General features: G+C 41.2%; 63 protein-coding genes, 2 tRNA genes and 3 pseudogenes (1 of these 68 cut by a window edge). 15 read left to right on the top strand and 53 right to left on the bottom strand.

The features are described 5' to 3' along the window. The 4 genes from xylB to ABIN22_RS04390 form a co-directional block, all read right to left on the bottom strand. Positions 1–136: the 5' end (the start) of a xylulokinase gene (gene xylB, locus ABIN22_RS04405; protein ID WP_346906882.1), read on the bottom strand. Its footprint begins 1,337 nt before the window's first position; the window shows 136 of its 1,473 coding nt (coding positions 1–136); its start codon is at positions 134–136; its stop codon lies off the left edge, out of view. A gap of 68 nt (positions 137–204) precedes the next feature. Beyond that, positions 205–1,689: an L-fucose/L-arabinose isomerase family protein gene (locus ABIN22_RS04400; RefSeq protein ID WP_118619957.1), complete on the bottom strand. Its 1,485-nt coding sequence runs from the start codon at positions 1,687–1,689 to the stop codon at positions 205–207. Positions 1,690–1,759: 70 nt separating this feature from the next. Continuing rightward, a complete protein-coding gene (locus tag ABIN22_RS04395) occupies positions 1,760–2,377 on the bottom strand; it encodes a DUF4867 family protein (protein WP_118619956.1) in 618 nt (205 codons plus the stop codon). A gap of 109 nt (positions 2,378–2,486) precedes the next feature. Further along, positions 2,487–3,317 (bottom strand): AraC family transcriptional regulator, encoded by an 831-nt coding sequence (locus ABIN22_RS04390; protein WP_109733975.1) that lies wholly within the window; start codon positions 3,315–3,317, stop codon positions 2,487–2,489. 225 nt (positions 3,318–3,542) lie between these two features. Here ABIN22_RS04390 and ABIN22_RS04385 point away from each other — a divergent pair, with 225 nt between their 5' ends. From ABIN22_RS04385 to ABIN22_RS04360, 6 genes are all read left to right on the top strand, one after another. Continuing rightward, positions 3,543–4,577: a LacI family DNA-binding transcriptional regulator gene (locus tag ABIN22_RS04385; protein ID WP_109733976.1), complete on the top strand. Its 1,035-nt coding sequence runs from the start codon at positions 3,543–3,545 to the stop codon at positions 4,575–4,577. 230 nt (positions 4,578–4,807) lie between these two features. Beyond that, positions 4,808–5,674: a carbohydrate ABC transporter permease gene (locus tag ABIN22_RS04380; RefSeq protein WP_109733977.1), complete on the top strand. Its 867-nt coding sequence runs from the start codon at positions 4,808–4,810 to the stop codon at positions 5,672–5,674. After that, positions 5,674–6,495 carry a carbohydrate ABC transporter permease gene (locus ABIN22_RS04375; protein ID WP_118619955.1) on the top strand — a complete coding sequence of 274 codons (822 nt, stop codon included), beginning with the start codon at positions 5,674–5,676 and terminating at the stop codon, positions 6,493–6,495. The genes ABIN22_RS04380 and ABIN22_RS04375 overlap by 1 nt, the downstream gene beginning before the upstream one ends. Positions 6,496–6,562: 67 nt before the next feature. Next, on the top strand, positions 6,563–8,287 hold the full coding sequence (locus tag ABIN22_RS04370) for a glycoside hydrolase family 13 protein (RefSeq protein WP_346906879.1): 1,725 nt from the start codon (positions 6,563–6,565) through the stop codon (positions 8,285–8,287). Between the two features lie 18 nt (positions 8,288–8,305). Then, positions 8,306–9,622, top strand: a complete 1,317-nt coding sequence (locus ABIN22_RS04365) for an ABC transporter substrate-binding protein (RefSeq protein WP_346906877.1) — start codon at positions 8,306–8,308, stop codon at positions 9,620–9,622. Between the two features lie 19 nt (positions 9,623–9,641). After that, positions 9,642–11,060 carry a glycoside hydrolase family 32 protein gene (locus ABIN22_RS04360; protein ID WP_346906875.1) on the top strand — a complete coding sequence of 473 codons (1,419 nt, stop codon included), beginning with the start codon at positions 9,642–9,644 and terminating at the stop codon, positions 11,058–11,060. A 28-nt stretch (positions 11,061–11,088) separates the two neighbouring features. Here the strand turns inward: ABIN22_RS04360 and ABIN22_RS04355 are convergent, their stop codons facing one another. From ABIN22_RS04355 to ABIN22_RS04320, 8 genes are all read right to left on the bottom strand, one after another. Further along, positions 11,089–11,967, bottom strand: coding sequence for an ATP-binding cassette domain-containing protein (locus tag ABIN22_RS04355; RefSeq protein ID WP_346906873.1), 879 nt, complete (start codon positions 11,965–11,967; stop codon positions 11,089–11,091). Continuing rightward, a complete protein-coding gene (locus tag ABIN22_RS04350) occupies positions 11,964–12,626 on the bottom strand; it encodes an ABC transporter permease (RefSeq protein WP_346906871.1) in 663 nt (220 codons plus the stop codon). The genes ABIN22_RS04355 and ABIN22_RS04350 overlap by 4 nt, the downstream gene beginning before the upstream one ends. Next, complete coding sequence (locus ABIN22_RS04345; RefSeq protein WP_346906869.1) at positions 12,623–13,687, bottom strand: ABC transporter permease subunit; 1,065 nt, start codon at positions 13,685–13,687, stop codon at positions 12,623–12,625. Before ABIN22_RS04345 ends, ABIN22_RS04350 begins: the two co-directional genes overlap by 4 nt. 279 nt (positions 13,688–13,966) lie before the next feature. Next, positions 13,967–15,145, bottom strand: coding sequence for a HAMP domain-containing sensor histidine kinase (locus tag ABIN22_RS04340; RefSeq protein ID WP_346906867.1), 1,179 nt, complete (start codon positions 15,143–15,145; stop codon positions 13,967–13,969). Next, entirely contained in the window at positions 15,133–15,807 is a 675-nt protein-coding gene (locus ABIN22_RS04335; protein WP_346906865.1) for a response regulator transcription factor, read from the bottom strand. Before ABIN22_RS04335 ends, ABIN22_RS04340 begins: the two co-directional genes overlap by 13 nt. Positions 15,808–15,875: 68 nt before the next feature. Continuing rightward, positions 15,876–17,054 carry an amidohydrolase gene (locus tag ABIN22_RS04330; RefSeq protein ID WP_346906863.1) on the bottom strand — a complete coding sequence of 393 codons (1,179 nt, stop codon included), beginning with the start codon at positions 17,052–17,054 and terminating at the stop codon, positions 15,876–15,878. 116 nt (positions 17,055–17,170) lie between these two features. Beyond that, on the bottom strand, positions 17,171–17,338 hold the full coding sequence (locus ABIN22_RS04325) for a hypothetical protein (protein ID WP_181368878.1): 168 nt from the start codon (positions 17,336–17,338) through the stop codon (positions 17,171–17,173). A gap of 240 nt (positions 17,339–17,578) precedes the next feature. Beyond that, complete coding sequence (locus tag ABIN22_RS04320; protein ID WP_181368624.1) at positions 17,579–17,740, bottom strand: hypothetical protein; 162 nt, start codon at positions 17,738–17,740, stop codon at positions 17,579–17,581. Between the two features lie 187 nt (positions 17,741–17,927). Between ABIN22_RS04320 and ABIN22_RS04315 the strand changes: the two genes are divergently transcribed. Then, positions 17,928–19,121, top strand: coding sequence for a helix-turn-helix domain-containing protein (locus ABIN22_RS04315; RefSeq protein WP_346906861.1), 1,194 nt, complete (start codon positions 17,928–17,930; stop codon positions 19,119–19,121). A gap of 131 nt (positions 19,122–19,252) precedes the next feature. Next, the gene (locus tag ABIN22_RS04310) at positions 19,253–21,265 is read left to right on the top strand and encodes a beta-galactosidase (protein ID WP_346906859.1); all 2,013 of its coding nucleotides are present in this window, start codon (positions 19,253–19,255) and stop codon (positions 21,263–21,265) included. 44 nt (positions 21,266–21,309) lie between these two features. Here the strand turns inward: ABIN22_RS04310 and ABIN22_RS04305 are convergent, their stop codons facing one another. Next, positions 21,310–22,659 (bottom strand): APC family permease, encoded by a 1,350-nt coding sequence (locus ABIN22_RS04305; protein WP_346906857.1) that lies wholly within the window; start codon positions 22,657–22,659, stop codon positions 21,310–21,312. Positions 22,660–22,661: 2 nt separating this feature from the next. After that, positions 22,662–24,410, bottom strand: a complete 1,749-nt coding sequence (locus tag ABIN22_RS04300) for a PatB family C-S lyase (RefSeq protein WP_346906855.1) — start codon at positions 24,408–24,410, stop codon at positions 22,662–22,664. 272 nt (positions 24,411–24,682) lie between these two features. Here ABIN22_RS04300 and ABIN22_RS04295 point away from each other — a divergent pair, with 272 nt between their 5' ends. After that, positions 24,683–25,198 carry a MarR family winged helix-turn-helix transcriptional regulator gene (locus tag ABIN22_RS04295; RefSeq protein WP_346906853.1) on the top strand — a complete coding sequence of 172 codons (516 nt, stop codon included), beginning with the start codon at positions 24,683–24,685 and terminating at the stop codon, positions 25,196–25,198. Positions 25,199–25,303: 105 nt separating this feature from the next. On the opposite strand, the gene ABIN22_RS04290 is transcribed toward ABIN22_RS04295, so the two are convergent. From ABIN22_RS04290 to ABIN22_RS04200, 20 genes are all read right to left on the bottom strand, one after another. Then, positions 25,304–25,843: a GNAT family N-acetyltransferase gene (locus ABIN22_RS04290; RefSeq protein WP_346906851.1), complete on the bottom strand. Its 540-nt coding sequence runs from the start codon at positions 25,841–25,843 to the stop codon at positions 25,304–25,306. A gap of 73 nt (positions 25,844–25,916) precedes the next feature. Then, entirely contained in the window at positions 25,917–26,378 is a 462-nt protein-coding gene (locus ABIN22_RS04285) for a hypothetical protein (RefSeq protein WP_346906849.1), read from the bottom strand. Positions 26,379–26,453: 75 nt separating this feature from the next. Beyond that, positions 26,454–27,029, bottom strand: coding sequence for a GNAT family N-acetyltransferase (locus ABIN22_RS04280; protein WP_346906847.1), 576 nt, complete (start codon positions 27,027–27,029; stop codon positions 26,454–26,456). A gap of 20 nt (positions 27,030–27,049) precedes the next feature. After that, a complete protein-coding gene (locus ABIN22_RS04275) occupies positions 27,050–27,613 on the bottom strand; it encodes a GNAT family N-acetyltransferase (RefSeq protein WP_346906845.1) in 564 nt (187 codons plus the stop codon). 56 nt (positions 27,614–27,669) lie between these two features. Continuing rightward, positions 27,670–28,173, bottom strand: a complete 504-nt coding sequence (locus ABIN22_RS04270; protein ID WP_346906843.1) for a GNAT family N-acetyltransferase — start codon at positions 28,171–28,173, stop codon at positions 27,670–27,672. 46 nt (positions 28,174–28,219) lie between these two features. Next, positions 28,220–28,573 carry a DUF4299 family protein gene (locus ABIN22_RS04265; protein ID WP_346906841.1) on the bottom strand — a complete coding sequence of 118 codons (354 nt, stop codon included), beginning with the start codon at positions 28,571–28,573 and terminating at the stop codon, positions 28,220–28,222. 66 nt (positions 28,574–28,639) lie between these two features. Then, entirely contained in the window at positions 28,640–29,533 is an 894-nt protein-coding gene (locus ABIN22_RS04260; RefSeq protein ID WP_346906839.1) for a carbon-nitrogen hydrolase family protein, read from the bottom strand. Between the two features lie 58 nt (positions 29,534–29,591). Then, on the bottom strand, positions 29,592–30,308 hold the full coding sequence (locus ABIN22_RS04255; protein ID WP_346906837.1) for a hypothetical protein: 717 nt from the start codon (positions 30,306–30,308) through the stop codon (positions 29,592–29,594). 86 nt (positions 30,309–30,394) lie between these two features. Continuing rightward, positions 30,395–30,670: a DUF6064 family protein gene (locus tag ABIN22_RS23355; RefSeq protein ID WP_430517193.1), complete on the bottom strand. Its 276-nt coding sequence runs from the start codon at positions 30,668–30,670 to the stop codon at positions 30,395–30,397. A gap of 41 nt (positions 30,671–30,711) precedes the next feature. Continuing rightward, entirely contained in the window at positions 30,712–31,206 is a 495-nt protein-coding gene (locus tag ABIN22_RS04250) for a GNAT family N-acetyltransferase (RefSeq protein WP_346906835.1), read from the bottom strand. 4 nt (positions 31,207–31,210) lie between these two features. Next, the gene (locus ABIN22_RS04245) at positions 31,211–31,543 is read right to left on the bottom strand and encodes a DUF3795 domain-containing protein (protein WP_346906833.1); all 333 of its coding nucleotides are present in this window, start codon (positions 31,541–31,543) and stop codon (positions 31,211–31,213) included. A 33-nt stretch (positions 31,544–31,576) separates the two neighbouring features. After that, positions 31,577–31,999, bottom strand: coding sequence for a GNAT family N-acetyltransferase (locus ABIN22_RS04240; RefSeq protein ID WP_346906831.1), 423 nt, complete (start codon positions 31,997–31,999; stop codon positions 31,577–31,579). Between the two features lie 181 nt (positions 32,000–32,180). Beyond that, positions 32,181–32,369, bottom strand: a complete 189-nt coding sequence (locus ABIN22_RS04235) for a hypothetical protein (RefSeq protein ID WP_118619935.1) — start codon at positions 32,367–32,369, stop codon at positions 32,181–32,183. An 83-nt stretch (positions 32,370–32,452) separates the two neighbouring features. After that, positions 32,453–32,812 (bottom strand): hypothetical protein, encoded by a 360-nt coding sequence (locus tag ABIN22_RS04230; RefSeq protein WP_346906829.1) that lies wholly within the window; start codon positions 32,810–32,812, stop codon positions 32,453–32,455. Positions 32,813–32,961: 149 nt separating this feature from the next. Further along, complete coding sequence (locus tag ABIN22_RS04225; protein WP_346906827.1) at positions 32,962–33,645, bottom strand: phosphatase PAP2 family protein; 684 nt, start codon at positions 33,643–33,645, stop codon at positions 32,962–32,964. 112 nt (positions 33,646–33,757) lie between these two features. After that, the gene (locus tag ABIN22_RS04220; protein ID WP_118619931.1) at positions 33,758–34,363 is read right to left on the bottom strand and encodes a helix-turn-helix domain-containing protein; all 606 of its coding nucleotides are present in this window, start codon (positions 34,361–34,363) and stop codon (positions 33,758–33,760) included. A 70-nt stretch (positions 34,364–34,433) separates the two neighbouring features. Continuing rightward, positions 34,434–35,102, bottom strand: a complete 669-nt coding sequence (locus ABIN22_RS04215; RefSeq protein ID WP_346906825.1) for a class I SAM-dependent methyltransferase — start codon at positions 35,100–35,102, stop codon at positions 34,434–34,436. 12 nt (positions 35,103–35,114) lie between these two features. Further along, a complete protein-coding gene (locus ABIN22_RS04210; RefSeq protein WP_346906823.1) occupies positions 35,115–35,531 on the bottom strand; it encodes a DUF3795 domain-containing protein in 417 nt (138 codons plus the stop codon). An 83-nt stretch (positions 35,532–35,614) separates the two neighbouring features. After that, positions 35,615–36,481 carry a CPBP family intramembrane glutamic endopeptidase gene (locus ABIN22_RS04205; RefSeq protein WP_346906821.1) on the bottom strand — a complete coding sequence of 289 codons (867 nt, stop codon included), beginning with the start codon at positions 36,479–36,481 and terminating at the stop codon, positions 35,615–35,617. Beyond that, positions 36,474–36,869: a hypothetical protein gene (locus ABIN22_RS04200; protein WP_346906819.1), complete on the bottom strand. Its 396-nt coding sequence runs from the start codon at positions 36,867–36,869 to the stop codon at positions 36,474–36,476. Before ABIN22_RS04200 ends, ABIN22_RS04205 begins: the two co-directional genes overlap by 8 nt. Before the next feature lie 205 nt (positions 36,870–37,074). Between ABIN22_RS04200 and ABIN22_RS04195 the strand changes: the two genes are divergently transcribed. Then, a complete protein-coding gene (locus tag ABIN22_RS04195) occupies positions 37,075–37,722 on the top strand; it encodes a hypothetical protein (RefSeq protein WP_346906817.1) in 648 nt (215 codons plus the stop codon). A gap of 92 nt (positions 37,723–37,814) precedes the next feature. On the opposite strand, the gene ABIN22_RS04190 is transcribed toward ABIN22_RS04195, so the two are convergent. After that, the gene (locus ABIN22_RS04190; RefSeq protein ID WP_346906815.1) at positions 37,815–38,192 is read right to left on the bottom strand and encodes a carboxymuconolactone decarboxylase family protein; all 378 of its coding nucleotides are present in this window, start codon (positions 38,190–38,192) and stop codon (positions 37,815–37,817) included. A gap of 90 nt (positions 38,193–38,282) precedes the next feature. On the opposite strand from ABIN22_RS04190, the gene ABIN22_RS04185 reads away from it, so the two are divergent. Next, positions 38,283–38,636: a MerR family transcriptional regulator gene (locus tag ABIN22_RS04185; protein WP_346906813.1), complete on the top strand. Its 354-nt coding sequence runs from the start codon at positions 38,283–38,285 to the stop codon at positions 38,634–38,636. 90 nt (positions 38,637–38,726) lie between these two features. Here ABIN22_RS04185 and ABIN22_RS04180 read toward each other — a convergent pair. The 12 genes and pseudogenes from ABIN22_RS04180 to ABIN22_RS04125 all read right to left on the bottom strand — a co-directional run. Continuing rightward, positions 38,727–38,950, bottom strand: a pseudogene (locus ABIN22_RS04180) (Fic family protein); the annotation flags it as partial. Between the two features lie 76 nt (positions 38,951–39,026). Next, entirely contained in the window at positions 39,027–39,197 is a 171-nt protein-coding gene (locus ABIN22_RS04175; protein ID WP_346906811.1) for a hypothetical protein, read from the bottom strand. Positions 39,198–39,728: 531 nt separating this feature from the next. Beyond that, entirely contained in the window at positions 39,729–40,916 is a 1,188-nt protein-coding gene (locus ABIN22_RS04170; RefSeq protein WP_346906809.1) for a hypothetical protein, read from the bottom strand. A 284-nt stretch (positions 40,917–41,200) separates the two neighbouring features. Further along, the gene (locus tag ABIN22_RS04165; protein ID WP_346906807.1) at positions 41,201–41,878 is read right to left on the bottom strand and encodes a GntR family transcriptional regulator; all 678 of its coding nucleotides are present in this window, start codon (positions 41,876–41,878) and stop codon (positions 41,201–41,203) included. 28 nt (positions 41,879–41,906) lie between these two features. Continuing rightward, positions 41,907–42,236 (bottom strand): cupin domain-containing protein, encoded by a 330-nt coding sequence (locus ABIN22_RS04160; RefSeq protein WP_346906805.1) that lies wholly within the window; start codon positions 42,234–42,236, stop codon positions 41,907–41,909. Positions 42,237–42,339: 103 nt separating this feature from the next. After that, positions 42,340–42,792, bottom strand: coding sequence for a flavin reductase family protein (locus tag ABIN22_RS04155; RefSeq protein WP_346906803.1), 453 nt, complete (start codon positions 42,790–42,792; stop codon positions 42,340–42,342). Positions 42,793–42,891: 99 nt separating this feature from the next. After that, positions 42,892–44,409 (bottom strand): xylulokinase, encoded by a 1,518-nt coding sequence (locus tag ABIN22_RS04150; protein ID WP_346906801.1) that lies wholly within the window; start codon positions 44,407–44,409, stop codon positions 42,892–42,894. Between the two features lie 27 nt (positions 44,410–44,436). Beyond that, entirely contained in the window at positions 44,437–45,057 is a 621-nt protein-coding gene (locus ABIN22_RS04145; RefSeq protein ID WP_346906799.1) for a flavodoxin family protein, read from the bottom strand. A 46-nt stretch (positions 45,058–45,103) separates the two neighbouring features. Then, entirely contained in the window at positions 45,104–46,192 is a 1,089-nt protein-coding gene (gene eutH / locus ABIN22_RS04140) for an ethanolamine utilization protein EutH (protein WP_346906797.1), read from the bottom strand. A 303-nt stretch (positions 46,193–46,495) separates the two neighbouring features. Next, positions 46,496–47,833, bottom strand: coding sequence for a hypothetical protein (locus ABIN22_RS04135; protein ID WP_346906795.1), 1,338 nt, complete (start codon positions 47,831–47,833; stop codon positions 46,496–46,498). A gap of 25 nt (positions 47,834–47,858) precedes the next feature. Next, a complete protein-coding gene (locus tag ABIN22_RS04130; RefSeq protein WP_346906793.1) occupies positions 47,859–48,749 on the bottom strand; it encodes a dihydrodipicolinate synthase family protein in 891 nt (296 codons plus the stop codon). A 104-nt stretch (positions 48,750–48,853) separates the two neighbouring features. Beyond that, the gene (locus tag ABIN22_RS04125; RefSeq protein ID WP_346906791.1) at positions 48,854–49,519 is read right to left on the bottom strand and encodes a hypothetical protein; all 666 of its coding nucleotides are present in this window, start codon (positions 49,517–49,519) and stop codon (positions 48,854–48,856) included. Positions 49,520–49,818: 299 nt separating this feature from the next. On the opposite strand from ABIN22_RS04125, the gene ABIN22_RS04120 reads away from it, so the two are divergent. Both ABIN22_RS04120 and ilvD read left to right on the top strand, forming a co-directional pair. Then, on the top strand, positions 49,819–50,694 hold the full coding sequence (locus ABIN22_RS04120) for an AraC family transcriptional regulator (protein WP_346906789.1): 876 nt from the start codon (positions 49,819–49,821) through the stop codon (positions 50,692–50,694). Beyond that, positions 50,691–52,361: a dihydroxy-acid dehydratase gene (gene ilvD, locus ABIN22_RS04115; protein ID WP_346906787.1), complete on the top strand. Its 1,671-nt coding sequence runs from the start codon at positions 50,691–50,693 to the stop codon at positions 52,359–52,361. Before ABIN22_RS04120 ends, ilvD begins: the two co-directional genes overlap by 4 nt. A 123-nt stretch (positions 52,362–52,484) precedes the next feature. Here ilvD and ABIN22_RS04110 read toward each other — a convergent pair whose 3' ends face one another. From ABIN22_RS04110 to ABIN22_RS04080, 6 genes and pseudogenes are all read right to left on the bottom strand, one after another. Continuing rightward, a complete protein-coding gene (locus ABIN22_RS04110; RefSeq protein ID WP_346906785.1) occupies positions 52,485–53,318 on the bottom strand; it encodes an HAD-IIB family hydrolase in 834 nt (277 codons plus the stop codon). A gap of 84 nt (positions 53,319–53,402) precedes the next feature. After that, on the bottom strand, positions 53,403–54,011 hold the full coding sequence (locus ABIN22_RS04105) for a sugar O-acetyltransferase (protein WP_346906783.1): 609 nt from the start codon (positions 54,009–54,011) through the stop codon (positions 53,403–53,405). Between the two features lie 258 nt (positions 54,012–54,269). Then, a pseudogene (locus ABIN22_RS04100) lies at positions 54,270–54,520 on the bottom strand (V-type ATP synthase subunit D); the annotation flags it as partial. A gap of 834 nt (positions 54,521–55,354) precedes the next feature. Continuing rightward, positions 55,355–55,425, bottom strand: a tRNA-Cys gene (locus ABIN22_RS04090). 4 nt (positions 55,426–55,429) lie between these two features. Beyond that, positions 55,430–55,501, bottom strand: a tRNA-Glu gene (locus tag ABIN22_RS04085). Positions 55,502–55,775: 274 nt separating this feature from the next. After that, positions 55,776–56,147, bottom strand: a pseudogene (locus ABIN22_RS04080) (DUF3810 family protein); the annotation flags it as partial. Between the two features lie 157 nt (positions 56,148–56,304). Here ABIN22_RS04080 and ABIN22_RS04075 point away from each other — a divergent pair. Continuing rightward, positions 56,305–56,577: a helix-turn-helix domain-containing protein gene (locus tag ABIN22_RS04075; protein WP_002584334.1), complete on the top strand. Its 273-nt coding sequence runs from the start codon at positions 56,305–56,307 to the stop codon at positions 56,575–56,577. After that, positions 56,537–56,914: a TnpV protein gene (locus ABIN22_RS04070; protein WP_002584333.1), complete on the top strand. Its 378-nt coding sequence runs from the start codon at positions 56,537–56,539 to the stop codon at positions 56,912–56,914. The genes ABIN22_RS04075 and ABIN22_RS04070 overlap by 41 nt, the downstream gene beginning before the upstream one ends. The last annotated feature ends 49 nt before the right edge of the window (positions 56,915–56,963 follow it).

Genomic DNA, 56,963 nt, shown 5'->3' with positions numbered 1-56,963 from the left:
GATCCTGCTGGGACCAGCCCGGATGCGGGAAGTAAAGCGGATACTCTTTTGAAACAATATTCTGAATCTTGCCATTCTCATCCATCAGCAGCAGTTTTACCGCTGAGGTACCTAAGTCTACGCCTATATATAACATCTGTAACCTCCTGCAAAGAGATGCAAAGGGGTCTGACCCCTTTGCTCTCCGTTTTCTGAAATTTCTGACTATTTCCAAGGATTTTCTGTCGGGTATCTTACGCCTGCGGGCTGGTTGTATCCGATTTCTTCTACCGGCACGCCAATATACTTGAATACTTCAAACAGTGCCTTGCCGTGGTTTCCGAATGCAACTGCTCCGTGGTGCGGGTATCCTCCCTCAATCAGTACATGGCGGTAGAATCTGCCCATCTCCGGTATTGCAAATACTCCAATGGATCCGAAGGATCTGGTTGCTACCGGAAGGACTTCTCCCTGTGCGATGTATGCGCGGAGCTTGCAGTCTGCGGTACTCTGGAGTCTGAAGAATGTGATGTCTCCAGGTACGATATCGCCTTCGAGTGTTCCCTGTGTTACTTCTTCCGGAAGAGCCCTTGCCATGATCATCTGGTACTTCATCTCGCAGGAAGTAAGCTTGCTGGATGCTGTGTTACCACAGTGGAATCCCATAAATGTATCTTTCTGTGTATAGTTGTATTTGCCTTCAATGTCTTCTTTATACATATCTGCCGGTACGGTGTTGTTGATATCCAGCAGTGTTACGGCGTCTTCACTGACTACGGTTCCGATGAATTCACTCAGTGCACCGTAAATATCTACTTCGCAGGAAACTGGGATTCCCTGTGCAGTCAGGCGGCTGTTGACATAGCATGGAACAAAGCCAAACTGTGTCTGGAATGCAGGCCAGCATTTTCCTGCAATTGCCACGTATTTTCTGTAACCTTTGTGCTCCTCGATCCAGTCCTTCAGTGTAATCTCATACTGGGCCAGTTTCTCAAGAATCTCAGGTTTCTTGTTGCCTGCACCGAGTTCTTCTTCCATCTCTTTTACAACTGCCGCAATTCTTTCATCACCGGCATGTTTGTTAAATGCCTCAAATAAATCCAGTTCGGAGTTTTCTTCAATCTCCACGCCCAGATTGTATAACTGCTTGATTGGTGCATTACATGCAAGGAAGTTCAGCGGACGAGGTCCGAAGCTGATAATTTTCAGGTCATTCAGTGCAACAACTGCTCTGGCGACCGGTCTGAATTCATGGATCATATCTGCACATTCTGCTGCTGTTCCAACCGGGTATTCCGGGATATATGCTTTGATATTGCGCAGCTGCAGGTTATAGCTTGCATTGAGCATACCGCAGTAAGCGTCGCCGCGTCCCTGAAGCAGGTTGCTGCCTGTCTCTTCTGCTGCCGCGATGAACATCTTCGGTCCGTCAAAATGTTTTGCAAGCAGTGTCTCTGAAATCTCCGGTCCGAAGTTTCCAAGATATACAACCAGCGCGTTGCATCCTGCATTCTTAACATCCTCTAAAGCCTGCACCATGTGGATTTCACTTTCTACAATACAGATCGGACATTCATAAATCTCGCCTTCCCCGTATTTCTCCTTATAAGCATTGATCAGTGCTTCTCTTCTTGTCACGGAAAGACTCTCCGGGAAACAATCTCTGCTGACAGCTACAACTCCGATTTTTAATTCTGGCATGTTACTCATAACTTGTACCTTCCTTTCATAAAACTATTTTTTATAGTGTCCTGTTCTCTCTAAACTTAAAATGAAATAATTACTCAAGCGTAATGTTCTCGCCTTTCAGCCCACAGAAAGCGCCTTCGATCCCTGCATCCTCATGCGCAATCAGCCACTTGTTCTTTGCCGTGATCAGACGGTCCTCTCCTTCTGTTCCGGGTTCAAATGTCAGATCTGTGTTCGTATCCTTCGGCAGAATGACTACGCATCTGAATCCGCCCTTTGCAGCGGTGCACGGTGCATAGTGAAGCGTCGTCGCATATACCTCGATCACGGTTCCAGCTGGCACGAAAAATGCCTCCACCAGTGAAGTGTCATATGTATAATCCGCCTGAATGTCCTGCTGTGAACCAATAAGCAGGATCAGGTCTGTCACTGCAATGTTAATCTCTGATGAGCGGTGGTATTCCAGACCATTCAGCTTATGATTGTCCCCGTTGCAGTATCCAATCTGGATCGGCAGCCCGCCATATGCCCTGTTTTTAAAGGCTTCTGCTTCCGGCAGCGCTTCCATCTCTTCTACAGATGGTACATAGATCACTTCTTCCGGCAGAGGCGTATGCTCCATCTCTTCCAGAATCCTTGAGATGGAATATCCCTCCAGGACCTTTCCATACTTGCCAAATGAAGAATCAGTTACTTTCTGAATATTCATTATGCTAACCTCCTAATTTTGTTTACATGATGACGGGGAAAATAAATATTCCCCTGATGAGGTTATTTTATCAATGAAACAGTTCTTTTTCGACCACTTACTTATCTAATCAAGGGCACTTTTTTGTCCTCTTTCTGTAATCACTCGGCAGCATCCCATACTTCTTCGAAAATGCCTTCGTAAATGCCTTACTATTGGGAAATCCATTCTCCAAAGCGATCTCACTGATCGTCCGCTGTGTATTAGCCAGTTCCTGATAGGCATGATCTACACGTATCCCCTGCAGGTAAGATTTATAATTAATCCCTGCATATTTCTGGAACATCCGGGACAGATAGGCGGGCGAATAGCCAAAAATCTCCGCCAGACGCTCCAGTGAGAGCTCATCCGTATAATGTTCCTTCACATAAGAAGTAATCATAGACAGCCGTGACAGTTTCCGGTTCTGCTTCACCATCTCCTGACTCACTTCCGTCTCCCGGTACTTCGTCACCATCAGGTATAAAAGCTCATAAAACAGACTCTGCACCTTGAGGTCATACCCGCACCCTTTTTCAGTATACGCCTCATAAATATCCGAAATGACATTCATCACCCGCTCATCCTGCCTCTTCGAATCATGAGTAAACCGGATGAACTGTTCCCCAGTGAAATAGTCTTCAAACGTCTTCAAAGGAATCTGTACTACCACCGTCATATTCCTGTCCGGGGAATCAACGGAATGGATTTCGTTGGAGTTCACCAGCATAAATTCCCCGGCCTTAAGAGGATACATCTCCTGATTAATATAAAAAGTAAGGGACCCTTCAAACACCGCAAATATTTCAATAGACCTGTGCCAGTGCTTGTCCCGGAAATAATTGCCGTCCTTCCCTTCAAAAATAAACATCTTAAAAGGCAGATCTTCATTTGGCATGATCAATTCATGACTAAATTCCATAAATACCACTCCTATTCAAAACCGCTCCAGCATGCAGGCGGTAACGTTATAATTTATCACTATGATGACTGCTTTATTATTTATTCTATCACACCGACATATTAATGTCATGATACCGGAAGCAAAGATTTCGCTTGTTTTACAGAAAGTAGTCTATTACAATAAACTTGCAGATGTCAAAAATGCCGTCTGGCTTTACGCAAGATACAGGAGGAATACATCGAAATGATTACAGTGAAAGAAATTGCCGAAATAGCAGGAGTCAGTATGACGACGGTCTATAATGTACTCCACGGAAATACAAAAAAAGTCTCACAGGCGAACATACAGAAGATTAAAAAGATTCTGGAAGAGAATCATTATGTCCCGAGGATGGGTTTAAGTGGTCTGAAGAACGGCAGTTCCAAGATTATCGGGGTCGTAATCCACGTCTCCAGACATTACGAGAATACTGTTATTGCAGATTCCTTCTACAGCCATGTGATTGGTGTTCTGGAAAAAAATATCCGTGAGGCGGGTTACTATATGATGCTTTATGCGGCGGAGGATCTGGACGATATTTTTAAGATGGCGCTCGCATGGAATGTGGACGGGCTGATTGCAATTACATTTACACATAACGATTACGTGAAGATACGCACGTTAACAGGTAAACCGATCGTTGCCATAGATTTAATTGATAAGTTTAACGATGACTTTGTAAATGTAGGGCTTGAGGACGAACAGGGCGGGTATATTATGACCAAATATCTGATTGAATGCGGATATACCAATATACTGATGTTTGCCAATAAGGACGCCGGTGTCGACCACCAGAGGTGGCTCGGATACCGCAGGGCGCTAGAAGAAGGGGGGATTCCCTACAAACCATATAATTTTACAATACTGGAGGATTCTTTTGAGATGCGTCTGCACAATTATGAGGGTCTGATGAAGTTTGTGAACAAAAATGCCGCATTGTTTTTTGCGTCAGATACGTTTGCACTGGAGGCAATGAGGTATTTCCAGACAAAAGGAATCCAGATACCGGATGAAATTGCCATCGCCGGGTTTGATGACAGTCTCCTCGCACAATATGCGATACCCAGACTGACTACCATCCATCAGGATATTACCGATAAGGCGGAAGTTGCAGTTTCTCTCATGCTCGATATGATTGCGGGAAAGCTGGTCGGAAATATAGATGTAAAGAGGCCTGTCTGGCTGATAAAAGGACGGTCTGTGAAGATAATCAATAACAAAAATAACAAAGACAGATAACTCTGATATCTGGTAAAGCTACAAAAAATGCGTATTCGTAGAACTCTGAAAAAGTTTTATGAATACGCATTTTTGTTAATTATATATAAATTGCATATATAAAATGTATATAAATCAGCTTTTATTTATATCTAAAATATAGGTTTTATATAAAACCTTTGCCTGTGTGAATACGGTGTGATACAGTAGAGACAAGAAAGATAACAAGCATTCGAAAAGGAGATGTAAATATGCGAAAGCCAAAATGGGGGTTCTGGGTGTTTCTTGCACCCGCAATGATTTCTTTTATTTTAATTCAGGCCATTCCGACATTGATGGGAATCTTTTATTCATTTACGGATTGGAACGGAATCGGCAGCCAGAAAAACTTTGTAGGTCTGCAGAATTATATCACGACAATTACGAATGATCCGAAGTTCGCACATGCATTTTTGTTTACTTTTGCGTTCTCTGTCTGTGCAGTCATTTCCGTAAATGTCGTAGGATTTGCCCTTGCCATGCTGGTCACCCGCAAGATGAAAGGGGCTAACCTGATGCGGGGAGTATTCTTCCTGCCAAACCTGATCGGCGGAATTCTGCTCGGTTTTACATGGCAGTTCATTTTCGTCCAGGTGTTTGACGCACTGGGTAAGGCACTGCATCTGGACTTCCTTCAGGGATGGCTGTCCAACACGGAAACCGGATTTATCGGGCTTTTAATCGTTGTGACATGGCAGCTTTCCGGTTATATGATGATTATTTATATAGCCCAGATACAGAACATACCGGATTCCGTGATTGAAGCTTCAGAAATCGACGGTGCAGCCGGGTTCCAGAAATTAAAAAGCATTATCCTGCCGCTTATGATGCCTGCATTTACGATTGGGTTGTTCCTGTCAATTTCAAATTCATTTAAACTGTTTGACCAGAACATTTCCCTGACAGGCGGAGGCCCTGCAAACAGCACACAGATGATGTCCCTGAATATTTATAATACCGCATTTTCAGAAGGACGGTTTGGTATGGCACAATCTAAGGCAGTTATCTTTATGCTGATTGTAATGACGATATCTGTCATTCAGCTTTCAATCACAAAGAAGAGGGAGGTCGAAGCGTAATGGCAAAAAGCAGGACAAAAAATATAGGTTTTGGCATTCTGGGAACCATTCTTGCCGTGATATTTATATCACCGGTACTGATTCTCCTGAATAGTTCTTTTAAATCACTGAAGGAAATCTATCTGGACATCCTTGCACTGCCGCAGCAGTTTTCCTTCGATAATTATAAGCAGGCATTTGAGAAACTGGATTTTCTGAGTGCTTTCACGAATTCACTTGTCATTACCGTGATCGCTACCGTCCTGATTCTCCTTGTATCAGCAATGGCGGCGTGGGTCCTTGTCAGGTATAAAACGAGATGCAGCAAGGTCTTATTCCTTGTCTTCTCCTCAGCACTGCTGATCCCGTTCCAGTGTGTAATGCTGCCGCTTGTCGATTTTATGAGTAAGCTGAATCTAATGAACCGTCCGGGACTGGTCTTTATGTATATCGGCTTCGGGTGCAGCATGTCAATCGTACTGCTGCATGGATTCATAAAAAATGTACCTGTAGAATTGGAAGAAGCGGCTACCATTGACGGCTGCAATATGTTCCAGACATTCTTTTATATTGTAGTGCCGCTTTTAAAAACCATACTGGTTACAGTTGCCGTAATAAATGTCATGTGGATATGGAATGATTTCCTACTTCCATCCCTGGTCATCAATAAAGACGGCATGCAGACACTGCCGCTGCGTACATATCTGTTCTTCGGGCAGTTTACGAAAAAGTGGGATCTGGCAACGGCCGCTCTGATTCTGTGTATGATTCCGATTATCATCTTTTATCTGTGCTGCCAGAAACATATTGTAAAGGGAATCACAGACGGTGCTGTAAAGTAAGAAATGAGCTGACAGTTACGGCAGGCCAAAGCTGTCAGGAAATGAGACTGAGAAATGGAGACAGAACATGAAGGAACAAAATTGGTGGAAAGAATGTGTCGTATATCAGATTTATCCCAGAAGCTTTTGCGACAGCAACGGTGACGGAATAGGTGATATTAACGGAATTACAACAAAATTAGATTATCTAAAGGATTTGGGGGTGGACGTGCTCTGGCTGTCACCTGTCTGTAAATCGCCGAATGACGATAATGGTTATGATATCAGCAATTACAGGGATATCATGGAGGAATTCGGTACAATGGAGGATTTTCACAGGATGCTTGAAGAAGCACATAAAAGAGGGCTTAAAATCATGCTGGACCTTGTCGTCAACCACACTTCCGATGAACACGAATGGTTTAACCAGAGCAAACGTGCCCTGGATGGCGGCAAGTACCGGGATTATTATATCTGGAAAAAGGGAAAGGGGGAGAACCCGCCCAACAACTGGGGCTCTTTCTTCGGAGGCTCTGCATGGGAATACTGTGAGGAACGCAAAGAATATTATCTGCATATATTTTCACGCAAGCAGCCTGACCTGAACTGGGAAAATCCGGCTATCCGGGAAGAAATCTATGACATGATGCAGTGGTGGCTGAACAAAGGGATTGACGGTTTCCGGATGGATGTCATCAACCTGATCGGAAAGGACCAGAATTTTCCGGATGGTATAAAAGATGGGAATGCGCCTTACGGTGATCTTGTCCCCTACACGCATAATATGCCCCAGGCGCATATCTATCTGAAAGAGATGAACGAGAAAGTCCTGAGCAGGCATGATGTGATAACAGTAGGGGAAACCTTAAACACTTCCGTGGAGGACGGGATAAAATACGCCGGATTCGATGAGAATGAGTTGAATATGATCTTTACATTCGAGCATATGAATGTAGACAATCTGGGAAACTCCAAATGGAATGACCAAAGATTTGAACTGAGGAAACTGAAGGAAATCATGACCAGATGGCAGAACGGAATGTACCAAAAAGCCTGGAACAGTCTTTACTGGAATAACCACGACCAACCGAGGGTCGTATCCAGATTTGGTAATGATGGCGCGTACCGGGAACTGTCTGCGAAAATGCTGGCCACATGTCTGCATATGATGCAGGGAACCCCTTATATTTATCAGGGGGAGGAAATCGGCATGACCAATCTTTATTTTGATACGATTGAGGAATATGAGGACATAGAATCCAGAACAGCATTTGAACAGTGTACGAAAATGGAAGGTGTGGATGAGGAAACCATGATGCGGCGTATCCGCTGGAAAAGCAGAGATAATGCACGCACACCAATGCAGTGGAACAGCAGGGAAAATGCCGGTTTCACGGAAGGAACCCCCTGGTTTACGGTAAATCCGAATTATAAATCAATCAATGTAGAAGATCAGCAGCAAAATGAGGAATCTATTTTAAACTATTATAAACGGCTGATTGCGCTGAGGAAAAATCACCGCATCATTGTATACGGTGATTACCGCCTGCTGGACCCAAAGAGTGATAAAACCTTTACATACATGAGAACGCTGGATCAGGAAAAACTGCTCGTGGCCTGCAACTTTACAGATGCTCAGGTCCATGTGCAGATACCGGACGAACTAAAAGGAACAGAAGGCAGAATACTCATTTCAAATTACAGCCATGAGAACAAAATGTTAATTGCTGCTTATGGCAGTGAGGGTCGTACAAGAGAAGATGGAGGCATTCTTCTGCGCCCATACGAAACCGTTGTTACTTTATTTCAATAAATTTCAGGAGGAAAAAAGATGAGGAAAAAAGTATTGTGTGCAATGTTGGCAGCGGCTATGGTGACTGCATCTCTGGCAGGCTGTGGGGCTTCGGACAAGTCCGGAGAAAATGGAGGTAAAAACGGACAGGTTACCATTAATCTGTACCAGAACAAATCAGAGATTGCATCCCAGTTAGAAGCGGCGGCAAAAACGTATATGGAGCAGAACCCGGATGTAAAGATCAATGTGGAAAGTATTCAGGGAAATGATTATAATACGAACCTGAAAGCAAAGCTTCTTAACAAAGATTCCGTAGATATCTATGCAGCAGGCGATAAGCTCGACAACCTTCTGGAATATACGGAGGATCTGAGTGACCAGCCGTGGGTGGAAAATGTTGTAGATGGTTCCTTAGATGATATGACCAGAGACGGAAAGGTTTACGGGCTGCCGGTAGGCATAGAAGGATATGGCCTCGTATACAACAAAGATATTTTTGAAGCCGCAGGAATTGACGCAGAGAAACTGACAAGCTATGATGCAATAGATAAAGCATTTGCAGACCTGCAGGAGCAGATTGACTCAGGAAAGCTTTCCGAACAGTTCCCTGCATTGGAAGCAGTAGAAGAATATGCCGCCAAAGAGTCATGGATTCCGGGATTACATACACTGAATGTGGCTCTGGCAAATGAATTTTCATCAGCTTCTGAATTATGGCAGAAGGATTCTATTGAATTGATTTATGCAGATGCACTGAAAGATTTAGTCGATCTGGAGACAAAATATACAACTTCCAAAGACAACCTTGCCCTTCTGAATGCAGTCGATTACTCTTCACAAATCGGCGGAGGAATTGCAATTGAGCGTGTTGCCGTTGTTCAGCAGGGAAACTGGATCGGGCCTGAGGTAAAAGGAATTTCAGAAGAAATGTCCGAGAAGCTTGGAATGCTCCCTATTCCTTTAAAGGGCGTAAACGAGGACAATATTGCAACAGGCATCTCCATTTACTGGTGCGTTAACAGCCAGTCAAGCGAGGAAAAGAAACAGGCATCCAAAGATTTCTTAAACTGGCTGTTCCAGTCAGATGACGGGAAGAAAATTATTATAGATGACTTTGGATTTATCCCGGCATTTACAAACTATGACGGAATCGAAATCAGCGACCCGTTGTCAAAAGAAGTTCAGAAATACATTAATGAAGGAAAAACGATGCCGTGGGTTATGAACGGATTCCCGTCAGGTTATGAAACACAGTCTGCAGCAGACTTTCAGGGGTATTTTAACGGCGACTATGACTGGAACGGATGCGTGGAAAAACTGAAAAAAGACTTTAAAGAGTTAAAGGCTCAATAGATTAGACACAGGAGGCAGTATGGAACGATTTCGACCAGAATATCATTTTTCGCCGGAGGCATACATTCTTAACGACCCAAACGGGCTGGTTTACTATAGAGGCGAGTACCACCTATTTCATCAATATAATATAGAAGAACAAATCCACTGGGGACATGCTGTCAGTCAGGATCTGGTGCATTGGGTGAGACTTCCCAATGCACTGTTTCCAGACGAAATTGGACAGATCTGGTCCGGTAGTGCAGTGGCAGACGAGAAGAATCACAGACTGGCCGCATTTTTTACATACAGTGAACACGGGACTGGCAGACAGAGTCAGGGGCTGGCATTCAGCTACGACGCAGGGCGCACTTGGGAAAAACATCCCAGAAACCCGATTCTTACACATCCTGAAAAACCGGATTTCCGGGACCCCAAAGTATTCTGGCATGAACAGACGCAAAAATGGGTCATGGTTTTATCCGGCGGTACAGAAGCTTTGTTCTATGGTTCAGACGATCTGGAGAACTGGTCTTACCTCTCCTCTTTCGGTAAAGGACACGGCAGCCATGCCGGGGTATGGGAATGCCCGGATCTGTTTCCAATGGAAACTGATGGGGAACTCTGCTGGATTCTGATCATCAGCATCAATCAGGGTTCACCAGCCGGCGGCACCGGTATGCAGTATTTTGTGGGAGAGTTTGACGGCATTCAATTTCGAAATTCCAACCCGCAGGAAGAAGTGCTGTGGCTAGACTATGGAAAGGATTTTTATGCCGGGGTAACCTGGAATCATGCCCCCCGCGGCCGCAGGCTGATGATCGCATGGGCAGACAACTGGCAGTATCGGGATTTTCTTCCGGCAACTCCTTTCAAGGGACAAATGTCCTTTGTAAGGGAACTGAAACTGACTAACGGCAATGGCCGCGGGACAGGCAGGCGGCTGATACAGGAACCCGCGGAAGAAATCAAATATCTCCGCCATGATGCCGCCCGGATTGCCGTAAGTAGTTTCGATCAGGCGAACGGAGAAAAGGAAACTGTCTTCTTATTGCCGTTTACATATCTGAGCCAGGAGCTGGAGCTTGAATTTTACCGGGGCGGGGCATGGCCCGGGGAATTTGGTTTAAAACTGGATTATGGCGGCGGGCAGGAATTCTATGTAAGTGTAGAACCGGAAAACAACAGATGTTTCGTTGACCGGACCCATGCCGGTATCAATGCACATAAGGATTTCCCTGGAAGATACGAAGGATACGCCGGCTGCCGCGGGAACTGCCTGAAGCTTAGACTGCTTCTGGATAATTCCCAGACAGAGCTTTTCCTGAACGGTGGAGAAACGGTAATGAGCAATCTGATCTTTCCGGAGGCACAGAAGGTAATGATAAGTGTTTATACGAGAGATGGAAAGCTGGAACAGGTAAAAGGGAACGTTTACCATCTTGTAGCAGATTCATAAATGCAGGGGGCCAATACCCCCTGCAAAATCAATAATCCTTCATATTTGTGATATAAATATACGCATCTTCCAGCGTAACTTCGCACGGCCTGCAGTCCGCATCTGGCTTTTTTTCACACAACAGCTTCAATTTCAGCCCGTTATCCACATATTGTTTGGCGGAAACGTGATAACTTTTTTCCAATTCCAGTGCCTCTTCTTCATTCTCCGCATAACAGCTCCAGACACAGCCTTTTGCCTCTTCCAACAGTTCCCTTATACCGCCCGAGTAAAGGATGGAACCTTTTTTCATGATAGAGAGCCGGTTACAGGTGGCAGCCAGGTCCTCCACTACGTGTGTCGAAAACAGAACCGTGCGGTCTTTGGAGAAGTCTACTAATAGTGTACGAATCCGGATACGTTCCTCAGGGTCTAAACCAGTGGTAGGTTCGTCTACAATTAAGAAATCCGGCTCGTTCAAAAGCGCCTGAATCAGTCCCACCCGGCGTTTCATCCCACCGGAAAGCTGTCTTATTTTCTTCTTCTGATGAGCCGCCAGACTCGTTTTCTGAAGGTAAAAATCAATCCTCTGACTGCAGACGGTCTTTTCGATTCCAGATAATTCCCCCATATACTCCAGACATTCCCTCACTGTCAGGTTCGGGTACAGATCAATCTCCTGAGGGAGGTAACCGATCTTCTTCTGGATTTTTTCATATGTGTTATCACCGTATATAATCCCATCCAGCGAAACGGTGCCGCCTGTAGGTTTCAATACTGTTGTCAGCACACGCATCAGTGTTGTCTTGCCTGCGCCGTTTTCCCCGAGCAGTCCGTATATCCCTTTCGGAATCATCATATCCACGTGGTTTACTGCCGTTACACGATTCTTAAACGTTACTGTCAAATCTTTTATTTTTACACTCATAGTGCTGCCTCCCTTTTCTTTAAAATGAGCGGAACTGCCGCGGCCAGAGCAAGTGTTATCAGTAATGAAATACTTTTTCCCCACAGCCAGCTTAAATTGGTGATGTCGTAGGAATCCCGGAAGGTATAGGAAAATATATTGTATTTTCCCAAAATCCGGTCTCCCGCCTGTGAATTTAGTGTCATCCAGAGAAAAAGTGCACAGCCGATCCCCGCCCATATATTTCTGAAAATATTACAGATTGTCATGGATAAGGTTCCCCAAAACATAATGGTTACAATAATCGCAGCCAGAAAAACCAAAAATTCTGCGAGCTGTTCCCCGCCTGTTACCGCCATTGGTTTCTGCCAGTAAAACATTCCGTATCCCATTGCAGAACATCCTGTCAGAAAAACCATCTGAATAGCCAGCCGTTTCCGGACAGCACCCGCCTGCTTTTTCAGGGGGCAGAGTTTAAATACTTCTGCTCTTTTTGACTGGATCTCGATCCAGTAAGTATCCGCGCAGAACACCAGCGCCAACAGGCCAACCGGAGGTTCCATCGCCAATCCGATTTCGCTTACCCGTGATATTCCCCGGATGATGCTTAATATGACGATAAACGCTACTGAATATAATACTTTATAAACAGGAAGACAGATTTTCATTTCTTTTCTCAATATACCCGCCTCCTTTTCCAGATGTATACGGCCAGTGTCATCAGCAATGCTGAAGCAAAGACCAGAAACAACTGGTTTAACCAAACCATCGGCGGCGGTGAGGTATCAAAAAATGTTCCGGGAAACCTGACCATGATTGCAAGGGGTCTCCCGTAATAATCATACATCCCATCCGGCCCGGTGCTCCCCATATTCGAGTACACAATGTACAAAAACAGAAGCGGCACCGCGGGAAGAGGATTTTTAAACAGCAGTGCAGTTATCGTGTATACACAAATAATCATCAGCATATTTGGCAGAATGTATACGCAGGTTGAAAACAGAAAGTCTGCCGGATTCACCGGAAAACCGGAGTCTTTCGCACACAGGAAGCATAATGTCATGAATACCACGTTCAGTACAGCAAGAACGAGCAGCCCGGTCAGAAATCCCCCGCCCACTTTCCCGAGCACATACTGCCATGCACGGACAGGCTTAGTGTGGAGCAGTTCATAAGTATTCTTTCTCGTATCCTGAATGAACAGAAATGCAAAAAGTATCACGGAGAAGAAGGCCATATACAAGCCGCCGAAATCAGCAAACTTTCTTGAGAAATAATACGAGAATGCATGATTTTCAAGTTTTTGGGAAATGTATCCGTTCACTTCCTCCATAGTCCCCTGGCGATACCTGTAGTCCTCAAAAACATACTCTGCTCCATAGAAATGGTATTTTCGCAGATACTCTGCAGCCTCGGCTGCACTCATTCCCTGAATCCCCCGGATGATCTCATCAGCCTCAGATTCTGACATTTTCAGGTCATCTGTCAAAGACTTTTTGATCCTTCCGGCTGCCAGTTCCACCTGTTCTTCCGGTGATGCAGGGAGATATCCGTCTGCAATATCGGCGTCAGACAGCACACTGACCTTAATCTTCTGAATCTCCTCGTCTGATTTAAAATAATGGATTTTCATATACGGGGCCAGACACTGATAGACACCTGCAATCACAATCACCAGTCCGATCCAGAAGATAGGGTTCTTCAAATAATTCTTGATTTCTCTCTTTATAATTGCTTTCATAAATATCCCGCCTTTCTCTTCTTTAAAGACAGAATACCGGACAATTCACAACAAAAAGACAATGAAATCAAAAACATCCCCGGACAAATGCCCGGGGATGCTCCTTATTATAAATAGTTTCTTCGGTTTTTATTAAGCCAGGCACATCCGATAAACGCCTCGCAATTTCTTCGGTTTTTATTATACGGGTACTTCCGACAAACACCCAATACATATAAGATTTCTCTTTCATGTACTATTATTATATACGTTTTCTTGATTTTAGCAATAACTTTTATATTATCTTTCTGTCTTAAATGCTGCCTGTACAACCGCCCCTCCCTGTGCCAGATTTCCTGTCAAAAGTCTGCCTCCGTGTTTTTCGCAGTAGATCCGGCTGATATACATTCCCATTCCAAAATGTTTCAGGTCATCCTGCGGGTTCGAATGGTAAAAGGCTTTTGTAAGTGTATCGGGATCTTCCGTGAACCCCTGTCCGTCATCCTGAACGGTTATGATCAGTTCCTGTCCTGCCGATGTTAGAATCACCTCTGTCTTTTCCTTCGCATACCGCAGGGCATTGGACAGGAGGTTCTCTGCTACCTCGAGGACTACCTCCGAATCTATCCCGAATACCTTTGTTCCAGTCTGTATCCTGACTGTACATTGTTTCCCCGTTTTGCAGCAAATGATGTCTGCCGCTTCCTGTATCCGGCCAGCCAGGACTTCCACGTCCACATCTGTATACTCGAGTTCGCGGTCTTCCAGCCTTGTCATATTTCTCATCGTTTCTATAAAACGGTTCATCCGCCCGATCTGGTCCCTGCCGGCCTTCAGCATATCGATGATTTGTTCTTTATCAAGTGTCTCTTCCGGTATAAATTCAAGCAGCGTTTCCTGATAGCCGCTCAGCACAGAAAGCGGTGACCTGATGTCGTGAGCGATGGCCGCACGAAGCGCCCGTTCATCCTCGACCATGCGCCAGAGTGTCCGGTTGTTTTCCTCTAACTGGCCCCTCATTTTCTCAAACTCACGGCACAGGCGGCCTAATTCATCCCGATTTTCGTATGTAATCTGAAATTCCAACTCATTTTCCGCAATCATCCGGGAAGCCTTATTCAGTTCCTCGATCGGGACCCTTATTTTATTTCTATAGAACAGTCCGACCGCAATGAAACTGCCCGCTATTGAAACGATCAGAACTGTATATGTTTCCAGAAAATCACATAGCTCAGATATATGCCAGTCCATCTCTGACATCTGGCTCTGGTTCGGTCTGGAAACGATTACCTCATAACCCTCCTCCCTGTTCTCCGCTGCTTCATAATACCCGTCGTCTGCATATTTCTGCCAGACCTGCTGCTGTGTATATGTAGCCGTCCGTACAATCACTGCTGACAGCAGGAAACTGAAGAGCAGGCTTACTGCCATATAAAGAACAATCGAAGACTTTAACGAGAGATTTCTTATTTTTTCCATCGGTATCCCATCCCCCAGACTGTTTCGATATACTCGGTCTCTGTATGCTCTGCCACTTTTTTACGGATTCTGCGCACCAGCTCGGTCACAACACGGCTGTCACCTTCCGCATCATAGCCGCACACCTTTTCGTAGATGCGATCCTTATCGAACACCTGCCCCGGGTGCATGGATAAGAATTCAATAATATCATATTCCAGTTTTGTGAGCTCCAGATAGGTTTCCCCAACCTGTATCTTCTTCGCCGCATAATCGATCATCATGCCGCCGTGGAACCTGTAGTCCGCCTTAATCCTGTGACGCTCCTCGCGTTTCAGGTGGGCGGTAATTCTGGCATCCAGCTCTTTTAAGCTGAACGGCTTCAATATATAATCATCCCCACCTGACAAAAGCCCGTTGATCCGGTCCTGCTCTTCTACTTTTGCCGTGAGGAATATAATCGGACATGAAATCTTATCCCGGATTCTCCTGCATACTTCCATGCCGTCAATCAGAGGCATATTCACATCTAAGAGAATGATGTCCGGGGACAGTTTTATCTTTTCCAGTGCCTCCGTGCCATTTGATGCCGTGATAACAGAGTACTGCTTCAATTCAAAATAATTACGCAGCATTTTCAGCAGTTCTTCGTCATCATCCACCATGAGTATTTTATAATTCATTATGTATCACCTCTTTTAACATCATACTATTAAAATGCCGGAGAAACAAGCGTCTCTCCGGCAGTGTACTACCTGTTTTCCTCCCTGTCATAGACAATTTCCCCGTCTACAATTGTATAAAGTGTTTGGGTAAATACTTCCATAGGATTCCCGTCAAACACTGCAATGTCTGCGTCCTTTCCGGGCTCAAGGCTTCCCACATGGTCATCTGTACGGCAGATCTGTGCGGGATAGATGGTGAGCGCCTTCAGGCCTTCTTCCATCGGAAGCCCGTATTTCACAGAATATCCTGCACATATTGGAAGATACTGGATCAGCGCCACGGGATGGTCTGTCGTCACAGCCACCTTCACGCCCGCATCTGCCAGAATCCCGGCTGTCTTAAAGCTCATATATTCAACCTCCACTTTGGACCGGGCCGTCAGGTCCGTCCCGACGATAGCCGGAAAACCAGACGCGGCGATTTCATCTGCAATGAGGTGCCCCTCTGTACAGTGGTCTAGTGTAATATCGATATCATATTCTTTCGCGATCCGGATCGCGGTAAGAATATCATCCGCCCGGTGTGCATGGGCCTTTAACGGAATTTCTTTTTTCAGCACAGGAATCCACGGTTCCAGATCAAAGTCCTGTTCTTCAAGCTTGCCGCTCTCCTTCTTCTCCAGATACTGCGATGCCTGAAACAACTCCTTTCGCAGCATGTATGCAATCCCCATTCTCGTCGCCGGGCACATATTCTGGTCCCCATATGACGTCTTTGGATTTTCGCCAAATGCCACCTTCATGGCGGCAGGACTTTTCACAATCATATTGTCCACACATCTGCCCTGAGTTTTCATGAAAACGAACTGGCCGCCAACTACATTTGCACTTCCCGGGCCCGCCATAACGGAAGTGATTCCGGCCTGAATCGCATCGTGAAAAGCCGGGTCCATCACATTCACGCCATCCAGACCCCTGAGACCCGGAAGGATCGGATTGGTCATCTCATTACAGTCATCACCGATAATACCGTTTTTTTCTTCCGTCAGGCCTATATGGGCGTGGGCCTCGATCAATCCGGGCAGCACCCATGCCCCATGTACATCCAGCACCCTCTCATTCTTGCCATGTACCGGATCCTTCTTTTCCTTTTTCAGACTCTCCATCGTTCCCACTGATTCGATCAGATTTCCTTTGGTCCTTACATATCCATTGCTGATTACATCTCCCGACATCGTATATATTCTTCCGTTCACAATCCACATAAAAAAGTCCCCTTCCATAAATACCTGTAAAGACACAGTTTTTACAAACTCTTACTGTATCTCCTATAAGTATTTACAGGGAACTTTCCTTACATACTCAGCAATTATTATTTCTTTCAGCTGCATATTTTAAATTTGTCAAGTTTTCTTAAAAAAAGCTCGGCAAGTCCCGTAATAGTCCCTAATACAAGGAATATAACCCCTACAGGAAACAATAAAATACAAAGCACAATCCCTTTCAATATCTCTGCCACAACCTTAAAATCTCTTTGTCTCTTCACCATATAACCGCCTCCTGCCGGGTCAAATCCATCACTACTATGTATATGATTTATTCTAACATATGGTGTTTACGGCTGCCTTACATTAACCTTTCATTTTCAAAAATACGGCTTACTTTTTTGTAACAAATCAGAACGGTTTCCTGAGAACAAAAAAAGAGGTATGGACGCTCTCCCCTGAGAGCCCATGCCCCTTTTTCTGCCAAAAACAAATCCCCACGCAGTCCCCACGCGGGGATGACATCACAATATAATATATATGACTAACAAAGCTGCACTTATAATGATGAACGGCTTCTGAACCTTATTCGCCAATACATTCAGTTTCGGATTATTCACAAAAAACAGTATCAGATAGATACATGAACAAATCAGCGCGACAGCCAGCACAATATTCTTAAGCATTCTTTTTTCCTCCCAATTTATCTTACGTTGCTACATACCTGTAACACATTATAATCCATTTGAACAAATAAATCCACTTATAATTTATTCCTGTTGACTATCCAATCCGGCAAGGATAGTATTTGCCTTAACAATGTAGTAAGATATTTAACATGAGATAACAATTGGAAACAAGGAGGATAAGAGTATGAACCGGGAATTTTTACTGAATCAGTGGGTCAGCATACTACACTGTAATATCTGCCTCGTAAACAGAGATTATAAGATTGAAAAGTGTTTCGGAGATCTGGTGCCAGAGTCGAATCCACTTTACACGGACGCTCCATTTCTGAAATATCTGGCCAGCCATGAAAGTAAGGAATACCCGGTTATTTACTGTGAGTTCGATTCCGTAGTTTATGCCGTAATGGATATGGAAAATTTGAAATTAATCATTGGCCCGGTCAGTATCTTAAAGCCAGCCAGAGAGCTTGATGCTTTTATGGTGAAAGCCCATTCTGTAAGCAGCAAAGCAGGGCATCAGACTGCATATTGTGAGATCAAAGTGTTCAGCGCCGGAATACTGGCAATCTATCATTATCTGACAGGAAGAGAACTCTCCTTTGATGAATTGTGGGAGAAAAATAACCTTCATGGGCCGAAAATAGGAGAGGCAAGGGAAAGTGTGCAAAAAGTGATTTTTTCCCATCAGGAACGGGAGATGCCCCATAATCCTTATGATCAGGAACAAAGAGAACTGGACAGTATCCGCCGCGGTGATAAAGAAATGCTAAGACGCAGCCTGCTGGAAACGTACCGGGGCGAAGTAGGCCAGCTGTCACTTAATGAAGTTCGTCAGGCTAAAAACATAGCCATCTGTGTCCTTACTCTGGCCTCCAGGGCGGCCATTGAGGGAGGTATGCTGCCGGAAGAAGCATTTTCAATGGTTGACGGGTTTATACTAAAAATCGAAGAGATGTCGAATATTGCCGCGATTGAGACAGTAATGCGAAAGGCAGAGTATGAATTTGCGGAACAGGTGGAACGGGTCCACACGCAAAAAGAGAAGAATCCACTGATCGAAAAGACAAAGAATTATATCTTTCAAAATCTCCACAGTGACATCAGGATCGGCGAAATCGGGCATAAGGCAGGTGTTTCACCGGCCTATCTTTCTGATTTGTTCCGGCGGGTCGAGGGGATCACGATACAGCAATATATACGCAGAGAAAAGGTACGTCTCGCTGAAAACCTGCTCCGCTATTCGGAATATGAAGTGAAGGATATCGCGTCTTATTTATCCTTTTGTTCCCAAAGCCACCTTGGGCGGGTATTTAAGGAAGAGACAGGGATGACACCAACAAAATACAGGGCAAAGTATGGCGCTTCTAAAAATAGCTAAAATTCATGATATTCAGCTAAAATTCATGATATATCATCTAACCTTCTTATACTATTATAAGATCATAAAACAGGTTACTGCTCACGGCCATAGGCCAGGTATAGCAGCTACAATAGTTCAGGAGGAAAAGTATGAAAGAACTTCTATTTGGCACCGCATATTATGATGAGTATATGCCCTGCGAGAGGCTGGACAAAGATGTTGAAATGATGAAAAAGGCCGGTATTAATGTGGTAAGGATAGCGGAATCCACATGGAGCACATGTGAGCCACAGGAAGGGGCATTCGATTTTACACATGTAGAACGGGTAATGGATGTCATGGAACAGGCCGGAATTTCCGTTATTATCGGAACACCAACATATGCAGTTCCAACATGGATGGTAAAATCCTATCCGGACGTTATCGCCACCACGGTAAACGGCAGGGGGCTTTACGGAGCCCGGCAGATTATGGATATTACCCACCCGGTCTACCTGTACTTTGCCGAAAGAGTCATCCGGGAGCTAATGAAACATACCGCACACAGGAAATGTGTCATCGGCTATCAAATTGACAATGAAACAAAGTATTATGGGACAGCCGGAAATAATGTGCAGGAGAGATTTGTCAAATACATCCGGCACAAGTTCCACGATGATCTGGACGCGATGAACACCGAGTTTGGGCTGGATTACTGGAGCAACCGCATCAACGCGTGGGAGGATTTTCCGGATGTACGCGGAACCGTCAACGGCAGTCTCGGTGCCGAATTTGAAAAATTCCAGAGAACGCTGGTAGATGAATTTCTGGGATGGCAGACGGATATTGTAAATGAGTACCGCAGAAAGGATCAGTTCCTTACCCATAATTTTGATTTCGAATGGCGCGGATATTCCTTTGGAGTTCAGCCGGATGTCAATCATTATCAAGCGTCAAAATGCCTTACCGTTGCAGGAGCGGATATCTATCATCCCTCACAGGATGGACTAACCGGCACCGAGATTGCCTTTGGCGGCGATATGACCAGATCACTAAAACAAGACAATTATCTGGTATTAGAGACAGAGGCCCAGGGATTCCCGGGCTGGACCCCCTATAAGGGACAGCTCCGTCTGCAGGCCTACAGCCACATAGCTTCCGGGGCTAACAGTGTCATGTACTGGCACTGGCATTCCATTCATAACTCCTTCGAAACGTATTGGAAAGGACTCTTAAGTCATGATTTCGAAGAAAATGAGACTTACAGGGAGGCCTGTGTCATCGGGAAAGAATTCAGGGAAATCGGAAGCCATCTGGTAAACCTGAAAAAGAAAAACAAGACTGCGATCCTTGTCAGCAATGAGGCACTGACCGCTTTAAAATGGTTCGGGATAGAAGCCTCCGCTGCGGGCCCGGGAAACACATGGTATAACGATGTGGTCCGCTGGCTCTATGATGCACTTTACGATATGAATGTGGAGTGCGATTTCATCTGGCCTGAATCAGATAACTTCGGCCAGTACCAGTTGATTCTTGTGCCCGCACTTTATGCGGCGCCGGATGAACTGTTGAAGAAATTAGACCGGTATGTGAAAAACGGCGGCAGTATGGTCGCCACGTTTAAGACGGCCTTTGCCAATGAAAATCTGAAAGTAAACTACGATGTCCAGCCGCATATTTTAAAAGACTGTCTCGGAGTCCGCTACCATCAGTTCACATTTCCGAAAAATGTCGGACTCGCGGGAAGAATTACAGATCACGAACACGACACAGAGGCAAAGGTATTCATGGAACTGTTAATATCAGAAGGCGCAGAAGTTATGGCTTCTTATGAACATTATAACTGGGGGCAGTATGCGGCAGTAACAAAGAACCATTACGGAAACGGAACGGCATATTATATCGGCTGCATGACGGCGCAGGGTGTATTGGAGAATCTGCTCACAGATGCACTTAAGAATGCAGGAATTCCAAGTTTATCCGAGAAAAAATTCCCCCTTATTGTTCGTCAGGGTATCAATGATTTTGGAAAAAATGTGTACTTTTATTTTAACTATTCAGCAGAAAAACAAGTTGTAACACATGAATTTTCAGACAGCACAGACCTTTTGACCAAAGAAGAAGTCCGGACAGGGGACACCATTTCTATTCCGGCCTGGGGTGTGAAGATTCTGGAAGGATAATCATTCGGAAATAGCATCGGGGAGCGTTTATCTGCTCCCCGATATTATATCTTTTCATAGATGACATTTATAACTGCCTTTTTATTTCTAAGTGCTGCCAGCAACATGGATCCGCCTAATAACAGGCAGTTTCCGAGTAATTCTATAAATTCGCAGTCTATCAGAAGTACAACCATCTGCATCACGGCAATGCATCCGGTGGCAATACACACGATTTTTAATCTACGGTCTGATACGTGCATTGGTGAGCAGGCCCAGACTTCAGGCAATACTTTAGGCAGGCGGATTGTATAAAAGCATACCAATGCAGTTTGCGCACGCATTAAAATAACTGTACAGTTTGAAAGTGTATCCAGATTTAAACCAAGAATCAACGGTACAAGACTGACCCCATAACATAGCAGGAGCATCAAGTAAGGAGTATGAAATCTGGAATGTCTTTTCATAAAAATTTTCGGGAGCCATCCATCGTTTGCCTGCTGTATCATCGGGTCAAGAACGCCTCCAATGGATGCGTTTAATGTGGTGGCTATTGCAAATAGCGCCCCAGCACACATGAAAAAGATGTACAGCCAGTAAGGGAAAATTTCAAATGCCACTTTTGAGAGCGGCTGTCCGGCAACCCGCACCACCGGGAGGACTCCGGCTGATACTACTCCGATGATTGCGTAGACAGCCCCCACTCCTAGTGTGCTGCGCATCATAATCTGTGGAATGTCTTTTGTCGGATTTTTTGCCATTGCACTAAAATTAATAAGATTCTTTGCGCCATCTGTAGCAAAAGAGAGCAAGGCCACTGCAACCAAAAATCCGCCGGTTCCGCCATAGAAAAAGTCCGGAGCTGTAAAATAAGCCGGGATGTCGACTTTGGCAAATCCGAATACCGCATACAGAGTAAGTGCCGCCGCCATAATAACAACCATAATGACCTGTGCAGCCGCATATGTTTTTACTCCAAGAAAATTTAAAAAGAACATCAGGGATACAAATATTATTTCCACCGCCAGCCGGTTAATACCCGGAACCAATTCTAACAGATAGTCTGCAAAAGAGACTCCATATAATGCAATAATAACCACTTGAAACAGCATGATATAAACACTGATGCCCGTAATATATTTGGGGGCTATCAGAGCCATCTGGGTATAACTCCCCCCCTCCAAACGTATTGTACCGCCCAGATAGCTATAAGGTATGATGGATACCGCCATCAGCAGGGCAGCTAATAAATAGGCGAAAATGACTGCATGCCCAGTATTGGCAATAGCTGTACCGGTCATGGTAATAACTCCGGTGCCGATAACCATCCCAATAGCGGTTGCATAAAGAGCACCGCGTCCCAGGGTCCGCTCTGTTTGTTGTACAGAGGTATGCGCTGTGTCTGGATGCTTCATCTTTATATCACCTCTTTCAAGCTTTCAAAATCAGGTAAATCAGCAATATGAGAACCGTAATGAGCATAAGCTACCGTGCTGTCCGGCATTACGATAAACAACGCTGGAAGCTGCTGGCTGCGCCCCTCACTTTTTTCTCCTAAAAACGTAGGTAAAAGAAGCTTTTGTACACCGCCTATAGATTCCAGAAGCTGGCTGCTTCCCCCTGACAATTGAGGAAGGGTGTCTGCTTCAAATACGTTGTACCGGTCATATAGTTTTGCATCAGGATCACAAATCAAATCAAACGGGAACGGATTTTCTTTACAGGCTTCTGCTACATTCTTACGCTCAGACTGCAGAACCACCTTAAGGTCAAATCCACTTTCCTGCAGCTTCGGCCACATACCACGCAATTGCCCCAACATCATCTGACATATCGGGCAGCTATAGTAACGCGAGAATACAAGGATAGTTGGTTTTTCCATATTTTCAGAGAGATCCAGGCCAGTTTTTTCCGGTGTATCATATATAAACCCGATTATTTTATCTCCCTTTTCCAATGTTTTGTGATACGGTCTGCCTTTCATTTCCCAACGATTCTTTAATACAGTCATGGCTTCTGAAAAACGCTGCATAGACGCTTCAAGTGTTGTACGGCTGCAGGCGAGGTTGATTCTTTCAAATCCACGTCCGGAAGGTCCAAAAATATAGCCTTCGTCCAGATACAGTTTTGCCCCTTTTTGCATAAAGTGCTCCAGTTCCTTGTGGGTCATTCCGAGTGAGCGCATATCAAGCCAGAGCAGATAGGTTCCTTCCAGAGGAAACACTTTTATTTCAGGAAAATGTTCTTTCATAAATGTATCTATGTAGTTTGCATTTCCAGCAATTACTTCCAAAAGCTGCTCCAGCCATTCATCACATAATTCATACGCTGCTCCGCAAGCCTTATAAGAGAATGTATTCTGGTGTGATACCAGATTCATCATGTGTACCGCCCGTGCTTTGGCACGTACAACCGGGTCAGCAATGATAATATTAGAGCATTGGACTCCTGCCAGATTGAAAGTTTTGCTGGGTGCAGTACATACTGCACAAATCTGACGCGCGGTTTCGGATAACGTGGCCATAACAGTATGCTTATATCCCGGCATAATCAGGTCATGATGAATTTCATCATCTACAATAAATACATTATGGCGTGCACAGATGTACACTACTTTTTCCAACTCTTCAATCCCCCATACCCGGCCGACTGGATTATGTGGATTACAAAATAAAAGGACTTTTGCATCCGCGCGGGAGGCCAGCTCTTCCAATCCTTCATAATCAATACTGTAACGCTCCCCTTCAAGAAGCAGTTCATTGTATAAAATGGTCCGTCCTCTTGCAAGTACAGATAAGTCAAAGGGATAATAAACAGGAGAAATTACAATTACGCCGTCTCCAGGATTGCTCATTGCATCAATCAGCATACCCAGAGCATATACCACGCCTGGAGTACAAATGATTTCTTCCGGCCGGACCTCATAATTATGTCTGCGTTTCATAAAACTACATACTGCGTGATAAAAACTTTCTGTTGGGTCAGTATAACCCAGAATTGCATCCTGTGTATATTGCTGCAGGGCATTTACAATCTCCGGTGCGGTAGGGAATTCCATATCTGCTGTAGAAAGCGGAACGCACTTAACAGAAGCACCCGGCACAGCATTCCATTTAGATGAACCATACATGGAACGGTCAGGAATTGAATGAAAATCATATTGCATATTAGTTACCTCCTTATACCTTTTCGCAAAGACTTTTTTGTTTACCTACTCAACAATACCACTTTTTGTTGAGTAGGTAAACAAAATTTATTATTTTCATCATAATACCACAAAACGCAATTCATATTTTGTTTATATTGCATAAATTTATGCAGGTTTAAAATGCCAAATGATGTAAAATAAGTATTCAGGTTTTGTTGACTGGGTAATCATTATTTGATACAGTAGTTTATAAGAAAAGTGTCTCGTATACATGAAGAAAGGAAAAGAAAATGGAAGAAAAAAAAGAGTTATCATTGATGAATGTACAGAAGCGTTCAGACTTTGATTCTTATGTGGCTATGATGGAGGATGTATACCGTTTTGTATTATATGGTATGGATAACTATAATCGGCAGCATGATTATGGAACGGGAGAATCATTGAGCATGGTTGAAATGCATACATTAGATATGATTGATATGCAGCCCGGATTATGTGTAAAAGATGTAGCCAAGCTTTGGAACCGGACCCTTGGAGCTGCCTCGAAAAATGTGAATGCATTATGCAAAAAAGGGTTTATTGTCAAAAAAAAGCTGCCGGGAAATGATAAAAACATACATCTTTATACAACTTCCAAAGGGCAGAAGCTTGCAAAGTTACACCGACAATATGACAGGGATGAAATAGCAAGTGTTGTGGGTTTGATGCTTGTAAGGCATACCGAAGCAGAATTGAAAACATTTCACGAGGTGATAAAAACAGGTATTCAGATTTACGAGAAAAACAATCAGCAGATAAATGATTAATAATGAATCAGTGGGTTCTCTTTCGATATGCTAAACATGAAAGAGAACCTTTTTGTATAACAATACGCAACATTTTGTTGAATGATTCAATAAAAATATAATTGCCTAATCCAATTTTAGAGACATCTCATACATGCACTCTTGACGCTCTTCGCTTGATCCCCTATTCTTCCTCACACCAGAGAAGCTGGTTTGCAGAAGTCCCAATTTTTCCATAATCTTTCGGCTCGCAGCATTCTCTGTATCACAATGTGCAACAAAATGGCAAATATTTAATCTTTCTTTCGCAAAATTCATAACTGCAGCCGCCGCTTCACTCCCATATCCACAATTATGATATGCCGGATTTAATATCCAGCCAAGTTCCGCTGTGTCCCGCTTTTCATTCAGATATATGCTGACAGCTCCGATATGTATCTTATTCATCAGTATAGCAAATTCATAAAAAAGAGGTTCTGGCTGCTGCCATTCTTTTTCACACGCTATGAGAAATTCCCTGGTTTCATCTAATGTCTCTTTCGGCATATGCACCATATATTTCGTATTTTCGATATCTGAAGCATATACATGTGTCGTCTCAAGGTATTCTGTCCCAAGCGGACACAAAATTAATCTATTTGTCTTAATTTTCATTGTTAACTCCATTATGTCAGCGTTTGTGTAATAATGCGGATTTTCCTGTTCTGTACACAGGTAGTTGATATACTACAAGCTATGACTATTTAATACGTTCGGCATATATTTCCGCATTTATATGCCATTCTCCATCATCTTTTACAGTAATATTCTGCCAGTGAAATTTATTATCCTCAATCTTGACGAAAACCCATTTTCTTTTTTCATCGCCCGTGTATGTAAGAACAATCATTTCTCCTTCTTTTCTTGCTTCAAGCCGTATTATCTTTCCCGTATAACCATAAGCTACATCCCATGCATGAGTATCCGGATTGTAGATACGAAGTGATGTTCCGTATTCATAATCCGGCAGAATGATAACATCCTGTACTGCCATACCTTCAAGGACCCATGAAAAATGCCATTCCCCCTTAATTGGACATGGATTGTTACTTTCAACATAATTGATTTTCCAGCTGCCAATAAGTTTTCCAAAATAATCAAATTCTTCTGGCAGGGCATCATTCTTCTTTTTACTAATCAGCGCTTCTAAAAATTCCCTCATATGACAATCCTCCTGCTGCAATAGGTAAGCCCTATTACCGTTCAAATTATTCTTTCAGATAAAGTGGGATTTGTTTCAAGCATTGAAATACATATCATAAACAATATATCCCTTTATATTTTTCAATGCTCCAGCATAAGTTTCTTGACACATCATACAGCGTGGCTCTTTCATCGGTATCCTACTTGTTGGAAAAAGGTTAAACTCTGAAGATGTTTTAAATCCAATGCGATTATAAAAATGATAATCGCCCTCAACTGTAATCCCTTTATAACCCGCACTTCTAACTTTTTCAATGCCCTGGGTAATCATTGCAGAGCCAATTCCCCGATGCAAGTAGTCTGCATGAACGGCTACGGGTGCAAGCATAACGATATTTTTTTCTTCCCTATCATCAATATGTACTCCATTTGGTGTTGCAGATATTGGAAATCTTGAAAAAAGAAAATGACCTACTAATTTGCCATCTAGTTCAGCAACAAATGATAATTCGGGAATATAATATTCCGAGTCACGTATTTCTTCTATTAGAGCAATAATATCTGTTCCATCCGAATAATCGGTTCCTTCATTAAATGAACGTAAAATCAGTGAAATAATTTCTTTATAATCTTTATGTGTTTCTCGTCGTATTATTATATCATTTCTCAACGATTTGCTCCCTTTCTCCACTACAAGCTAGTAATCCGTTCTGATTTTAACAACGCATAATAGCATGCATCACAGACCCCTTGATTATTCCAATCAGAACTACGTAAAGTCCCCTCATATTTCATTCCACATTTTTTCATGACTTTCCCAGAATTAGGATTTCTGGGATCATGTCTTGATTCAACCCTATTTACATCTACTACATCAAATAAAAAATCCATAACCGCCTTTAGGGCTTCTGATGTAATTCCTTTATGCCACCATGTTCTCCCAATACAATATCCAATATGAACCATTGAAATTTCTTCTTTCATATCCACTACACCAATATCGCCAATCGGCTCATCTCCATTGTCTTTTAATACAATAGCCCAATGATAGAAGCTTTTGTTAGAGTATTGATTTACCCAATCATCTGTTACACCTTGACTTACCTCTTTACTCGAATGAGCTGGCCACGTCAAAAATTTAGTGACTTCTTTATCTGATGCCCAATTTTTATACATCGTAGCGCCATCTTCGTTCATATATCTTCTTAAAACCAATCTATCTGTCTCTAACTTCTGCGTTCCACAATGTTTCATAATTTCGTCCTTCCTCATAGATTGATTTTTTATTTATCCCAAAAACCATGATTTGACTATCGCAAATCAAGATACATTATTTCAAAGTCTATATAATGCCCATCAATCTTAAAGTAGGCTGGTGATGTTCCAATGTGCCTGAAACCGAACTTCTCATATAGATGAATTGCATTTAAGTTATCACTTCGCACTTCCAGATTGATAATCTCTATTCCATTTACCTTTGCATATTTAATCAGTTCTTTCAAGATCATACTGCCAATCCCTTGGTTCCAATAATTTCTTCTCACAGTCAAACCTAACTCTGCTCGATGACACATTCTTCGTGGTAATCCACTTAAGCTCCCATCTCCGATAATTTTGCCATTCTTACACGCAACTAAGTGTATTGATGTTCTATTATCATGAACACGCTTAAGAAACTCTTTCTCCTGCTCAAGTGTGATAGGAAATCCAGATTTTCCAAATGTGAGGTTATCAGTTTCTCCACCAACAGCCTTTGTATATGCAATTATTTGTTCGGCATCTTCTGCCAAAGCCTCTCTAATAATAAATGTCATGATAATCTCCGTAAATTTAAGTTTTCCAAACAAACTCCAAATTACATTATTTTAATATTTGATTTAATTCTTCTAATGATAACCCTCTAATCAGTATATTATTATCTTTTTCATCAATAACAAACTTCATAAGTTTATTTATTGCCTCATAATAATCTATATCTCCTAAAACTCCACTATTCGTTGTGCTGACAAGCATTAGTTTCCACTCATTAACTTCTGTATTATTAACTTTATACAATGATTTTGGATTTTTAGGAAAAGAAGTTAAAGTATCTTCTGTTAGTGCAAATGCACCAAATGGCTTATTATCTTTTCCATTGTAAAAGTTTGGATTTCCTATATACGCATTTTCCCAATTATTAGTCTCTTTTTTCTTAAACTTATCAAATAATCCCATAATCAATCCCCTTCTTAAATTCAAGTTTTTTAGACATACTGAGATTTATCAGATCCACCTTATACTTTATTTGGTGCGCACAAACGGTTCGTTTACTTCCGTACTCAACAAATCCGTATATGCCTGTGGTTTCCGATACGCATTGCCCCAGGTTTCAGTTTTTCTATAAGCCCTGATTTGATCCAAATCAAATTCAGCGATTAAAATCTGTTCCGAAACATCGGTTGCTTCAATGATAGTGTTATCAAGATAACTGCCATCTTTATCAAATACAATTGGGGAAAAGGCACAGGACTGCCCCCAGTTATCCGCAGGATAGTTCGCCATAGCAACGCCTGTCATATTTTCAAAAGCTCTCGAACTAAGTTGATTCTTCCTCGCCGGATTTATGTCACAGGCATTGGGGACAAGAATAATCTCCGCACCTTTCAGCATAAGTACCCTTGCACTTTCCGGAAATTCTCTATCGTAACAAATCATTACGCCAATCTGTACCCCGTCAAATTCACAAACTTTAAATTCATCTCCATTTTGAAGTAATTTTTCCAATGAAAAATCGCAAGTATGCACCTTGGCATACTCTAAAATGACTTCGCCATTTCTATCAATGATAATTGCCGTGTTTTGTGGCTTTGATGTGGTTTTAGACAGATATGTGGCACAAATACCAATATGTAGTTCCTTTGCAATATTTTTCAAGTCTATAACATATTCACTGTCAATTTCTACAGCATCTTCTAACCATAAGGCGCGTTCTTTATCAAAGCCAGTACGAAGTGGATTATCAAAAGCATCCTCAAATGGCGGTGCATATCCATTCGACCACATTTCCGGGAATAGAACAAGGTCTGCCCCCATATGCGAGGCTTCTAAAACATATTGGATTGCTAATTGCAAATTAGCATTTTTGTCATTCGGCACTGCTTTTTGCTGTACCAGTGCAATCTTTAATCTGTCCATGCTTCCTCCGCAAATAGTCATACTTACAAATTCCGGTTTTTTAACTTAATAGACTGTTTCATTCTTCTACGTAAATATTGATATCTTTTGTATTATTGATACTTATGACAGGTTTCCCTGAACCTGATTCAAACCTGTTCTGTTTCCGTATGCTCTGCGGACCATTTACTGTACCGTCTTGAACCGTGTTTAGATCCATTCTGACATTATCCGGTAATTTATCGAAATAAACAGAGACCTCCCGAAATGCATTTGCTTCGGAACCCTCGAGTGTAATATTGTGGTCCAAATGATCCGCCTCCAGATCAAGAACTAAAACTGATTTGTTGGCGTGTACTAACACATCTGAATTTAATGTTTCAAAATGAATTTGACCAAATTCCCCTGTTGTTTCAATTTTTTCAAATTCTTTCCGAGGTATGTAAATAACGAAAGAGCCAAGAACATTATTATTGGCCTCAGGATTTTCCATCCAAATGTCTATGTCAAGCGTATCATCATTCTTCTCATAGCGAACTTCATATTTATGATCCTTGTTCAAGTCTGCATTATTAAATTCAAAATATTTATTTACACCTTGCTTTACGATAATGGATTTGGCATTCCCTCTCAGATTAACATGACCAATATCTTCAGCCGAAATATTATCATATACTTGTTTCTCATCTTCTTTACCCGTAAAATTCAGAGTGTTTTTCTCTTGCTTACAGGAAATACATAAAAATGCACAAAAAATACTTAAACATAGAAAACATATTGCTTTTATTTTTCCCATTATGTCCCCCCTTGATTTCTGATCAGATAAGTTATGCTATACATACGGAAATAAATCATCAATATTTCTTTTGTGTTTGCCTCATTTCATTCACAAATAGGACAAGGCATAATATATGTTACCATTTTGGGAAAAGAGTTCCCTAAAAATAAGGAAACAAACGGATAGAACAAATTGAATAACAATAATAGTATTTGTAACATATTAGGCTTCTTAATCACATCATTTCTGTTATTCCAGCTTTCAAATAAAAACAAAGCTCCACACAATAAATATAGTGGAAATGCAAAATATTTTTGAATAGGCTCTGTTCCATACCATGCAAAAAAAACGATACCTAATAGTTTCCGATAACAGTCCAAAATGCCCTTGCGTCCATTCCATTACCTCTACAACTTCAAATCTATAACCTCCACCATATAGTATCTTTTCTGGCATATTCTTTGAAACCGCATCTTATTAGAATTCTTTGCGATGAAGCACCATCAACATCTGTTTCAGCTATAATATGATTTACTTCATCCTGCTTCAAAGCCCAATTACAAAACGCCTGAACCGTTTCTGTCATATAACCGTTATGCTCAAAATCCCGCCCTAAGCCATAACCTATTTCAACGTCTCCATCACTGTTAGGAACATCTTTAAAATCAATTGATCCAACCACACAATGATCCGATTTTTTAACAACAAACCAAAAAGTGTGCCATAGGTAATTTACTGGGTCTTTTTGAACCTTTTCTACTTGTCCGCATACAATCTCACGAAACAATCCCTCCATAGGTTCCGCCCTATATGAGCATAGTAGTTCCTTTTCAAGCTCTCTAATGTTATAAGTCCATAGTTCAAGCTGCTCTGGGGTAAGTGCAATAATATTAAGTCGCTCTGTTTCGATTCTCATTATTCTATCCCTTCAGATTATTCAGAGCATCTGGATTATTTGAGAAAATCATTCCAACCGTTTCACACGTTTCCATGTCGGAGCAGTCACCGCATGTCGTAACACCTTTTTTCAATGCGCACTGACGAACACCGCAAAAATTATCACAAAATACAGTTTTTGCTCCATCAGCACGACACCCCTCACAGTTGATATGTTCAGGCAGAATGGGCGCATCATTTAACTCAGCCCAAAGTTTTGCAGTTTTCTCACGCAACGCCTGGTCATCATTGATCGTTGCAATATATGCATCACATTTTTCACAGTCCAATCCACAGTATGCAATCTTATTCTTCATAATTATGTACCTCCTACAATTTTAATTTTTGAATTAAGTTTTCTTCCATATCATTTGATATTCCATCTGACCCGTTTCTTTTTCAATGTTCCTTTGGGATATTTGAAAACCCTGCTTTTCATAAAATCTAACTGCATTCTTATTTTGTTCATATACATTCAAAACAAGTTCTGACTTAAAACTCTGCAAAAAGTGAATAAGTTTCCTGCCGATACCTTTTGATTGAAACTCTTCTTTCATAAAAATTCCTGCAATATAATTTTCTGCTAATCCTACAAATCCTTTTATTACACCATCTTCAAACACATATACTTCTGCAGAGGATATGGCAGTTCGCACATCTTCAAAGTGGTTGTGCCAATACTCTTCTTGTATGAAATTGTGAGCGCTTATATTGGCGCTCAGCCAAATATTCATTATCGTGTTAAGGTCGTTTTCGGTTGCATTTCTTATCATATCACTTCCTCTTCCTCTGCAAATTTAATTTTTCCAGACAAACCGGGATTCATCATCTATTTTTTGCACTTTCAGATATTTTCTGTTATTGAATATGGGGATTATATTCTTTCATTTCGTCACCTCATCTTACTTATTATCTTACCATTTCTTTTAACTAATATCACTATAAATTATTTTATTATCCAATATCCATCTTACGCTTTTTTATTTCTTCAGACTCTTCGTCATCCACTTCCTGAACCTGTGCTTCACCAGTTCCCGAAAGTGCTTCAAGCACCCTGCGTATCTCATTCTGTGCTACGGGACCTGACGTCAGGGACAGGCTCACCATTAGGATGAGAAATAATTTATATATTTTTTTCTTCAATCATATTCCTCCAATTCAATCTCTGCTTTTGCATACAAAAAGGACGCATTTATCCTTTATCCATGATTTGAAAAGGAATTGATTCAATTATCCAGACGTACCTTCTGGTTAATTAATGTCCATCCATCAGGTAATAATATAAATAGAGTTAAACAGAAAAACAGAAAGGCGATTATAAGAAAAGGAAACAGACTGATTCCCATTGGGATAGCTGCAATTACAGGGGGTGTACATATATTTTTAGATATAGTTTCTCCATCCCCATTAATAGCATTACTTTCTGAAATTGTCCATGTCTCAATTCCAGTTGTCTTATCTAATAATTCATAAGGATTATTAGAACTACAAAAGAACACATTCATCGTTAAGCACATAGCAAAAAGAAGCATAATGAAAGTGACTTCAATGCGGGATAGATGGTTTTTCCTCTTATTTATTTCCATTATAATTCCCTTCTTTATCTATTACTGCGATCAATGTGTTCTACCTAGGCCACCATATAAATTAGTTTTGCAATGTTATGAATTATTTTGATATACTATACCTGTATTTTCCATCATATTGATGACAGCTAGTAAATCTTCTTTAGTTGTTATTTCTTTTTTGTCCATGCCATTCTCCCCTTTAGAGCTTCAATGTTTTCAGTATAACTATACAGCATAACCAAGAATGTACTTAACAGTACGCCTCCGACAATGTCTGTCATCCAATGTACACCTGACACCAGTCTTCCTATCACCATAAATATTATAAATAATGAAATAATAACAGTTACTACGTTTTTCACTACAGATTTGTTAATTCTCTTTCTCAGCTGCATAATAGCCGTCGGCATCACGCATAACACAAGTAATGTTGTTGACGAAGGGTAGGATGGCTCTAATCTTCCCGCAATAAGAACAGGTCTATAATTGATTACAAACACTTCAAATAGAATGTAGACTGCCATAACAAGAATATAAAACACACCTAAAATAAGAATGTCAGAATCCACTTTAAAGAGACTCCTTCGTTTTATTAACTGAGCCAATCCGAGTAAGCCAAAACCTAATACAAATACGGCCGGAACAAGTCCCAGCCAGTCTGTAACTTCGTAAAGCCACATGTGAACACCCGTAAAATCGTGAAAGGCTCCGTTCAAGCTGGCAAATCCTACAATAGATTTTTGCGGACCGATAGCCTGCAGATCAATCTTAGTGACTGCAAGGGTCCATAATAAAAATACAATTAACGCCGTCAATGTGATACACAAATTTGTTTTCTTGTACTTGTTCATCTTAATACTTCCTCTTTTCGTTTTGATATTTGGCTGTCTGCCTGAAAACATCCTAACGAAAGCAATGAAAATATTAAAGAATTGGACTGTCACATCAACGATACGCTTCGTGTCATGCCCATTTTATAAGCATTATTGACTTAATAATCAAAAATAAGAATGTTAAGACTGCAGCATATGGTTCTGTGCTCATTATAAAAAACATAGTTAGTAAAATACTAAGTAAGAGGGATATCTTTGACTTATTCTGCAGCCAAATACGATTATTGCAATTCTGTAATGCCAAAGTAAGAAATCCCCAAAGCACAATAGAAATCAGCCCTATCATATATGGAACTTTAATATATGGTTCACACTCTGTATAGTTTATAAGAGACACTTCTTCGATTACACCACCTCTTTCCTGACCAAAAAAAGGTAAAAAGAAGAACATAATCAAACTGCAATCCAATGTGCCAAAAACAATGTCTTTTAATTTATGAACTTTAGTCTTAAGTTCCGTCTCAGCAGCATCTAATATTTCTTCACCCGAAAGCAAATCATCCAATGATACTGAAAAAAACTTTGATATAGCCCTTAATGAATCAATATTGGGATAACCTTTTCCAGACTCCCATTTAGATATTGCTGTTCTCGAAACATATAATTCATTTGCAAGCTCTTCTTGCGTCATTCCTCTGTTTTTCCTAAGCTCCTGCAATTTTTCATTAAACTCCAATGGGGTTGTCTCCTTCACAAATTCAATTTTTCCAGTCTATCAAGCTGGGCTGTGTATCATAGCTATAAATCTATTTCATTCCCCAGATGCCAACCTGCATATTAGATATCCATAATATTTCTACAACTCTGAATTTACAGTCACGAAGCAATTCTAAATGCTCTGTTAAAGTAATGGGGAAATAGTTTTGGTTGTAACGGCTTATATGCTCATCACTTTCTGCAGCCGTTTTCCCTTGTTCCATCTGATATAATTTCCATTTTTCCAAATATATATTTTTCCCCAACTCGCTAAATGGTGCAAAATTTTCAAAACTTATAAATATACCATTTTCTCTCAATGACTGGAAACAGTTCTGAACAGCTTTCCTGCGCTCTTCTTTCTGCAAATAGTGATTTACCTGTATTGCAGTTATGACATCATACTCATTAGAATTTGTTAATTCCTGAATATCACATAGGATAAATTCTGTATTTGGATAGGGAAAACGTTCTTTTGCAATTTCAAGCATTTCAGATGAACAATCGCAAAAAGTAAATTTCTCAACTTCAATATTTTTGAAAGCTATTTCAGCCATTTTACCAGTCCCACATCCTACATCAAGCCAATGTAATGCATTGAGATTGCATGACTTAACTAAATCAATTACCTGTTGGTAAAATTCATCATAATATGGAAGTGTCTGTTTGATTTTCATATCATATTCTTTTGAAGTAAAAGCAGATATATTTTCACTCAATGATAAGGCCTCCTAGTATTCTATCTTCTCCTGACACTCACTACATTCTCTATCATGAATAGAGATAATGCCTCCGCATTTTGGACAAGTATATTTCTCTTTCTGATTTTCCATAAACACCTCCAGCCCGTTGTTTCGAACAAATTCACTATTTTCCATAAGGCTTGCCTGATATCTCTCGTTGTAACTTTTCTCAAGGTTTTTAATCATTTTGCATGGATAGTCTGTACACTCGAAGCAATATGAGTATCCTTTCACTTTCATACAGTCTTTTATTTTACATTTGCGGCAGTGCTCAGGTTTGCCTTCATCACTATTCAGACAACCCATACATGGCTTTTTATGATAACAGTGTTTATAACATACCTTACAGTTCATCCCACAAGGGGCAAACATAATAGTGTCAATACACTCATCTGGCATTTTCATATGATTCTCCCTTCGTGTCATATATTGAACCTGATTGCATCACTTGTTCTAAAAATCCAACGCCATACTTCCTTTCCATAACCTTACCCCTTCTTTGTCCTTTTTATCAAAATGAAGGCAAGAATGGAAACAACCACATATCCAATGATGGCAATTACAGATGCCTCAATGCCAAATTCTCCTCCTGTTATAAAAAATGATTTGCTGTCCAGCACATAGTTAAACAGGGAATATCTATTTGGTTCCACACCGATATGCAGAATACCGCCGACAATTATTATATTCCACAGGCTGTGTACAATTGCGCTGTTCCAAATATTACCGCTTTCGTATGTAATGAAAGAAAACATAATACCGACAATAGTGCCTGCCGCCAAAAGCTGAAAGATACTGATAAAATCCAGATCTGCCCCTATAAGATGGGATAAAGCGAAGATGACAGATGGAATGATAACCGCGGCGTATTTATTCCAGCGCCGCTCTAAAGCAGTCATCAGAACCCCTCTGAAGATTATCTCTTCTACAATTCCGGCAGCCGCACCATAAAATATTACAGCATCTGTTACTGTATAACAAATCTCACCTGTGTCCATAGGCGTGATTTCCCATTTTCCGGCCATAAGAAAATATACTCCGGCGATTAAAACAGGTAAGATGACTGCTGAAATACACCAGACCGGCTTCACAGACAGTTTTGTTATCCTGCATGACCCCACAGGTAGATGAATTACTTTCTTACATATGACCGAAACACAGAGAAACGCAAAGACAATATATAATACCCCTGAAACAGCACTTCCTACTGCATCAGGTAATCCAATTACTGTAACAGCCTGACCGATTAATACAGCGGCAAGCTGTGATATGATAAGAGAAACATAAGCCAATACTACAGTTGCTATAGCTTGCTTTGTAGTTATTTTTGCAGGTGTACTTAATAATTTATCCATCTTTTACTGCTCCTTGTAGATTCTGACCCGATATCATATCTTCCACGCTCACATTAGATGTTTGATCTACCGGTTTAAAATAATAAAATATGATGTCATCCCCAATTTCCCATTTTGGAAAATCCAGACCTGATTTTGAACAGTCCAATACCAGCTCATCCGATGAAAAATCACCGGTTTCCTGATTCAGCCTTACCGTCATTGTTTTATCAGTATCCTCTTTAGCCAATATTTGTGCATAAGAATGATATAGGTGGTCATACTCACCGCCTGTTCTGAGATTATCCTGATTACCGTCCGTTCCGTCCCGGAAGCCTATGTTTATCACAATATACCCTGTAATCACAATGAATATCGCAGCTGCAATTAACGTAATTCTTTTCTTCATACACTCCACCCTCCGAAGCGCCTAAATAGCTCTATGAATGAAATCACACAAGTATCAAGAATAAAATCCTTGATATTAGTATACTGAACCAGTATCAAAATATCAAGGATTGACTGGTTGTACACAAGACGATGGTTGACGTTCGTCTATCAGAGCTATAGAATGTAATTAAATACTACAAATGTATATGAAAGGGGATGTTTCTATGAAAAAAGGTACTATCTCTCTGTTTGGTCTGGTTTTAGTTTTGATTTTGACTGTCGTACTTACCGGCTGTTCCAGTAGTAAATCTCCCGATAGCGGGCAGACCGGGGATTCCTCTGACAAGGCACAAAGTAATGCTGCAAATTCTTCCGAAACTCCGTCTCCAGAGCCCCCGGAACTACAGCCCGAAGAAAATCCCCCTTCACAAAATACAGATGATTCTATAGAATTGTCCGGTTATATGAATGAAGAGAGCCTGCCATCTATGGTTCAGGAATTGGGACTTACGAGAGCAGAAGGTGAACAGTTTGGAGAATTAGGCGAACGATTTGAGGGGAACGGTATTTCCGTAGAATGGCAGCCTTCGTCCGGGACCAATCCCTCTATTCCCATCACAGTCCAATGCTCGAATAATTATAGTGTAAGCATGCAGGGTGTATCTTGCGGAAATTCTTATGAAGACACAAAATCCAGTCTTCTTCAGAACTGCTGGCGGGCCGTTGGAACAGATACCAAGCACCCTAATTCATTTTTAATGGAAACAGATAATAATGAAAGGTTCCTGATATCACTGACACTGGATAGTTCAGACTGCGTAAGTGAATGGGATTGGTGTAACTGGCCGCAGGGGAATCTGGTTGTACAATAGGAAGATAATACAAAGAGTTTATAAAGTACTAAGGCCAGTGGCTGCTATTTTATGGTTCTTGCATTGAGCCGCCCACTATTGGATGGCTCTTGTTAATATCCCCTCTCCGCAAATATCTTTTTCGCAGTAAAAACAGCATTCAATACTCTCGGAAATCCCGTATATGGGATACATTGTAAAAATGTCTCTATGACCTTCTGCGGCGGGATGCCTACATTTAAAGCCCCATTGATATGAACCTCCAGCTGCGGTTCGCAGCCCCCTAAAGTAAGCAGGCTGGTAATTGTAATCAGTTCTCTCTCCTGCATACTCATTTCTTTTCTTGTGTAAATATCTCCAAATGCAAATTCAACTATGAGTTTACCCAGATCCGGTGAGATATCCTCCAGTGACCGAATGACAGCCTCACCGCCTGCACCGTCAATTTCTTTTAAGCGTTTCATTCCATTTTCATATCTCGTTTCTTTCATTTGATTTTACCTCCTTAAGCGATTACAATATAAGCATATTTCTTAGACTATACTGTAAGTCAAGAGTTTTTTAGGAGGTGGGTATAACTTATGACAATAGGTGAATTATCAAAGGTGACAAATATCAGCGAATATACACTGCGATATTATGAGAAGAAGGGATTGATCCGCGTAAGCCGTGATCCTATAGGCAGGCGCTGCTACGAGCAGGGCGATATAGAATGGGTAAAATTTATCCAAAGGTTAAAAGATACCGGCATGTTTCTGAGAGATATCGAAAAATATTCAAAGCTTCGATATGAAGGGGCAGCTACCATGCCGGAACGGTTAGAGATGCTTCAGGGGCACAGGTTGTATGTTCTTGAACAGCAGAAGAAATGGGCTGAATATCTGGATAATCTGGATGATAAGATCGAGTTTTATAAAAACAGTATTCCTGATTAGCACACTATCAGTATCTTCTTTATTCCTTTCCAATCTTGCGAAATATATTTCTTATCTTGTCCACTCGGAAAACTTATGTTCCTGCATGCGAACATCTTCTGGAAGTGCGGTGGCCAAGTCGCCCACCTCATTAGGCATTATTTTATAATCACCCACAGTGAACCAATCTTTCCGAGAGTCACTGGTTCCATTTTTTTAGCTCAAATGAAGCCCTTTTATGAACTTCTCCGTCAATGTCAGCTTTGCATTGTCAATAATCATATCAATACAGCAAAATGATTGGCCGTTTCAATTATATCGTCCACATTAAGAACTCCATTTTTTTGCTATCTTAGTAACTGAAAGATGTTTGAGTCAATTATCACAAAAAATCAGATGAATTGGCAATGTTTATAAACTTTTTATTAAGCTGTTACTACAGCGAAGGCTTTGCAGTGGTAAATTAACCGCAAATCCTTCCTCAGAACCTGATATGCCATATGGAATATCTTGGCCTCCTTCGGTATTCTTTTTTGCAATCCTTCTTTTATTGCTTCCAGTAGTTTTCTCGAAATACTTCATACATCGTTTTAAATCCTCTTTATTTTTGTATTTTTCTTACAATATAATTAAACTATTTATAATGCAAAGCGTCCTTTATTTCCCTTCAATTCTAGCCTTCATTTTCTTTCTGCCGGGAATTCCAAGTAGACTTTTATAAATAAGTAGCTCCATGCCCGCTCCAGTAAAAAGAATAATTTAGCTGTTTTTTTGCCGTTTAATGTTTAAACAACATGCTAAGCCCAACTTTCTTTTAGCATCTGAGTCAATCCAAAACAAGCTGAGATGATGCAAAAAAACATCGATATAACAACATAAACTCTCTGACCTTCCCACTTAATTTTATTCAATTAACATATAATATAAATCCAAAATAGTATTTTCTTACAATAAGAAGGGGTTGTCAGGAAATAGACAGTTTTAACAGGGGAGACAGTGGTGCGTGTTAACATCTCCCCCTGAAACTTTCTGCCATCAACCGATTCATCGGCAAGTCTATTTCCATCCAAAATACTACTGAGCTTCTCAGTCTTTATCTTTTTTCTACATTGTTTATACGCCTTCAGACACCTCGGACACTTTATTGTTTTTGCGTTCTATATATATTTTAATTGTTTTCACAACAATAGTAATAATCATAATCACCCCTACAATACCACTAATTGGCTGTAAGATGTTAACTAGTTGTGAAAATGGAAGTACGCTTCCCAACAGAATTCCAAAGATCGTCAGAACTACAACAAATATTTTACTTCCGCCTGAATTTTCTTTTTTTTCAAAAAACATATGGTTAATTGACCAAAGAAATCCTGTATAAGTGGTAAATACACCCATAAATATAATAATTACATAAGTCCAGCTTCCTGCAGGCCAAATTGAATGTACCGCTGCAACTGCCGGAAATGGGAACATCATATCTGTTGCAGGATCAATCACCGCATTAAAATTCATCATAACAAGTACTAAAACCAATGTTACACATGCAAAGAAAGCAAGAGCGCTAAAAATGGCAGACCCAAATGCTTCTCCTTTTCTCTTTGATCTCTGTCCCAGAGAAAGATAAAACGGAAATCCCGTTGTAATACAAAGTGTTCCGTATAGAATGCCGTCAAGAATCGGAGAATTCAAATCCGCTAATTCTGGTATCAAACTAAGAGGAAACAACGTAAACATATTTGCCTGCCATATTTTTCCATCATTTACCATCTGCGTAACCCCAACCGCTTGGTCAATGCTTGAGCCTGGATTAAAAATTGATATAACACCAAAAATCAATACATATAGCAGGATAACAATTCCTGCACCTCCAAGTACATTCTGAACGGTTTTTAAACCACCAATTACAACTACAACCGCTAAAACTCCTAATATTAATGCCCCCATCCACTGTGGCACGCCAAATTGTTGTTTCAGGATAGATCCTGCACCTGAGAACATCAGCATTGCTGTTGCAGCTGTTAAGATTGCCACGAATACCTGAAAAAATTTACCAAGATATTTACCGCCAAAAAAAGTATAGGTATCAATTGCCTTTTCAAACTTCACACTTTGTCCCACATAATACAGACACACACAATAGATTACTGTCACAATCAGACCTGCCAGTAGAGATACAACTACATTATCTCCCCACGATCCAAAAAATTGCAATAACTCATTTCCCGACGCAAATCCAGCACCGACATTAAAAGATACAAACGCACCTGCCGTAATGAACACCGACTTTAATCTTCCATTCATCCTCATTCCTCCATTATAAGACTTTTGTTATCTTCATATTTATGGATCCATTTCACAAGCAGAATGTATCTTCCCATTCTGTGATTTCATCGCGATTTCTTGTTGTACCTATAATATCATCACCAGGTTCAAAAATACATTACAATATCTGCTCTATTCATTACATTTTGTTAACTTTCTCCCCTTTTTTTACACATTTTTATTCATTATGCACAATTTCAGGTGATAAAAAAAGACGAGGAATGTCATCCATTTACACGACAACACCCTCGTCTATTATCTTCCTAAGCCCGCTGCTTTTCCACATTGAACTTAATATCCTTCTGTCCGCAAATATGTTCAATCACAGCCTGCTCTGCCATCTCTTTATCTCCTGTTTCAATAGCTCTGATAATTGCTTTATGTTCCTGAATCTGACTTTCAACAACCTCATCATTTTTGCAGGCTCTGATTCGGTATCCGTACATCGGTTCTTCCAGACTGTGAATCATCCGAAGTAGCACTCTGTTATCTGCAATACGATATATTTCTTCGTGGAAACATTCATCGGCGCATGCCCCCTCCCTGACATTTCCTATTCTCTGCGCATTTGCAAATCTCTCATTTATCTGGTTTAATTTTTTGATATCCGCAATTCTGGCATTCTGACACGCCGTAGATGCCGCCAGTTTTTCCAATGCATTCCTTGTATCCAGCATTTCCCGCATTTCGCGTTTTAAATTATCCTGAACAATAGCCCGACCGCACTTACGTACAATCAGACCTTCTTTTTCCAGTTTGATGATCGCTGCGCGAATCGGAGTCCGGCTTACTTGAAGGTATTCGGAAAGAGTAGACTCTGGCAAATGATCGCCCGCTTTAAGCTGCCCGCTGATAATTGCATAGTGCAGGGCGTGGTACACCATTTGATACAGTGGCTCTCCTTCATCAACAAAACTATTTTCCCAATCAAAAGCCGTCATGTTTTCTACTCCTTCCATATATTGAATATTAGTCAATCTTTGGTGCGCAACTCCATGTGATTATGGCCATATCTGTTCCAATATTTGTCAGTTCATGTGGCTCTCCTTCGAATACCAGAATGGCATCCCCCTCATGTAATTCATAAAATTCGGCCGTTGCTGTATTATGCATCAGCACTACACCGCGGCTCACGTAGAAAATCTCATGTCCCTCCGGATGTCCTGAATCAATACCGCCTGTCTGGCCCGGATGTAGTATGGATGATCCAAATGTAATCTTCTCTGTAATTACATACTCTCTGCAAACTTCCGGTCCGTCCAGATATACTCTCGCGTCTTCTTTTTTTATTACTCTCATAATTTCATACCTCTTTATTATTGTAATTACTTGTTTTCTCTTCCTCTACAGATGCAGTCAGTTCTGCCGCCTCATAATGTTCGGCGACTCACACGGCTTATCTCTAGAAATAATAGCTTTCATCATAGCGCAGTGACAACTTTTGATATTTCTCTCCATCCTTTACCTCTGCGAGAAACAAGACATGATCTGTATCCTCAATTTCCGATGTCAGTTCGCAGTGAAGATAACCCGCCGTGCCATTTATAGCCGGAGTGCCATTTATCATCTCATAATCCACACCAATGGATTTATCAAATTCCCGACCTGAAAAACTTCCGCATTTTTTTGCAAGTACCTCCTGTCCATCTGCCAGAATATTGACTGCAAATTTACCGGCATTGTGGATGAGATCAGCTGTCAGATGTGATTTTGCAACCGCAACCAGTATCTTATTAGGACGGGATGAAATCTGGGTCAGCCACGCTGCCGTCATAAAATTAATTTTAGTATTATCTTTTACCCCTAGAATATAAACTCCCTGCGTAATCGCATTCATATAATTCTCTTTTTTCATTTGTATTTCCTCTCTGTAGCTTATCTACATAGCCTCATGGCAACTGCCGTATTTAGACAAACCACTCCATTATTGAACTTAATGATTTATCTAATAGAATTAAAACGTCTTCTCAAAACATCCCGTCAGATCATAGAATAATCTACAGTACATTTCATAATTTTTATCGTATACCGATTTTAGTTCTGGCTGTCCCTGATATTCATGTTTGATCTGAATCATCTTGCCTACAGCATCCTCCACACTTGAAAATACACCTGTAGCTACTCCTGCAAGAATCGCTGCTCCAAGGCAGGCTGCTTCCTCCGATTTTACAGTTACCAGTGTGATATCGTTAACATCTGCCTTAATCTGATTCCAAACGTCACTTTTTGATCCGCCGCCAATTGAACGTACCTCTTTCACGTCAATTCCCATGTCCTTTAATGCAGATAGATTTCTTCTAAGGATAAATGCAAGCGACTCCATAATCGCTCTGGCGAAATGTGATTTCGTATGGTTTATTGTGAACCCAAACCAGACTCCCTTTGCCTTTGAATTGATATCGGGTGCCAGTGATCCTGACAAATGTGGAAGCATAACAAGACCTTCGCATCCCGGCGCAATCTTCGATACTTCATTACTGATTAAATCATATGCATCTGCACCTTTTTGGGCTTCTATAGCCATCTCTGCCGCGCAGAACTTATCACGGAACCACCGAAGTGTCATCCCCCCTGTTGTAAAAGTATGAATCATATAGGTATCCGGAAGTGCAAAATAGTGCAACGGCATCTTTCGGTTAGGATCAAAGACAGGTTTTGAAACCGGTGCGCAGATTGCTAAAGCTGCTCCGATCGTCTCAGAAAACATGCCTTCCTTAATATTTCCGGCACCAATTGCACCGGCTGCCTGATCAAGTGCCCCGGTTGCCACGGTAACACTACATGGCAATCTCAGTTCTTTTCTGACTTGATCGAGCATATCATCGACAACCGTTGCTGATTCGATTACTTCTGCAAGCTGGTATTCACGTATGCCAATGAAATCCAACATTTCTTTCCAATAGCATTTCTTCGTGATATCCCAGTACATTGAAGAACATACCAGTGAGCCTTCTGTGTAAAAGTATCCTGTCATCCTGTATATCAGATAATCCTCTACCAGTAAAAAACGATCTGTTTTATTAAAAATTTCCGGTTCATTCCTTTTAATCCAGAGAATCTTCGGTGCAGGCCAGCATGGCTCAAAACTGACTTGTCCTGTCACCTGATACCCCTGCTCATTGCCGAAATGCTTTTTCATTTCCCTCGCTTCATCTACAGCACGGTTATCCATCCATACAATTGCTTTTCTAAGCACATTTCCTTCTTTATCCACACAAATTAGTGTCTCCCCTTGTGCTGAGATGGCAAGCGAAATATGATCTTTTGCCGTAATTTTATACTTTTCCATAATCTCATCTAGACCATTTTTAAATGCCTGCCAGTATGTTTCTGCATCCACCTCCACATAATTTACGGCTGGAGTTTCAAGAGCATATTCCTGCATCGATACACCGAGCAGGGTGCCAAGTTTATCAAAAAGTGCCACCTTCAGAGCCGTTGTCCCCACATCTAAACCAAGTAATAACTGCATAACTTCCTCCTTTTCCCATATAAGCAATTATCTGATAAATGTCATCTTTATTTTTTTCTCAGCTTCCGGCAATGAAATTCCTGTCTGTTTCCCATTTTCAATACACTTCACCATCCATGCCATATTCTTACCGATTGTACGCATAGTCTGAATGCCCTCCAGATCCTGAAGCATCTCCTCCTGTGTGCGTCCAAAAATCATGTTGTAATAATTTCCCGGCACAATTGGCATTCCCACACACTCAAAATATTTATTTATCACATCAACCGTTGGTGTCATGCCTCCTCTTCTCGCCGTAGCAATCGCCGCAGCCGGCTTCAATCTGAACTGATTCCCAGCCATAAACATCCGATCCAGAAGACTCGTAAGGGTTCCGGTCGGAGAAGCAAAATAAACCGGACTGCCAATGATAAGACCATCACAGTTCTCCATTTTATCAAGCACTTCATTTACAATACTTCCGTCAAACGCACATCTATGTTTTCCAGAGCATGCCCCACAACCGATACATCCCATAACACAGTTTTTTCCAACATGTACAATTTCCGAAGCCACATTTTCTTCTGCAAGAGATTTTGCAATTATTCTTAACGCAGCATACGTGCATCCGTCTTCATTAGGGCTTCCATTAATTAACAATACTTGCATATCTGTTTTACCTTCCTGTTCTTTCTATTTTTCTCCTTTTATTTTTTTACATTTTGTTTTCTTTCTGCACTTCTTTTTCTCCTTTAATATTTCGTGTAAATATAAATGCATTTGTCATACAAATAACTCCGGCAATCAGTTTCGCTGACACAAATGGAACCAGCATCTTTGGTGCTTCCTGAAGTACAAAACCAATCTGGCTTCCAAGAAGTCCCACGCAAGTTACAATCCATGCTGAATTTATAATAATCCCCCGTTTTGTCATATCTTTCATCATGGAAAATGTAGGCACACTGCTTGCAAACGTAAAAAGCAGACCACTGAAGCTTGCCGCATTTAGTCCCATACGATTCCCAATTCTGTCTAACGGAGTGCTTATCTTTCTATTAATCCAGTCCAGAAGCGGCAGCGTACCTGCGAGAATAAATATCATTCCGCAGACGGTAACCATACCATCCATCACCGGTGGCATTCCCGGTATTACTGTGAACCCCGTTAAGTATGTCACTCCTCCGGCAATCAGACCGACCAAACCAATTTTTGCAATTGCATTTCCCAACACTTCCGCCATTCGCACCAGTTGATCTGGGCAAATATAGAATCCTATACTCAGCATAATGGAAATAATCAAAATTGGAATACTGTTGATTACAATCTCCTTCATCGGCATTCCCTGTATAAAGCCCCCTGCGATTGTACCCACCGGAATGGTGACAATTCCCATAAGCATACCCTTGGAAAACAGGTGGAATTCTTCCACTGTAAGTACTGCTTTCGCTACCGGAACTGCAAAGGTTAGTGTTCCGCCGATCATGGCCGCCGGAGCCAGACCAATCATGTCTGCAACAGACTTCGATTCCGCAAGTGATACTGCCATTGGATATCCACCCATATCACATCCCAGAAAAAAAGAAAAACATGATGGATCTGCACCGATAAAATTTGCCACCGGAACGATTGCTGGTTTTAAGAGTGTTGCAAAAACTGGGGTAATCGTCATAATCCCGGCAACGGACAATATCATCTGACCCGTCATGGCAAATCCCTCCCGGAATTTCATTCCCATACGAGAATCCGAATTGAAACAAAATTGAACGCCCCCTAAAACCAGACCGATTGCAATTATTATTTTCATAATGTGATACGATGTCATTTTACATTCCTCTCTTTCGCTCTGCTTCTCCCGTTATACTCTGCAGGACCTGCCAATAACAATTCCATACGAGGGCATAGGAACGTAAACTAACCACAGTATTCTTTCCGCTGCGACCAGCTTTCATTGCCATGCATCCATAGAGAACTGCTATTGGCAGGTCCTGCAGGTGTTTGGTACGCCAGTAGCGTACAAAGCGAGGGCTTTATCGTTACAATTTCTTTTTATAGATAAACCGTTGGCAAATACTGTTTATCAGAAACCGCAACATCAATTATTAGATATTTAGGTCAATTTTAATGTTTCAAATCCCATGTAATCACAGAATTTTTCCATTTCTTTTGTATAATCACCTTCTTTGATTACAAAGTGATGATCCATGCCACCTTTGATCAACTGTTCAATTACAGAAGCTGCCGGTATATCATACTGCAGATTTACAAGCAGTTTTGAACCACCTTCTACCCACTCATCATGTGTTACAGAGAGTGTTCTTCCTCTTGCGATAAATACTTTATAATTTCCGCCATTTCCTACAATTGCACATGTCGTAACAGTATCCATTGCTTTGTGAGGTACACCTACAAATGTCCCCAAATCTCCGCTCGCATTAATCCGAGCTCTGTCAAGGCTGTCTGCCAGTGACATTGGTGTGCTTCCCTCATGTGCGATTGGGATCATATTTCTCTCTTCATCAATACTTCCTGCTTCTCCGAGGGCAACTACTCCACCTTCAGAAAGCTGATTCAATGTGTTGATAATAAATGTATGTCCGAGATCACCTTCTGTATCTACATAAAAGCCTTCATCTCCCAGCCATGATTCTACAAGGTTCATCAGTCCCCCATAGTTTGGATAACACTCTGCTGCGAGAGATGTGAGATGATATTTTTTGATAATCTCTTTTGTAGCCATATAAACCTTTGCATTATACACAAGTGCTTCTTCTGAAGCAACCGATTTACCACTTCTCTTTTTGAGTTCTGCTAATACTTTTTTCGCTTCTTCATCAGAAATTGAATCTGCAATGTCTGTAATTTCTTCCATTTCAAGATGTACAAATGTGACACCTGTCTTAATTGTGAAATCCCATTCCTCTTTACTCATATCCTGAGGCCCTGCAACTCTCCATGTCTGCCTTGGTCCTGCAAGACCAATAATCATATTCTTTGCATTGTCTACTGCCACACCAACTTTTGCATAAGAACGAATTCCTTCGATTACTTTCTCATCTTCTGGCAGACCGTAAACATAATCATATGTATAGCCCATTGCCTTAAGGATAGAACCGTAATGCTGAACACAGCCAATTGAGAAAGTCTCTGTGTAAGGTACTGCCCAGTACATCGTAGGTACCTGAAGTTGTGTTGTGAAAATGTATTTCATAGAATCAATGACCCATGTAATATCCATGACAACTAAAGAATTTACTTTTTCTGCCTTCATTTTTTCGCAGGCGTCAATTGCTGCTGCTGGATCCCATATCAATTCTGGATATACGATAACTTCCATACCTGCTTTTGTAATCTCTTTCTCTGCTCTTGCAAGCAGATCACCGCCTCTTTCGCCGCCGGATTCTACCGGGCTTGCGACTGCAACTAAACCAATTTTAATCTTTTTCATATTTTTCGTTCCCTTTCTGTCCGTTTTACTTTACACCTGCAATTTTCAGTGCTTCTTCAATTCTTGCAGTCTCTTCAGCTGTTGCAGGAACCATAGGAAGTCTTGGATTGCCAGCTGCATGACCTGTCAGCTCAACTGCTTTTTTCAAAAGTGATGGGAAGTTTGATTCATCTCCGATTACACTTGTCAGCGGTGCAAGGCTCCAGTATATTTTCTGCGCTTCTTTGATTTTCCCTTCTTTTACAAGATTAACTATATCAAGTACCTGTTTTGGGGCTACACCTGCTGTTGCAAGAATGATTGCCTGCAAACCGATTGCACAAGAAGGAAGCGTCAGATCGTCACATCCTGTGAACAATGTAATTTCATCTGTGCTGTAATTTCTTAAAATTTCTGCGATAAATGGAAGGCTTCCGCTTGTCTCTTTCATACCAACAACATTTGGGATATCAATCAGCCGGTTGAACATCTCCATGTCAATGTTGATGCCAGTTGCTGCCGGATGATTGTAAAGAATCAATGGAATCCCTGCTTCGCCCAGTGTCTCGTAATGTTTCACCATACCATCTGCTGTTGTATTTCCGATTGGTGAAAGTACCAGTGCTGCGTCAGCTCCTGCTTCTTTAACGTCGTTTACATACTCTAAGGCAACCGCTGTTGTCTGTGCACCTGCACCTGCAATGATTTTACCGTCTCCGATTACTTCTTTAATTGCTTTAATGCCATCAATACGCTCCTGCCTTGTCAGAAATGCGTGCTCCCCTGAAGATCCACTAAAGCATACGCCAGCGCAGCCAACGCTCATATAATATTTCACATTTTCTTTTAAACCTTCCAAATCCATGCTACCATCAGCCTTGAAGGGTGTGATAAGTGCCGGAAATAATCCTTTGAATATGATTGATTTTTTTGTCATTTTTTTGTCCTCCTTGTAATCATGAATTATATTTTGTTTTACTTTTTATATGAACCTCTCTTTCAGAGGGAACATTTAATTTCAAATGTTTTTTCTTTTCAGGTTTATTTCATCAAATTTAATACATATTCGAGATTTTCTCTGAATGATCCATCTTTCACAAAGTTCTTATTGAACAATGCACTTCCCATAGTGTAAGTCCATGGATTCATCTTCAATACTTCTGCCACTCGTTCATCGCTTCCAACACTTCCTGCCAAAATAACCGGTTTCTCAGCTTTTGCAATATATTCTGCGGAAAGCGCTGTTGGGTTTCCATCCACATATCTGTATCCTAGTAAATCTGTTCCGTCGCACCCCTTTGCTGCAAATTCAGCTTCCTGTGCCAGCATCTCTTCTGCCGTTCCTTGAAGAATACTTGGATTCTGTGAGACCTTTCCGGCAAATGGACAGTACTTCAAATCTGTTGTTTTAATATATTCATAAACACTATCATAGAAAAGTGTTCCAATAAGATAATCAAATCCACATTCAACAGCAAGCTTTGCGCCTCTCATACACTCTTCTTCTGTGTAACTTACCACCTCGAGAAATGTTGTCTTTCCTGCTGCTTTCATATTCTGTGTAAGTTCTTTCATTTTTGCAGGTTCCATTCCGTGATCCTTAAAGCCCCAATATTTGACTGGTAAATCTTTTACCTCTTCAAATGTTTCAAATGCATCTGGAACTGTTACATCATTGTTTGTTAACATAACGATTAATTCTGCCATCTTTGTTTTCTCCTTTTCTTTTTTATTGCCTTAATTTTTACTATGCAATTATTGCTTTTGCCTAACATGTGTATATCTTATCTTCCGGATGTCCTTTTTGTCGATTAAGTATCATGACTCCAACATTACTTTTATTGCTTTATCTGCTTCTTTCTATATTATGTGGGTTTTCTTGCTTTTCCTTTCTTGCTTTCCGTATTACTTTTCTTGCTTTTTCGTTCTTATTCATTGTGTATCGAAGCGAATTATGATATAAAAAAAATATCAATTATTGCTTTTAAGAAAAGGAGGAGCTTATCATGGGTGATGCACATTTTCTATCTGCTGCGGAAGTTTATAACGGAAATTATTCCTTTACAAAACGGGACGCATCTCACGAATTCAGCAAAGATCTTCATTATCATGATTTCTATGAAGTACAGTTCTATCTTTCAGAAGTGGAGAACGGCGTAATTGGCGAAATACAGATTAACGGTCAAAAACGTACCCTTATGCAAGGATGTCTTGTCTTAATTAATATGTTTGATCAACACCAGATCAAAATAACGACAGATAAGCCTTATATCAGATACTGCATCTCTTTTGATTCAAGCCTTCTTCTTTTTGCCTGCTCTAACACATGCAACTTATTTAATATTTTTTCAAATTGTGCAGAAATGAAGTACTCAAAACCGTTATCACCTGCACAGATCCGTACCTTCATTAATATTTACAACAACCATGAAAAGCTCTCGTTAAAAAACGGAAGAGAAATTATGGAAAAGGCTTTCATACTGGAAATTTTTGCTCATATTTACGATATGTTCTATGATGGACAGAATATTAGCTCTACCGATTCCAGAAGTATGGAGGTTGTCACAAAGCTGATTGGCTATATCGACACACACATCGCCGAAGATCTGTCTCTGGAGAGTCTGTCAGAATATGTCAGCTTCAGCACATTTCACCTGAGCCGGATGTTCAAGCGCTACACCGGAACCACATTGAATAAGTACATCATTACCAAAAGAATCGATAAAGCAAAATTGCTGCTGCACGGTTCTATGTCAATTACAAATGTAAGCAAAGAAGTCGGCTTTAATAACTATAACCATTTTTACCGGACATTTAAAAATATGACTGGTTACAGTCCTGCCGACTATAAAGATTCGGAAATCAAGGAGGAAATATTATGAAAGAATTTACACAGAAATATTTTGTAGGTGATGCGAATGCCCATTCCAGATCGGTCTACAAAGGAAGCGGATACGACCCACAGGATTTGAATCGCCCACACATTGGTATCGGCAATACATATAGCGAGAATTCTGCCGGACATGCTCATCTGCGTGAATTGGCCAAGGCTATCAAAGCTGCGATCTGGCAGGCAGGTGGTATCCCATTCGAATTTGGTCTGCCATCTACATGTGCAGAAGTAGCCATTGGAACGGATACCATGTGTATGGATCTTGCCATGCGTGATATTGTGGCTTCTGGCATCGAAGTTGTTGCAAGCGTCCAGCATTTTGATGGACTTGTACTTCTATCCGGATGTGATAACATTGTTCCCGGAACGCTCCTTGCTGCTGCAAGACTTGATATCCCTACCATCTGCTGCACCGGTGGCCCTATGCTCTCTGGACGTTTGAACGGCAAACAGTTCCTACAATGTGATGTAACAGAATTTTCGTATGGAAAAATTTCCAAAGGAACAGCTTCAAAAGAGGAAATAGTAGAAGCAGAGTGTCAGGCCTGCCCTTCCATGGGTGCATGTTCTTCACTTGGAACTGCCAATACCATGCAAATTCTTACGGAAGCACTCGGTATGACACTGCCGAATTCTTCCACCATCCCGGCAGTCTACACTGATAAAATCGTAAGCTGCCGCCAGATGGGATGTCGTATCGTGGAAATGGTTTATGAAGATTTGAGACCTTGTAAGATCATGACAAGAGAGGCGCTTGAAAATGCGATCCGTATGAACCTTGCAATAGGCGGTTCCACCAATGCTGTACTGCATATCCCAGCTCTTGCAAATGAACTTGGCATTGATATGACCGCTGACGAGTTTGAAAAATTCAATCGTTCTACCCCTTGTATAGCAAATGTCAGACCAAGCGGCGTATTTGCTGTGGACGATCTTCATTTTGCAGGTGGCGTACCGCAGTTGTTCAAGCAATTAGAGTCACTCGTGAACAAAGACTGTTTAAATGTAAATGGTCAGACATTGGGTGAAATCCTTGAACATGTTGCCAGCAGCCCGAATGATATAATCCGCACTTTACATAATCCTATTTGCAAAGATGGCGGACTTACCATTTTAAAAGGAAATCTCGCTCCAAACGGTTCTGTTATACGTTCCTCAACAGTCAAAGAAAGTATGCAGTATTTTCGCGGCACTGCTAAAGTATATTCCAGTGACAGTGAAGCGCATAAAGCCATCATTTCTGAGGAAGTCAAGCCTGGGGATATTGTTGTTGTTCGCTATGTTGGACCTGTTGGAGCACCTGGAATGGTTGAAATCATGGAAGCAACTGAGGCAATTGTAAATCTCGGACTTGACGAGAGCGTCTCTTTGATTACTGATGGTCGTTTCTCTGGTTTCTGTCACGGACCAATTATCGGCCATGTTTCTCCGGAAGCTGCCAATGGCGGTCCGATTGGTCTAGTAGAAAATGGAGATATTATTACGATTGATATCCCAAACCGCTCTTTGAAACTGGAAGTATCTGAGGAAGATCTTGCGAAGCGACGCGAGAAGCTTGTTCTCCCTGAACCACGTGTAAAAAAAGGGTTCATGAGAACCTATGCAATGAATTGCCTTCCACCAGAAAGAGGTGCAGCAATGCAGAAGTGGAAATAACTTTATGATATATGAATCCTTTACCTAGTTGGGCGTGCCATTCCCCCATTTGGATGCATGACAATGAAAAATCCCCCAGCTGTCTAATGACAAACGGGGGATTTTTCATAAGAATATATCTCATTAGCTTTTTAATTGCATCTCTTTTTCTAAGAATTTTGCCACGCCGTCATTATTACAATCATCCAACACATCATTTACCATCTGTTTCACTTCCTCAAGCGCATTGGCCGGTGCATAGCTTCGATCTGCAACCTCAATCATCGGGACATCATTATAATTATCACCAAATACAACCAATTCATCTGCCTTCATTATTTCTTTAAGTTTTAACAACGCATGTTTTTTACTGGCTTTGTTACTAAACACCTCCAGACAGTATAACTGATTATAAATATTTAAATACAATACACAGCTGACACCCTCAATCTTGTCCACAGCCGCTTTGACAGGTTCCAGCTCCTCTTTCGTTCCGGTTCTGGCAAAGTAGAACACATCTCCGTCTTCCATGTTCTTAGCATAGTCAGATGTAACAGCTACTACATCACATTCACTCAGCGCACGTTCACTATAATATTGTATCTGCGCTTCCAGGTCCTTGCTTCCATAATAAATACGAATTTTGTTGTCTCCAAACAGATACATAAAGCAATCCTGTTTGTTTTCATGAAATGCATTAATCACCTTCTTTGCAGTCACTTTATCAATAGTTTCTGCATGTAGAAATTTCTTTTTTGAAAAATCATAAATAAATACTCCGTTTGTAAGAATACCCGGCGTCTGCAGCTTTAATTTCTCCAGCCGATAATCACATCCATAAGGCATACGAGCTGTTGCTACAGAGAACATCATACCATCCTCAATATATCGGTTAATGACCTCTGTGCTGTATGAACTAATTTTCTTTTTACTATTGAACAGCGTTCCGTCCAGATCAGATATATATAATGTTTTCATAATAAATCGTGTTCTCCTCTCAATCGTGATTCCAAAGCAAATGCTTACTGCATATATGGCAGAAATACTATCTTTTTGCAATTATTAATACTCATTTTCAAGTATCTCCAGATAATCTGTCCTTTCTGCATCTGTGATTTCCCTGATTACGTTGCATGGAACTCCTGCTGCAACTACATTAGCTGGAATGTCATGTGTAATTACACTGCCTGCTCCAATGACTGTATTATCGCCAATTGTAATACCGTAATCCATATGAACGCCTCCGCCCACCCATACATTGTTTCCAATCTTTACGGGTTTTGCATAACATGCTCCGGCCGCACGTTCCTGTGCATTGAATGCATGTCTGGAAGTATAGATGGATACCCTTGGTCCAAAGAGAACATTATCCCCAACAATAATTTCCCCCGGATCCAGCATAACACAACCGAAATTTGCATAAAAATTCTTTCCGAGTGTGATATTAAAACCAAATTCACAGCGAAATCCCGGTTCAAAAAAAGCACCGGCTTCTGCATGTTTTACCAGTCTTGATAAAATCTCCTCCCTTACTTTCGGTTCCTGTCCATAGCTTGAATTGTATTCATCCGTCAATTCGACTGCCCGTTTTCTCGCCTCTACTAACTCTGACGTCAGATCATTGTACATTTTTCCTGATGCAATTCTTGTTTTCTGTTCTTCATAAGTCATAATACTATTTTCCTTTCTGGCTTTCTTTTGGTAAGTTAGGCAATTGCCCTGTTTCCTTTTCAGGGGTATACTTTTCTGCAATGTAAAAATAGCAGCCTTTTACTTTTTATTATAAAGGCTACTATTTTTTATACGATTATTAATTAATGCATCTATATTACATATCTTGCTTTTTTCGCTACTCATTCCTGTTTTACCTGCGAGCTTCTTTCATTCTCGTTTAATTCATTGCGAAACGGCTTCAGGTTTAGATTTAACTAATTTCATAGCGATATATTTGATGTTTCTCTCTGTGCAGGATGATAACGTGCTCCAACACGTTTACTCTTCGCCTGATCTTCTCAACCTCTGAGGACATACGCTGGCAGGCTTTTTTATCTGCAACTTCCAGCATCTTCAGCAGAATATCTGCCAGAGATTTTACTTCCTCCGTTCAAATTACCATATGTGAATGCGAATCCATAAGAATAGATATCATTTCCATTAGTGGTACGGATATTGTATTCAAAGGTTGTCCGCCTTATCATATAGTCGAAGAAAAACAGTGACTTCTCCATCTTGTCTTATTTTCACATTTTCCAAATCTCCAGTTGAAAACCTTCCATTACTGATTTCCCATTTCGGATGGAAATAACTAAAATACTACATTTCTCCTGTACCCTGTATTAATGTACATTCTTATGATTGTAATAAAAATTATTGATGGACAGCCCATTTCAATAACCAAGCATTACTGGGAGATGTAGAACATTAGTAAACAGTATATAATCCGTATTTTGAAAAAAATTATGGTTCCATTCAATGACGATTGATGAATGGAACCATTATTACTTCTCCATATTCATTTTATATTCTTCTGGAATTGATGATGACCAAGGAAGGTGTTTTCTGACAATCTTCCGTATTATTATAATAGTAATCTTATTGCCAGTTTTAAATGTGATCCACTGCCCTATTGTCCCATTCCGGATCGCACCGCGCATGCCTATAAGTTTCCGCTCTGGTGAAAGAGACGACTGTCTTCCTGCCCAAATGATCCAATCTTGCCGGTAAGAAATGCACCGGTTACTTGTCCCTGAGCGCTATAGTTTCTTATGCTACGTTCTGAAACATTACATTTTTTGCTATTTTAGTAACTGAAAGATATCGCATATGCTCTCCTCCGTTGAAAATCGAATCAGTAATTCTCCTAATCTATGTATAGTATATCGTATTATCGGCAATATTTTTCAATTGTTTATATAGATATAAAAGTTTATTGCTGCTTCTGGAAATTTCAAAGCCTTCCTAAAAATTAAAATGCTCTAAACACCTGACTAAAGGTATTTAGAGCATTTTTTAAAAGGCACAGACCGGATTTGAACCGGTGATCAGGGTGTTGCAGACCCACGCCTTACCGCTTGGCTACTGCGCCATAATGACCCCGACGGGAATCGAACCCGTGTTACCGCCGTGAAAGGGCGATGTCTTAACCGCTTGACCACGGGGCCATTGTACAATATAATGCCGCTGCTTTTGCAGTGACCGTTGTTTATATTATCATATCCTTTGGTAAATTGCAAGCCCTTTTTCACAGTTTATTTATAATTGTAAATGTATTGAGAAACAGCAATTGCTATGGTAACATTTAATAAGTCAGTAAAACGTCAAAGAAAACACCCTCTTCTTTGACGAGTCAGGGTGTTTTCTTAACATTCAACAGGTCAACCACGTTTGGCGATTGCTCCTTTTATGTACATAAAATAGCATAAATAATTGATAAAGTCAATTTTTAAAGTAAGCCACAATCAGGTCGACCATCCTTCCATAGCTCTGCACGCCGTCTGACTGTCCGTTTGCCTTGAGGTATGTATCGTTGACTTTATTAGAGACTTCGGCTACTGCACCGTCGTACTTTGCCCAGAACTGATTGTTGGCCTTTAGGTCTGCCTCCACGTTCCCGCCAAGCAGGGAGCGGACTTCTTCCCATGCTTCTGCATCGGCTCTGTGGAGCGCGTTCATGCTGTATACCCAGCCAGACAGGTACCCGCTGTACTGGAAGTCCACTCTTCCTGCGTCCTTGCATGCAAGAAATGCTATAAAGTTGGCTTCTTCTTCCTGCATGAATCCCCTGAGATGGGACAGTTCATGGCTAATTAAAGGGAACAAAAAGAAAGGAAAAGCCAATCCAGACGGTATCAGCGGCAGGCTACAAGAATAAATTGTGATTTCACAAGATTGGTGCTATAATAAGAGAAAAGTTCCTGCCGGGGCAGCCGCCCCGGTGGTATGGATAGAAAGGCAGGAAAACAATATGCACATCAGCTATAAACCACTCTGGCACACACTGTTAGAGCGTGATATGAGAAAAGAGGATTTAAGGCTTGCCGCTGGTATGACAACAAATATGATTGCCAACATGAGCAAAGAGGGAAAGCACATCAGCATGGATACATTAGCCCGTATCTGCGAAACGCTGAATTGTGAGATTACCGATGTGATTGAGTTAGTACCAGACGAGCCTGCTTCCACAGGAGGTAAGGAACATGAGCGAATTGAAACCAAGAATAAAAGAAAACGGAATTGATTATATCCTTGTTGGAGATTACTACATCCCGGACTTGAAGTTGCCGGAGGAACACCGCCCCATCGGAAAGTACGGACGGATGCACCGGGAATATTTAAGAGAAGTCTGCCCAGCCAGATTACACACATTGACCCTGACCGGGGAATTGTGGACATATCTTGCAGACCTGAACGAACAGGCACAGAAACGGTTAGACACCATCATGGAGCAGATGAAAGCTGCCGAGGGCGTGACCGAGGAATTGAAGCGTACCCGTCAAATGGAATGGGTGCAGCGTTGCAATAACATTCACAACCGGGCAGAAGAAATTGTTTTACATGAGATGATTTATTCATAACGGTATGGTAGAATGATTATTACAAATTAGAAGTTGTAAAGGAGACTTT

Source organism: Faecalicatena orotica (assembly GCF_905197545.1).
Lineage (GTDB): Bacteria > Bacillota > Clostridia > Lachnospirales > Lachnospiraceae > Faecalicatena_A > Faecalicatena_A orotica.
This window is presented reverse-complemented; position numbering and strand designations above follow the sequence as displayed.

Excerpts from the sequence above, each read along its gene's own strand:
- ABIN22_RS04400 (WP_118619957.1), bottom strand. The coding sequence starts at position 1,689 with ATGAGTAACATGCCAGAATTAAAAATCGGAGTTGTAGCTGTCAGCAGA.
- ABIN22_RS04395 (WP_118619956.1), bottom strand. The coding sequence starts at position 2,377 with ATGAATATTCAGAAAGTAACTGATTCTTCATTTGGCAAGTATGGAAAG.
- ABIN22_RS04390 (WP_109733975.1), bottom strand. The coding sequence starts at position 3,317 with ATGGAATTTAGTCATGAATTGATCATGCCAAATGAAGATCTGCCTTTT.
- ABIN22_RS04385 (WP_109733976.1), top strand. The coding sequence starts at position 3,543 with ATGATTACAGTGAAAGAAATTGCCGAAATAGCAGGAGTCAGTATGACG.
- ABIN22_RS04380 (WP_109733977.1), top strand. The coding sequence starts at position 4,808 with ATGCGAAAGCCAAAATGGGGGTTCTGGGTGTTTCTTGCACCCGCAATG.
- ABIN22_RS04375 (WP_118619955.1), top strand. The coding sequence starts at position 5,674 with ATGGCAAAAAGCAGGACAAAAAATATAGGTTTTGGCATTCTGGGAACC.
- ABIN22_RS04370 (WP_346906879.1), top strand. The coding sequence starts at position 6,563 with ATGAAGGAACAAAATTGGTGGAAAGAATGTGTCGTATATCAGATTTAT.
- ABIN22_RS04365 (WP_346906877.1), top strand. The coding sequence starts at position 8,306 with ATGAGGAAAAAAGTATTGTGTGCAATGTTGGCAGCGGCTATGGTGACT.
- ABIN22_RS04360 (WP_346906875.1), top strand. The coding sequence starts at position 9,642 with ATGGAACGATTTCGACCAGAATATCATTTTTCGCCGGAGGCATACATT.
- ABIN22_RS04355 (WP_346906873.1), bottom strand. The coding sequence starts at position 11,967 with ATGAGTGTAAAAATAAAAGATTTGACAGTAACGTTTAAGAATCGTGTA.
- ABIN22_RS04345 (WP_346906869.1), bottom strand. The coding sequence starts at position 13,687 with ATGAAAGCAATTATAAAGAGAGAAATCAAGAATTATTTGAAGAACCCT.
- ABIN22_RS04340 (WP_346906867.1), bottom strand. The coding sequence starts at position 15,145 with ATGGAAAAAATAAGAAATCTCTCGTTAAAGTCTTCGATTGTTCTTTAT.
- ABIN22_RS04335 (WP_346906865.1), bottom strand. The coding sequence starts at position 15,807 with ATGAATTATAAAATACTCATGGTGGATGATGACGAAGAACTGCTGAAA.
- ABIN22_RS04330 (WP_346906863.1), bottom strand. The coding sequence starts at position 17,054 with ATGTGGATTGTGAACGGAAGAATATATACGATGTCGGGAGATGTAATC.
- ABIN22_RS04325 (WP_181368878.1), bottom strand. The coding sequence starts at position 17,338 with ATGGTGAAGAGACAAAGAGATTTTAAGGTTGTGGCAGAGATATTGAAA.
- ABIN22_RS04320 (WP_181368624.1), bottom strand. The coding sequence starts at position 17,740 with ATGCTTAAGAATATTGTGCTGGCTGTCGCGCTGATTTGTTCATGTATC.
- ABIN22_RS04315 (WP_346906861.1), top strand. The coding sequence starts at position 17,928 with ATGAACCGGGAATTTTTACTGAATCAGTGGGTCAGCATACTACACTGT.
- ABIN22_RS04310 (WP_346906859.1), top strand. The coding sequence starts at position 19,253 with ATGAAAGAACTTCTATTTGGCACCGCATATTATGATGAGTATATGCCC.
- ABIN22_RS04305 (WP_346906857.1), bottom strand. The coding sequence starts at position 22,659 with ATGAAGCATCCAGACACAGCGCATACCTCTGTACAACAAACAGAGCGG.
- ABIN22_RS04300 (WP_346906855.1), bottom strand. The coding sequence starts at position 24,410 with ATGCAATATGATTTTCATTCAATTCCTGACCGTTCCATGTATGGTTCA.
- ABIN22_RS04295 (WP_346906853.1), top strand. The coding sequence starts at position 24,683 with ATGGAAGAAAAAAAAGAGTTATCATTGATGAATGTACAGAAGCGTTCA.
- ABIN22_RS04290 (WP_346906851.1), bottom strand. The coding sequence starts at position 25,843 with ATGGAGTTAACAATGAAAATTAAGACAAATAGATTAATTTTGTGTCCG.
- ABIN22_RS04285 (WP_346906849.1), bottom strand. The coding sequence starts at position 26,378 with ATGAGGGAATTTTTAGAAGCGCTGATTAGTAAAAAGAAGAATGATGCC.
- ABIN22_RS04275 (WP_346906845.1), bottom strand. The coding sequence starts at position 27,613 with ATGAAACATTGTGGAACGCAGAAGTTAGAGACAGATAGATTGGTTTTA.
- ABIN22_RS04270 (WP_346906843.1), bottom strand. The coding sequence starts at position 28,173 with ATGACATTTATTATTAGAGAGGCTTTGGCAGAAGATGCCGAACAAATA.
- ABIN22_RS04265 (WP_346906841.1), bottom strand. The coding sequence starts at position 28,573 with ATGGGATTATTTGATAAGTTTAAGAAAAAAGAGACTAATAATTGGGAA.
- ABIN22_RS04260 (WP_346906839.1), bottom strand. The coding sequence starts at position 29,533 with ATGGACAGATTAAAGATTGCACTGGTACAGCAAAAAGCAGTGCCGAAT.
- ABIN22_RS04255 (WP_346906837.1), bottom strand. The coding sequence starts at position 30,308 with ATGGGAAAAATAAAAGCAATATGTTTTCTATGTTTAAGTATTTTTTGT.
- ABIN22_RS04250 (WP_346906835.1), bottom strand. The coding sequence starts at position 31,206 with ATGAGAATCGAAACAGAGCGACTTAATATTATTGCACTTACCCCAGAG.
- ABIN22_RS04245 (WP_346906833.1), bottom strand. The coding sequence starts at position 31,543 with ATGAAGAATAAGATTGCATACTGTGGATTGGACTGTGAAAAATGTGAT.
- ABIN22_RS04240 (WP_346906831.1), bottom strand. The coding sequence starts at position 31,999 with ATGATAAGAAATGCAACCGAAAACGACCTTAACACGATAATGAATATT.
- ABIN22_RS04230 (WP_346906829.1), bottom strand. The coding sequence starts at position 32,812 with ATGGAAATAAATAAGAGGAAAAACCATCTATCCCGCATTGAAGTCACT.
- ABIN22_RS04225 (WP_346906827.1), bottom strand. The coding sequence starts at position 33,645 with ATGAACAAGTACAAGAAAACAAATTTGTGTATCACATTGACGGCGTTA.
- ABIN22_RS04210 (WP_346906823.1), bottom strand. The coding sequence starts at position 35,531 with ATGAAAATGCCAGATGAGTGTATTGACACTATTATGTTTGCCCCTTGT.
- ABIN22_RS04205 (WP_346906821.1), bottom strand. The coding sequence starts at position 36,481 with ATGGATAAATTATTAAGTACACCTGCAAAAATAACTACAAAGCAAGCT.
- ABIN22_RS04200 (WP_346906819.1), bottom strand. The coding sequence starts at position 36,869 with ATGAAGAAAAGAATTACGTTAATTGCAGCTGCGATATTCATTGTGATT.
- ABIN22_RS04195 (WP_346906817.1), top strand. The coding sequence starts at position 37,075 with ATGAAAAAAGGTACTATCTCTCTGTTTGGTCTGGTTTTAGTTTTGATT.
- ABIN22_RS04190 (WP_346906815.1), bottom strand. The coding sequence starts at position 38,192 with ATGAAAGAAACGAGATATGAAAATGGAATGAAACGCTTAAAAGAAATT.
- ABIN22_RS04185 (WP_346906813.1), top strand. The coding sequence starts at position 38,283 with ATGACAATAGGTGAATTATCAAAGGTGACAAATATCAGCGAATATACA.
- ABIN22_RS04175 (WP_346906811.1), bottom strand. The coding sequence starts at position 39,197 with ATGAAGTATTTCGAGAAAACTACTGGAAGCAATAAAAGAAGGATTGCA.
- ABIN22_RS04170 (WP_346906809.1), bottom strand. The coding sequence starts at position 40,916 with ATGAATGGAAGATTAAAGTCGGTGTTCATTACGGCAGGTGCGTTTGTA.
- ABIN22_RS04165 (WP_346906807.1), bottom strand. The coding sequence starts at position 41,878 with ATGACGGCTTTTGATTGGGAAAATAGTTTTGTTGATGAAGGAGAGCCA.
- ABIN22_RS04160 (WP_346906805.1), bottom strand. The coding sequence starts at position 42,236 with ATGAGAGTAATAAAAAAAGAAGACGCGAGAGTATATCTGGACGGACCG.
- ABIN22_RS04155 (WP_346906803.1), bottom strand. The coding sequence starts at position 42,792 with ATGAAAAAAGAGAATTATATGAATGCGATTACGCAGGGAGTTTATATT.
- ABIN22_RS04150 (WP_346906801.1), bottom strand. The coding sequence starts at position 44,409 with ATGCAGTTATTACTTGGTTTAGATGTGGGGACAACGGCTCTGAAGGTG.
- ABIN22_RS04145 (WP_346906799.1), bottom strand. The coding sequence starts at position 45,057 with ATGCAAGTATTGTTAATTAATGGAAGCCCTAATGAAGACGGATGCACG.
- eutH (WP_346906797.1), bottom strand. The coding sequence starts at position 46,192 with ATGAAAATAATAATTGCAATCGGTCTGGTTTTAGGGGGCGTTCAATTT.
- ABIN22_RS04135 (WP_346906795.1), bottom strand. The coding sequence starts at position 47,833 with ATGAAAAAGATTAAAATTGGTTTAGTTGCAGTCGCAAGCCCGGTAGAA.
- ABIN22_RS04130 (WP_346906793.1), bottom strand. The coding sequence starts at position 48,749 with ATGACAAAAAAATCAATCATATTCAAAGGATTATTTCCGGCACTTATC.
- ABIN22_RS04125 (WP_346906791.1), bottom strand. The coding sequence starts at position 49,519 with ATGGCAGAATTAATCGTTATGTTAACAAACAATGATGTAACAGTTCCA.
- ABIN22_RS04120 (WP_346906789.1), top strand. The coding sequence starts at position 49,819 with ATGGGTGATGCACATTTTCTATCTGCTGCGGAAGTTTATAACGGAAAT.
- ilvD (WP_346906787.1), top strand. The coding sequence starts at position 50,691 with ATGAAAGAATTTACACAGAAATATTTTGTAGGTGATGCGAATGCCCAT.
- ABIN22_RS04110 (WP_346906785.1), bottom strand. The coding sequence starts at position 53,318 with ATGAAAACATTATATATATCTGATCTGGACGGAACGCTGTTCAATAGT.
- ABIN22_RS04105 (WP_346906783.1), bottom strand. The coding sequence starts at position 54,011 with ATGACTTATGAAGAACAGAAAACAAGAATTGCATCAGGAAAAATGTAC.
- ABIN22_RS04075 (WP_002584334.1), top strand. The coding sequence starts at position 56,305 with ATGCACATCAGCTATAAACCACTCTGGCACACACTGTTAGAGCGTGAT.
- ABIN22_RS04070 (WP_002584333.1), top strand. The coding sequence starts at position 56,537 with ATGAGCGAATTGAAACCAAGAATAAAAGAAAACGGAATTGATTATATC.